Source organism: Rufibacter sp. JT20002, assembly GCF_056491185.1.
Genome location: NZ_JBSZJY010000001.1, coordinates 2,074,659 through 2,132,329 on the forward strand (window position 1 = coordinate 2,074,659; position 57,671 = coordinate 2,132,329).

Below are 57,671 nucleotides of genomic sequence, written 5' to 3' on the forward strand. Positions count from 1 at the left end.
GGAATCAATGTCAATGCCATTAGAGTGGCGTTGAGCAGAGCCCGGAAAAGTGTGCGAGACGGACTTCTAAAGATGGAAAATTATGCAGTTTGAGCAAGTAGAAACCTTACTGGAGAAATACTACAACGGCGACACGTCTTTAGAAGAAGAAGACAGACTGAAGGAGTTCTTCCGGCAGACCAAATTGCTGCCAGACACCCTGAAGCCCCACGCCGTGCAGTTTCAATTTTATGCCCAGGAGCAGGACGTGCAAATAGATAAGTTTTTGGCAGATGACTGGCTGTTTGAGAAGATAGAAAACCCTGCGCTGTCGGCCGATGGTGGTATGCGGGAGGCAAAAGAAACGAATTTTTTCAAGATGTACTCCTGGCAGATAGCCGCCAGCATTAGTCTGCTCCTTGTGGCGTTCTGGGCCGGGAATTACTTTAAGCAGACCACTGCTGTGCCCGCCAACAATGCGCCGGTAGTAGCCCTGCAGCAGCAAACACCAGAAGTGAAACAAGAGGCGGAAACGCTTGCGCCCGTAGAAAATCCGGTGGCCACGCCTGCTGCCCTAAGCGAGGAGCCTAGAGTTGAAGCCTTTCCTTCTGCCAGAAGACAATCGGTAAAACCCGTGCTGGTGGCTACTTCCACCGTCAGAAGTGCCTCGGCGAGTGACCGGCTACAGTTGGTGACCCAAGGCCTGAAAACCGAAGGGCTCACGCCGCAGGAAAACAAGAAGATCATCAAGCTACTGGTGAAAACCATGAACCAGGACGGCAACCTGAATGTGCGTCTGGCCGCTTGTGAGGCACTCTATCAGTTCAAAGATCACAAGGAAGTGCGCAAGGCGTTCATTCATGCACTGGGCACCCAAACCGAGCCGCTCATGCAACTCACCCTCATTGAGATGGTGGTCAAGATGAAAGAGGCAAGCGCGGTGTCACAGCTGGAGATGCTGATGCACAAAGAAGACCTGTTACCCATTGTAAAATACAAAGCACAAGAGGGCCTTGGAACCCTTATCTAACCACGCATATACGTCTACTTTTATGAAAAAACCAATTGTACTGGCATGGGCGCTGCTCATGCTTACCGGGAACTGCCTTGTCTCTGAAAAAGCAAACGCCGCCACTAGTTCATCAAATATAATCGGAGCACAAGACGGCCCTGGTAAAGCCGAACTGCGCACCTACAAGGTGAAACTGGGCAACAGCAAAGACGCCCGCGTGCAGTTTTCCATGTTCAACAGCAACGTGAAAATTGTAGGTCACTCCGGCGACGAGGTCATCATTGAAACCAAGGATTACAGCGCCCCGCCCAAGCGCGCCGAAGGCCTGAAGGCCCTCTACAACCAAGTGGAGGATAATACCAATCTGGGTTTATCGGTTACCAAAAACAGCAATATCCTCTCCATCACCAAAGCTTCGAGGGTAGACGCAGATTATGTCATCAGAATTCCTAAAAACGCTGCCGTAGTGTACAAAGAAATTAACTGGCAAGGAAGCGAGATCTCTATTTCAGATGTAGACGGAGAAATTGAACTGAAACTCAATAACTCAGAAGCAACCTTGACCAATGTCTCAGGACCAGTAATCGCCAACAACACTAGCGGTGCCATTAAGGTGGTTTTTTCTTCTTTGAACCAGAGCAAGCCCAGCGCTATCTCTACCGTGAGCGGTGACATAGACATAACCTTGCCGGCCAAGGATAAAGCCAACTTCAAACTGAACTCCATGCAAGGCGAAATCTACACCGATTTTGACATGGAGTTACAGCGCGAAAAGGGCGATGAAGATGAAAAAGAACTAGCCTTGATTGGCGGCGGCGGGAACATTGCCGGCAAAGTGAACGGCGGAGGAGTGCAAATGAGCATCCAGACCATCTCCAGCGACATCTTCATCCGGAAAAGAAAATAATCTTATAGGTATCTAACCAACTCCTTATGAAAAAAGTATTGTTGATGGCCCTGCTGCTGTGGGGCGCAGGGGACCTCTATGCCCAGAAGAAAACAGTGGAGAAAACGCTGGACATGCCGGCCTCCAAGAAAGTGCACCTGAACCTGAAGTTCGGGAACGATGTAAAGGTGACCGCCTGGGATAAAAAAGACGCGTTCGTGAAGGTGACCTATGAGATAAACGGCGGCAAATTAAACCAGGCCCTGCTGCTCACCTTCACTCCCGGCAAAGACCAACTCAACGTCATCGCTGATCTGGACGAAAAACTCCTGAAGAACAGCACCTATGAAGGCGATTGCGCAGATGGTGCCACTACCAGCTTCGGGAATTACGAGAACGGGAAAATGAAAAACGGCGTTTGCACCCGCATTGACTATGAAATCTTCCTGCCCCGTGACGCCAATCTCTCTCTGGAAACTATCAACGGCGACATTGAGCTGCGCGGCTTCAGCGGCAAGGTCAATGCCAAATCCATCAGCGGTTTTGTAGACATGGATTGGTCTAACCAGAATGGCGCCACGGTGGCCTTGAAAACCATCACTGGTGAAGTTTACTCAGACCTGGCCATCAATCTCACCGAGAAGCAGAAAGAGACGCCCATGGTAGGCTACCAGCTTAAAGGCAACGTGAACAACGGCGGCCCCACCATTCAACTGGAGACCATCAGCAACAACATCTACTTCCGGAAAAAGAAATAAAGGTTTTAGGGCTACTTTCAAAGAGGTAGCCCTAAAACTAGATCACCTGGGAAAAGGCGTAGGGATAATTCTTGTGGTTGTCCTGACCTCTCCAGCCTGTCCATCTCCCTCTTTAAAAAACATTCACATGTTAAGGGTAGCCTTAAGGGTTGTCCTGACCAGGAAGAACTGCCTCCGGAAAGCAATTCTTCCTTCGGAAACCTCTCCTCTCGTTTTAAGCCGATATCCTGAAAACAGGCTTTAAACGGGCTTCCAATCCTCCGGCGCGTTACGCCTTCTTCTTTCTATCCTCCAATCATATTTAATATTCTATGAAAAAAAGAGCCCTCTTTTTGCTGGGACTGCTATGCCTTTGCCTTTCTGGGTGGGCCCAGGTCACGTCACAAACCCAACCCGAAATTACTGGTAAGCTATCTGGAACGCTGGTGGACTCGCTTACGGGCAAACCCCTTGAACATGCCACAGTGGCGCTTTTCAGGAAAGGAACTGCTCAGCCGGTAGACGGTACCTTAACCGATCACCTGGGTGGGTTCACCTTTGCCAAAGTTCTTCCCGGCGAGTACGAGCTTCAAGCCAGTTCTCTGGGATATAGGACCAAAACGATAAAGGGTCTTTCGGTCTCTCCTCAGGAACCAGACGTGAACGTGGGCCAGGTGCTATTAAGCCCGGCGGTAAACAAGCTGCAGGAAGTGACGGTGGTGGGGCAGAAACCTTTGCTGGAAGACAAGATAGACCGCCTGGTGTACAACGCCGATCAGGACATCACCAACGTGGGCGGCAACGCCACCGATGTGCTCCGGAAAGTACCGTCGCTCTCCGTGGATGCGGATGGCAATGTGCAGATGCGGGGCTCCTCTAATGTGCGGGTGCTCATCAACAACAAGGCCTCCACCATCATGGCCACCAACCTAGCCGATGCCCTGAAGCAGATTCCCTCAGACATGATCAAGAGCGTGGAAGTGATTACCAGCCCCTCGGCCAAATACGATGCCGAGGGTACCGCCGGTATCATCAACATCATTACCAAAAAGAACAAGCTGCAGGGCATGAACGGCAGTGCCGGCCTTACGGTAGGTACCCACAACAACAGCGTGTTCAGCAACCTGGGAATGCGTTCTGGCAAAAGAGGCGTGAACCTAAATCTGAGCAGCTTTCGGTATGCTATTCCCAAAGGGTACGGCATGTACCGCAGTGAGAAAGCGGAAGGAGAAGACATCATTACCCGGCAGACCGGCGATGGGCGGGTGCACGGCGGTGGCGCCTCGGCCCAGCTGGGGTTTGAGTATGACCTGGATTCCCTAAACCTGTTCTCAGCCGGTATCAAACTAAACACGGGCCGTTACCGCGGGAACAGCGCCCAACTCACCACCACTAGCGCCCCGGGGCCTTTGCAACTGATCCGCAACAAGAGTAACTTCAAGAATGCGCCTTTGGGAACAGATCTGAACCTGGACTACACGCGCATCTTCGGGCCACAGCAGGAACTGGCGTTATTGGCCCAGTTTAGCCAATCTGACCTAGAAAACTTCATAGACCAGGACCTGTTCAACGAGGTAGACCAGCAGTACTACCTGCAACGCAATACAAACCAGAACATGAACCGGGAGATCACCCTGCAGGCAGATTACGGGCAGCCCTTCGGAAAGAAAGCTCTGCTGGAGGTGGGCGCCAAGGCTATCCTCCGCAACGCCGAAAGTGACGCGCAGTATGACATCAGGTACCCGCTGGAGAACCGCGAGGTGCCCGGAGAAGACGTCTTCCGCTACCAGCAGCACGTGATGGCCGGGTACCTCTCGTATAATCTCACTTTGGGTAAGAAATATAGCTTTAAATCAGGCATTCGGTATGAGCAGACTCGCCTCCAGGGCGATTTCACCAGCACCAATACCTTCCTGAACGAGACGTACCATAACGTCATTCCTTCCTTCACCTTTTCCCGTACTCTCAAAGAAAATCACACGGTTAAATTCAGCTATACCCAGCGCCTTCAGCGGCCGCATATCTTCCTGTTGAACCCATACCGTGACACCCGTGACCCTAAAAGTGTTTTCTTCGGGAACCCCAAGCTGGATCCTGAACTCACCCATCTGTATGAGGTAGGCTACAGTACTTTCTTCAAGACCAGTTCTGTGACCACCGCTGTCTACCTGCGGCAGATAGACAATGCCATTCAGCAGGTGACCTTAGGCATAAACGAGGGAGTGGCGCAGAACACGTTTGAGAACGCGGGCAAGCTCCTGAGCTATGGCCTCAACGTGTCTGGCTCTACTAAACCCGTGCCTGCGGTAAGCCTTAACGGAAACCTGAACGTGTACTATAACCGCCTGCAAGGCCTGGGCACTCAGAACACCGGGTGGCAGTATAACCTGGATGTAACCTCTGGCTATGAAGTAAGGAAAGGCCTTACCGTTCAATTTTCCGGTGGCTTCAACTCGCCCCGGGTTACCTTGCAGGGAAAAGCATACTCATGGCAATCTTACAGTCTGGCAGTGAAGAAAGACCTGTTTGAGAAGAAAGGCAGTCTCACCCTGGGCGTGAACAATCCGTTTACCCGGTCCATCAACTACGGCGCCGAGACCAGGACGGAGACCTTCACCCAGATAAACGAAAACCGAAACTTCAACCGGGCACTGCGGCTCAGCTTTGAGTACAAATTTGGCCAGCAGCCAGCCGGCAAGGCTCCGCGCAAGAAGAAAAGCATCCGCAATGATGACCTGAACCAGGGGGGATAGGTTTGTTTGATGCCACTTTTACAGAAAACTGCCTTAAAACCGAAGCGCATGCCGGGTTTTAGGGCAGTTTTTCTCAAATTGGCTTCCAAACAAATTAAGGCTTTCTGCTCATGTCCTTTGCCCTCACCAACGGTACCATTTATACCGGCCATACCATTGCCCACCAACACGCCCTTTTGTTTGAAAAAAGCCAGATTACTAGGGTAGTGCCCGAGGACCAGATCCCTGCCGATGCCCAGGTGTTGGATGCCAACGGTGGGATCATCTGCCCGGGCTTTGTGGATCTGCAGGTGAACGGCGGTGGCGGGGTGTATTTCACCCAATACCCCACGGTAGAGAGTTTGCACACCATCCGGGATGCGCACCTGCAGTTTGGCACCACCAGCTTCCTGCCCACGGTTATCTCCGCGTTTCAGGACACTATTCTGGAAACGATCTCCGCGGTGCGCCGCGCCATGCAACAGCAGCCCAGCATTTTTCTGGGCATGCACCTGGAAGGACCGTATTTCAATCCGTGCAAAGCCGGTGCCCACGACCCCTCCTGCATCAGGGCGGCGACGCACGAAGAACTGGATGTACTGCTGGCCGCCGGGAAAGAGGTGATCACTTACTTGACGCTGGCACCCGAATGCGTGGAGGAAAGCGTACTGCAACGATTGGTGGAAAGCGGCATCATTCTTTCGGCGGGGCACAGCTTGGCCACCTATGACCAGGCCATGCACTTCTTCCGGAATGGGGTAACTGCCGTAACGCACCTGTATAATGCCATGAGCGGGATAGACACCAAGCAACCCGGTCTGGCCGCTGCTGCCTTGGATTACGGCCAAGCCTGGACCGGTATTATCGTGGACGGCGAGCATTGTCATCCAACGGCGGTACGCTTGGCGAAGAAGATGCTGGGCGAGAAACTCCTGCTCATCTCAGACTGCGCCGCGTGCGTAGGCTCTGACATTCCGTTCACTGATTTCGGGAATTTCAGGGCCTATTACCGCAACGGCCGCTGCGAAACCGAAGACGGGCGATTAGCAGGTTCGGCTTTGACCATGCTGCAGGCCGTGCAGAATACGGTGAACATGGTAGGTTTGGAGATAGACGAGGCTATCCGGATGGCGACGCTGTATCCGGCACAGGTTCTGGGATTGGAGCACAAAGTAGGGCAATTAGTACCCGGAGCCGCCGCCAACGTGTTAGTGCTGGACCAGGAACTTGCTTTGCAGCAGGTGTGGGTAAATGGAGAAAAAGTATCCTTACACCAGAAATAAATTAGAAGCATTTAAGAATGACTTTCTCCAAAACTGATTCAAGTACTTCCCTAATCCCTTTTCATAAAAGAAAACGAGTGGCAAATAAGACTGTTTACTACTTGATGAGGTAGGATTCTAGCCTTCAGTAAAGGGCTCTAAATCAAGGCTAACAAATCTCAAGCTTGTATATTACTTTTTTACTAATAAATTGAGCTGATCTTCTGGTTGAACAAAGAACCGTTCACCTTGATATTCAGCTATTGCAGTCGCTTCATTGGGTCCTTTCTTTTCCTATGATGAATGATGGCTCATCTTCTTAAGCTTTCCTAATCTGTTATGATGTTAAAAAACACCCTTAAACCTTCAGGAATTACCTTTCTTGTACTTGCTGGCGTTCTGGCAGTAAGTTGCAACAAGGCCATTACCACTACGGACCAACAAGCCGTTGCCACAACCCAAGAAGCCACTCCAGTTCCAGCAGAAAGTAAACTGCAGTCAGGCATCCTGGTTGCCAACATGGACACTACGGTGGCGCCCGGCGATGACTTTGCAGCGTTTGTCAATGGGCAATGGATTAAGAAAACCGAGATTCCAGCAGATAAAGCTGCTTTTGGAAGTTGGTCCCTTATCGTAGACAAAGCGCAGGAAGACATAAAGGCCATTATAGAAGCAGCTGCCGCTGGTACTTCCGCTGCAGGGTCAGAAGAACAGAAGATCGGGGATCTGTATGCGTCTTATATGAATGTGCAAGCCCGTGATTCTATCGGCATAAAACCGCTTACGGCTGAGTTTCAGAAAATAGACGCTATTCGTACGCAGAAAGACTTGGTTCGGTATTTCGCCTATATGAACAAGTATGGTGGTAGAGTTCCGTTCAATGTGGGGGTTGAAACAGATCTTAAGAATCCCAAACAATACATGCTGATGACTTGGCAGGGTGGCTTGGGTTTGCCAGAGCGCGAATACTATTTCCTCAATGATGCCAAGTCAAAGGATATCCGAAACAAATATGTAGCACACATTGAGAAGATGTTCACGTTGGCGGGTGTTGCCAAAGGCAAGGAGAAAGCTTCTCAAATTATGGCTTTGGAGACGCGTATGGCCTCCAAACACATGAAAAAAGAAGACACCCGCAACATAGTGGCACTTTACAACAAATACGCTGTCAAAGATGCGGCAGCCCTCATGCCTGCTGTTGACCTGATCGGTTTTCTGCAGGAAGCCGGCATAAAGCAAGACAGCATTGTGGTAACGCAGGTGGCCTACATGAAAGCCGTCAATGACATTGTAAAAACCACTCCGCTCTCTACCTGGAAAACCTACCTGCAATGGAGCGCTCTTAATTCAGCTGCTGCTTATTTGACGTCTGCCCTGGACAAGCAAAACTTTGAATTCTATGGGAAGACCCTCTACGGTATACAGCAGCAAAGACCACAATGGCGCAGGGCTGTGGATGTGGTAAATGGAAGTCTGGGCGAAATGGTTGGGAAAGTGTATGTCCAAAAGCATTTTCCACCTCAGGCCAAAGAACGGATGCAGGTGCTAGTGGGTAACCTGATCAAGGCATATGAAAGCAGCATCAAAGAGTTAGATTGGATGAGCGAGGCCACCAAACAACAGGCCTTGGATAAGCTAAGCAAATTCACTCCTAAGATTGGCTACCCTGACCAATGGCGCGACTATTCCGCCTTGCAAGTAGCAAAACATGATTTGTACGGGAACATGCAGCGGGCCACTGCTTTTGAATACCAGCGCAACGTCAATAAACTAGGCAAACCCGTTGACCGCAGTGAATGGGGCATGACTCCTCAAACCGTGAATGCGTATTACAACCCGCCGTTGAATGAGATTGTTTTTCCGGCCGCCATTCTACAGCCTCCCTTCTTTGATATGAACGCTGAAGATGCGGTGAATTATGGTGGTATTGGAGCTGTAATAGGGCACGAGATCGGGCATGGATTTGATGACCAAGGCAGCACCTTTGACGGAAATGGCGTCATGCGCAACTGGTGGACCGACCAAGACCAACAGGAATTCAAAAAACGCACTAGTGCGTTGGTAGCTCAATACAATGAGTTCAAAGTATTCCCTGATCTGAACGTAAATGGCGCCTTTACCTTAGGCGAAAACATTGGCGACTTGGGTGGCTTAAGCATTGCGTTGAAAGCCTATAAAAACAGCTTGAACGGAAAGCCTGCGCCTGTCTTAGATGGGTATACCGGAGAGCAACGGGTATTTATTAGCTGGGCGCAAGTCTGGTTGAATAAAGCCCGAGAAGAAGCACTGCGCAACCAGGTTTCCACAGACCCGCACTCTCCCGCCAAGTTCCGGGTGAACGGGGTGGTACGGAACATTCCTGAGTTCTACACCGCTTTCAATGTAAAACCAACTGACTCGTTATATCTGGCTCCTGAAAAAAGAGTGAAAATCTGGTAACGAAGTAGCTCTAAGATGTTAAAGTAAGCAGAAAGGCCCGTCTAATTTCATTTAGTCGGGCCTTTCTGCTTACCGTACTCTCTGAAATAGAGATAAGCGACTGCAGCAAATACAAATTTTACCTTTTCTTTGAAGGTAACCAGCGTATTCCCGTAAAAGACGTTTTAAGTCCCTTTTGAATAAAAAGCCCTGAAAACCTGATTTTTACTTTCTGGTTATTTTTTAGAAAACAGGTGCTGCCAGTACAACACCTGACCAAACCTGAACCAACACCTACGCTATGAAAATCATCACCATCACCATCAATCCAGCTTTAGATAAAAGTACCCGGGTGCAACGGTTGGCCCCGGAGAAGAAGCTGCGCTGCGAAGAACCTACGTATGAGCCGGGCGGCGGCGGGATCAACGTTTCACGGGCTATTAAGAAATTGGGTGGTGAGTCCTGTGCCTGGTATTTGTCTGGCGGAGCGGCCGGTGAGCGTATTGGGCAGCTTTTGCAGGAGGAAGGGGTAGACTTTAAGGAATTCAAGTGCGAGAACTGGACCCGTGAGAACCTGATGGTGTTTGAGACCGGCACCGGGGAACAATACCGTTTCGGGATGCCCGGCCCGCAGATCTCAGAGCCTGAGTGGCGGCAGATTTTGCAGGCGCTGGAAGAGATTAAGGAAGTGCCCGAATACGTGGTGGCCAGCGGCAGCGTCTCCCCCGGCATTCCAGATGATTTCTACGCACAGGTGGCAGAGATTGCGGTACGCAAAGGATTTAAGCTGGTGGTAGATACCTCGGGCGAAGCCTTGATGAAAGCGGCCGGGGAAGGCATTTACCTCTTAAAACCTAACCTGAACGAACTGGCCGCGCTGGCTGGCAAGGAAAAGATCACCGCCAGAGAGCAGGAAGCGCTGGCGAAGCAGGTGATACAAGAAGGGAAAAGCCAGGTGCTGGTGGTCTCTTTAGGGCCAAGGGGCGCCATGCTCGCCACCAAAGACGGCTTTGACTATATAACTCCGCCCACCGTGAAACAAGACAGTGCCGTTGGCGCCGGCGACAGCATGGTAGGCGGCATGGTCTTGAAATTAACCGAGGGCTGGGCCTGGCCAGATGTGGTTCGGTACGGCGTAGCCACCGGCACGGCCACTACCATGACACCCGGTTCAGAGCTTTGCCGCCGGGCAGACGTGGAAGAAATCTACGAGTGGATCCAGAAGCATAGCGCGGCCGGAGTAGACCTGAACAGAGCGTAAATCCTTCCCGCTTTGCTTTACTTCGCAGTCTTAATCACCTTCATCTGCACCGGCACAATGCCGCTCTTTTCCATGTCCAGTTTACGGGCAGCAGACTTGGAGAGGTCAATGATGCGGCCGGGGGCAAACGGTCCCCGGTCGGTAATCATGACTTTGACCGATCTGCCGTTTCTGGGGTTGATGACTTTGACTTTGGTGCCGAAGGGAAGTTTCTTATGGGCAGCGGTGCGTTTGCCAGGCTTATACCGTTTACCGTTAGCCATTTTGTTTCCCTTCAGTTTGTCTGAGTAATAAGAGGCCTTGCCGGTTTCCACATACCCGCGTTCCCCAAAAGCGGGCGCACTGGAGGTGCAGTTGGTGGTCAGGAAAGAAAGGGCAAGCAAGCAAAGCAGGTTCCAGCGGAACAAGGGGTGAAGACTACGCATAAGCAAAAAAGTGCCGCAGGGCAGAAGCTAGCAAAGGCCAATCTAGCTGCTCCAGCGGATGTTTGGTATTAGGTAAAACGTGCAACTGGCCCTTCGGCAACTTCCTATACGCCGCCAATGACTCCTCTACGGAAACCATCTGGTCTTTGTCGCCTACTGCCACGCACACCGGAACCGTAATCTGGCTTAACTCAGCGGGAGAAAGTGTAGGGCTTTGGCCCAGATGCAACATCATCTCAGCGGTGCGGTGCAGTACCTCTGCCCAGTCTTGTGGGGCATGGCGCTGTTGCAGTACTTGGGCAAACGCAGGCACCTTGGCTTCTAGTATTTCGGGGTTAAGTTTGGACGTCTCCTGCTGAGCGGTTTCCGGGGTCCAGTTGAATTTGGTGGCCAGCGTAAAGATTCTGGAGAAACGGGCGGGCTGCAGGCGGGCAGCCTCTAGGGCAATGTAGCCTCCCATGCTGTAGCCAAATACCTGAACGGTGGGCAACTGGTGCTCCTCCAGCCAAACCAGAAGTTGTTGGGCGAAGTCCTCAATCCGGAAGGGCCCTGCCGGGAAAGGCTCCCCACCGTGGCCCGCCAGGTTGAAGGAGTACACGGGCACGGTAGTCGGAAGCAAGGGCAACAGCGGATTGAATTGGTCTTTCGCACCCAGTGCGCCGTGCAGCAAAAGCAATGGTTCCATGTGGTAAGATAAGGATTCTTGCAGGTACAGACCAAAAATTCCGTTTTGTCCTTGATTCAAAGAAAACACCTCCTAAACAGCACGTGGCATTTTCTTCTCTAAAAGCCTAGGTTTCCTTTAAAAGCGCCTAGGAGAGTTTTTTCAGGAAATGGAAGCCTTTGATTACAAAGCCCTCGCGCAGGTAGAATTTATGGGCGGCATTGTTCGCTACGTACGCATCCAGCATCATGGTCTCACATTGGTGCTTGCTTGCCTCTGCCGTGAGCCAGTCAAGCAGCAGTTTTCCTATCCCTTTAGAACGGTATTGCTCGTCTACCACAAAGTTGTCTACCTCCAGGTACTTGCCGCTGTAAAGTTTGGTGCCTATCCAATAGCCCGAAAGCCCCAGGCAGGTGGCGCCGTCAAAAACACCCACCATGCGGTAGTGCAGCGGAAGCATGAGACGTAGCAATTGCTCGTATCGGTCCGGTTCCATGTTGGGGTTCAGGTACTGAATCAGGGGAAACTGCTGCAGCATCTCAGGCAACTCCGTTATTTCCCTTACTTGAAAAGATGTAGCCATGTCGTTCATTCGTCAGCCACAAAAGTAAGGAGTGGATGATGGGAGTGAAACAAATGCTAACAAAATGTTAAATAAAGCTAGGTAAATACTCATAACGTTAAATATCTGTTAATTAAGAGTAAGTGCTTGTTTTTGGTAGAATAAGGCCTCTATATTTGGATCGTTAATCAGCAAAAATATCGGCGTAAACAGCTGAATGTTGTGAGGGTTTTAGCATTAAGTTCTTTGTGTTGCCAAATGTAAATGCCTCTGCTAAGTAGTTAGTAGAACGTTTGCCAAATAAAATATAGGGTGGACATGGAGGCTGGTATGTCAGATTTGTTTGCGGTGCCAGGCTTGAAAAGGGAAAAGTGTTCGATTTTATCAAAAAAATGTACGGCATCGAACAGGGGGTAAATCTAAAAAGTCTATAAATAGCTGACTATTAAAGTTTTAATTGTTTGGCATGCAACTTGTCAAAGTGAAAGAGAAGCTAATAAAAGGATCTCCGGACAGTAGAAACACAGGAAGTTTGAACCGCTTATTCTGTTTCTGAAAAAAAATAAAAAATATTTTTAGCCTCAAGCAACCTTCTTTTAGAATCTGCATCTATTAGAGTATAACAGTAACATATAGGAAAAATACAGTAAGTAATAATGGGCAAATTTATGCCCCGGATCTTTACGTCCTTTTTTTAGAAAAAGGTGCTTTTAAACAGCGGAATTAAACATAATAAAGATTTAAAAATTTAGTCATTAACTCATTAAAACAAAATAATTATGAAACGTTTATTCATCATCCTCGCCTTAGTTAGCATTCAAGTATTGTCAGCGTTCGCCCAAGGTCCTACTAGCCGGGTTAACTCTGAGAAAGTTAAAATGTACCGTCAGCCAGCCGTTGGTGGAGAGGTGATGCGCCTCTTGGGCTCTGAAGACGAGATCATTGTCATGCGGAAACAAAACAACGAATGGTCTCTTGTGCAAATTGAAGGGGAAGCCGGCTACGTGCTGAATGCCTTCTTGAAAGCCAAAAAAGTTAAAAAAGCCACTGCCGCTAAAACTCCTGTGGCCCCAGACAAAAGCGCCAAATTGTAACCAGGTACTAACGGCCCCTTAGGGGCTTCTACCTAGTACAATAAAAGCAGAGGGCCCACTCTATTAAGAGTGGGCCCTCTGCTTTTACCTGAGTTAAGAGGAGCTATTCTTTTGGAGTGTAATTATAGATCTCAATGGCCTCAGAAAGTCTGTCCTTCTTAACCAACCTGATTATCTGCGGAAGCAAAGAAACACCTACGCCTACCCACAACAGTGGAGAGACCCTGCTGGTGCTGGAAGAACCTCTGAATTGTTGCTGCAAGCCCGCCAGCATTAACCCGGCCCCGGCAACGTACATTCCGGTCTGTATGTTCTGCCCTCTCTTGTATTCCTGCAGGCTTTCCATACTGCCGGGGTTATCAGACAGGGCTGCTCTCAGGTTTTTGTAGGTGAGTGGCTCCAGCGGACCATTCTCTTTGGCGAAGTAATACACCCGGCGCTGGGTAGGGTAGCCGTAACCATAACCGCCCATACCGTAGCCTCCCATGCCATAGCCGCCATACCTTCCCATGCCAATACCAACGCCCGGTGCGTACGAATTGTAGTCTGTCCGGTATACAAAGTACGTGGAGATGCGTCCGGCTTGTTCGCGTTGGGCAAAGTTACTGAAACGCCGCCCCGCATCTACCCGGGCAAAGAAGCCCTCCTGACTTTGGAAGTACTTCACCGTTTCAGGGGCATATTTGAGAGAGTCGTCTAATAAGAAGAAGTTTTGTTTGAAAACAGGGCTTTTGAATTGAAGGCGCTGCGCGTACACGCGTTCGCCGGTATGCAGTTCTATAAAGTACGGCTGCCCAGAAGTAGTGCCTTGTTGGGCCCAGCTACATTCTGCCGCCGCCCAGCAAAAGAAAACCAGAAAATATAATTTTTTTATCATAGCAATATTTTAACGAAAAAGTGGTCTCTCTATGATAAAGCTAAAGAAAAAAAGATAATCTCCGCTATTTCAGGGTAATATCTGCCCGTGAAGCGAAACAGCAGGTTGAAAACAGAGTAAAAGAGAGAACCTAATGTTTCACTTAACTAGATTTGCCATGTTTATAGCATTGTGTATTTTATTGATTGTTGCTTTGTTTATTACCGTCTATTACGTGAGAGCAAACAAAGTAGGCGCAGCGCCGGGAGGTACAGCTTCCCGTGTTTCTGGCGGCGGACCTAATAAGCCGTTGGTACCAGGGCAATCTGCAAGCAACTCCTTCAACCCGGGCAGTATTCCAGACGCGGCCGGAAACGGAAACTCTGCCATGAGCTCCGGTAAACAAGGCTAACAGAGAGATAGAGGAACCCAGCACCAGCTGGTAGTAGTAAAAAAGAAAAGGTACCGCTAAGCGGTACCTTTTCTTTTAAAGTGGTGTGAAACACGCTTAATGCGTGCCATTATCCTGCGCCATGGTAGGCTGTTTTTTCTTGGAGGCAGAGGTGTTGGTTTTATTTTCAGAAGAGGTATTCTCTCTTTCTAACTGGATAGGCGAAGAAGCGCCTTCCCGCACCTCAATCCGGCGCTTGGCGGTTTTCTGCTCGTCTTTAGGAACCACCACGCGCAGCACACCATTCTCGAACACCGCCTCAATGCTGTCGGCTTTTACCGTGTCTGGGAACTGGAATGAACGGCTGAAAGACCCATATTGGCTTTCAATCAAGTGATAGCGTTTGTCTTTCTGCTCGTTCTTGAAATGGCGCTCACCAGAGATGGTCAGAAACCCCTGTTGGAAATTCAGGTGAATGTCTTCTTTCTTCATGCCCGGAAGAGCCATTTCCAGCTCATACCCTTTGTCGGTTTCACAGGTATCTACCTGAGGAGTGAACCTATTCAGCCGCTCACGGCTGTTCACAGAATCATTAAAGAATCGATCCAGCATACTGCTGAACGTCTGCGGCATCATGTCATCAAAGCCGCTTCCTAAACGTTGAATGGCCATAACTTTACCTTCTTTAAATTGTGAAACATAGGGCAGATTTCCTGCCTCAACCAAATACTTGCGTTAATACCACAGGGGCCGTTTTAAGCCGGTTTAGAGTAAAAGTGCCCGGAAACGCACCCGCCTTCCGGGGCTTTATAGAATTAATTAGCGTTGCTCCACTTCCAAAAACCGAGGGCCTTGCGGCAGGTAAGGAATGTGCACCCGCAGCTCGTTGCCTTCGTGTACCACTCTTAGGTGACTAAAGTCCACGTAGGGAGGTAAAACAAAATTCTGGTGAAACAACGGAATCTGCATGGCTTGGTGGTGTTCGCTTTGGTGCAATGCCATGACAGTAAGCTGGTTTTTGTCCAGTACCACCTGGCATTGCTCGGCAGAAACACCTGGTAACAACACCTGCAATACCGCTTCTTTCTTGCGCTTCATCATGTTCACCTGCGGCTGGACAACCCCTCCGCCAATGGTGTTGGTCAAATCTATATAATGAGCGACGTTCTGTAAGAACTTTTTATCTTTAATCAGTTTCATGATGCTTCTCCTCGTCCTTTCTTGCTTTTGCTAGATGGCCTATTGCAAAGGGCATACCAATGGCCTTACAACCCTTTTTAAGGCTGATTTAAGACAGAATGGCAATTGGAATACGGGTTGGTAGTGTAATTTTGGCAGAGTTTTTCCGTGAAAAAGTGACCGTTTAGAAAGCGCAGAATCCAATTCATGTAGGAGGAAAACCGAAGCCAAAATCAACGGAATTTACCGGTGTATTCCTTGTACTTTGCGGTTTGCAGTGCGTATAAGTAACATTCGGTACACGCGCCTAGGCAAAGGAAGGTGCGGACTACGATTTACCATCGTAGCAGCGAGGAAGAAGTAATCGTTGGAAAACATTTGGGCTGCTTAGAGGTTATGTACTGCGCCTGAGTGCCAGATAGGCCAAAGCAGCTAGATCACGTGGTCAATGAACGTGGGAGCATGAGAATTTAAGAAAAGCTAGATAGGGGAAGAAGGGCTTTCAGGAGTCCTCTTTAGACTAAGAACGGCAGTGTTGCCTTTACTATGAAGAAAATATACTATCAAAGCACCGGCCTTACCTTGAGCGTGGATGAGGAACGTTCCACCGCGTATGCGGTCTGGAATGGGTTCCTGAACAGCAAGGAGCTGCGGGAGGCGGTGTTGGTGTGTGTGGAGGTGATGGAGGAGAAAGGCGTCACCCGGTGGCTAGCCGATAACCGTAAAATGAAAGCGATCAGACAGGCAGACCAGCTATGGTTTGCCGAGGAAATCATCCCACGTATGTTGCGGAGCCCTCTCCGCCGGATGGCTACCCTGGTCTCAGAAGATTTCTTTAACAAGATGGCCGTAGAGCAGTTGATGCAGCGCACAGGCCAGCCAGACCATCTTGCCCTCCGTGACTTCAACGATGAGAAAGAGGCCATGATCTGGCTGATGGCTCCTGTGTCTGAGCCCGCTAAAAGCAAAGACAAAATTTAAAACTCTGTAAACCCGCGCTCCGCCGGATGTGGACACCGGACCCCCATTCTGCTTTCTTTTTGTAAGAAGTTTTGGCTCAAGGCTTATGGCTTTGAATAAATGTACCTACATAAATTTTTAAGCAACTTTTGTAAAAGGATTGTAATTTTACAGAAAAAATAGGACTCATATATTCATAACCCAATTCCCCAACCGGGTTCACCGAGTCTTTCATAGCGATCTATTCTATATTAAATGCCGGTTACACTACCTTCTGTTTATTATAAAAGCAAGGCCTTTACAGTACAATATGACCAGGAACGATCTGTGGGAATGGCTGTCTGGCAAGGAAAACTGAGCAGTGCCGATATGCAGGAAGCATTCCTGATCTGCATGCATGTCGTTGATAAGTACAAACTTACCCGGTGGTTGGGCAATGACCGCAAAATGAAAGGGTTCTCAGAGGAAGCCAAACTATGGATTGCCGAGAACATAGTGCCCTCTATGGTGGCAAGTACCTTACAACGGATGGCAATCATCCCCTCAGAGGATGAGGTGCAGGTAGAAGCCGTTGAGTTCCTAATTGAGCGTGCCGGAGACCGAGGAGGCTTGCTGCTCTGTAATTTTACCGATGATGAAGAAGCCTTACGCTGGCTTCTGGAGGAATAACCTCCTTTTACCTCCTGCACTGGCCCCATTGTTTGTCCCAGGGCAATCCTGCCTTAATTCCTTCTTTCACTGGAATTCATCGCACGCCTTCTGAACCCAAGCGTTTACGAGCCATTCTCGCAGTTTAAGCCCTTAAACAGAAATTGGAAATCGAAAGCGCCTGTATGGCTTAGGGTGCTTCCGTTCTTTTGGGGTAACTCTCCTGCTCGTGCGTCGTTTGTTCAGGGTAATGGAAACACTGGAGTTTATATTAGGGATTGGGGAAGAAGAACTGAACTGGTGGCAAATGTCAGTGAGGGCAATCCTGGTCTTCTTTATCTCATTAACGTACGTCCGGATTGCCAACAAGCGCATTTTCGGTCAGCAGAGTGCCTTTGACATAGTGCTGGGTATCATGTACGGCTCTATTATGAGCCGGGCCATTACGGGTACTTCACCTTTCTTTCCTACGCTTGCATCGGGGTTGGTTTTGATTCTCCTGCACCGGTTGCTGGCGTGGGTTGCGTATAAGTTTGGCCATGGGCATGGCGTGAGCAACTTCTTGAAAGGAAAGTCAGATGCGCTGGTCAAAGATGGAAAGCTTCTGGAAGATGCTTTAAGCTACCACAACGTCACCGAGAATGACATCATAGAAGTGATGCGCTCACAAGGTGGCCCCGTGGAGATAGCCAAAATAGACACTGCCTGCCTGGAGCGTAGCGGTAAAATCAGTATTGTCTACAAAGAAGACAAAGGCTGAACTTAGGTAAGGCTACTTGCGCGGTGCCAACTCCAACACTCCCCAAGTTTTTCCCGTCTTTGTAATAACAGGTTTACTGAACTCTGGTTAGTTTCATGCCCACTTTCCCGTAACTAGTGCTAGGCCAGTTGCCTGCCGCCAAAGGAACACAGACATCTAAAATAAGGGTGTCATTGGTGAGTTGGATGATGTTATATTCCAGCCCGCCAATGGTAAGTTTATCTCCCTGCCGTTCATAGGCGGTTGTGGTAGAAGTTGGTTCTGAAGCGCTGCACCTGCGGGTACCGTGCTGGATCACCAGTTCTGTTGCGCTACTAAAGTCATAGACATCATCATCCTGGCAGGTTGTATTGCTGGGTTTAAAGGCCATATCAGCGGGCGTGGTCTTATACGCACAGGCGTCACGGGTTCCTAATTCCAGGACTTTGCTGGAGTACATCTACCACTTTGTATTCAAGTTCGCCTCGGGCGCGCCATCGTCATCGTTATCACAACTACTGAAAAAACATGCCCAGAAAAGAAGCGCTAAAAGACGGGTTGTTTTCATGATGCCTGTAGGTTAGGTGTAAGACAAATTTCACAAAATTATGCTGTCCTGCAAATCAAGGCACTAGTGCTGAAATGTCTTTTTACCCTTGGTGTGTACGGGTGTTTGAATCTGCTTTTTCTGGCACTTTTCTTTTTCCTGCAGAGATTTTCTTTTCCCTATTTTTTCTCCCTGGCGGACAAATTAGCGGGCTAAGGGATTTAAGTTGCAACTTGCTTTCCATTTGCAAGTGTCTGCTAGAAGGTGCCTCTTTTTCATCCACTTTCTGCGGCAGATAAGCGCTTAACCTGCTTTAGGTTATGAAAACGCTTTTGGATTTGCTTCGGGTTATGACGTAGTTCTGTTTAAAACAATTGTGCTTTACCTGTAGTTATTGCTTTTATTTACGCCACGGTCATTCTCTTTTAGAAAATGGATTTCTCAACACTGTTCCAGCACGCACCAGACAACATGGTGGTCATTTCCCCAGAGTATAAAATTGTGGCGGCCACCAACGCCTATTTGCGCACCACCATGCGCCGGAGAGAAGATCTTGTAGGGTTGCATTTTCTGCTGGAGGCATTTCCGGATAAGACGTATTCGTTTGAGGAGAATCCGGTGCGCAAATCCATAGAACGAGTGCTGCAAACCAAACAGGTAGATTACATGGACCTGGTGCGGTACAGCATTGCGCGCCCTGCAAGCGAAGGCGGCGGAGATTACGAGAGCATTTGGGAGGCTTCGCACACTCCGGTGTTGGATGCCCACGGAAACGTGGAGTACATCATCCAGAAGACGGCTGATGTAACGGAGCGGGAACTTGCCAAACAAGCCCACCAGGAAAGTGAGAACAAGTTCAGGATTATGACTGATACCGTTCCTCAACTGATTTACACGGTAAATCCGGAAGGCCGGGTAACGTTTGTGAACGAACGATTTGTGAAATACACCGGCACCTCTGCCGAGGAGATCCAGGCCTCTCCCACGGGCTTCCTGGACGCCATCCACCCCGAGGACCGCGAAGGCTTTCTGGCCCGGGCGCAGGAAAGTTTCCAGAACCTGGAAGAGTTTCAGGCCGAGATACGGATGCGGAACCGCGAGGGCAATTACCGCTGGTTTGTGAAGAAGTGCTCTCCCGTGATGTTAACGCCTGGTAAGGTTTCTTTGTGGGTAGGCAGCGCCACAGACATCCACTCTACCAAGCAGATGGTGCAGGAGCTTTTGGAGAGTAATGAGCAAATGGTTCTGCTCTCTGAACAGGTACACGCTGCCCTGCAAAAAGCCCAGTCTGAGCGGAAAACCCTGGAAAATATGATCATGAACGCCCCGGCCATCTTCTGTACCTTAAAAGGGCCAGAGCACCGGTTTGAGTTGATCAATCCTTATTACCAGGCGCTCTTCCCAGAGCGGGAGTTGCAGGGCAAAACAGTAGCCGAGGCGGTGCCGGAAGCGGCGGAGCAGGGCTTTGTAGACTTGCTGGACAAGGTGTACCACACAGGTGAAGCCTTCTCGGCTGATGAGGTTCTGTTCCAGCGGAAAAGGCAAGACAATGGTGTGGTAGAAGATTTGTACCTTGCGCTCAACTACCAGCCCATCTTTGGAGAAGACCTGCAGCCCATTGGAATCTTGGTTTTTGGGTATGAAACCACTGAGCATGTGAGGCTTCGGGAACGCCTAAAACAAAAGGACAATGCCTAAGGAAGGCAGCAGTCAACAGATGATAAAAGCTTTACATGAACGCTGCGCAAAGTGATCTTCAGCAACTCAGGATAAAGCTGATCCTTTTTAAATCGAAGGTGCGCTCTGCGGTGTACGGAGGCACCCCCGATGAGGAGTTTTTCTCTTCCAGCGGGCCGGTAAGCCAATGGTTTAGAACCATTGGAGCGGTACGCTATAGCCATGTGCCTGAGTTCACCACCATGTCAAGGCTGTACAAAGACTTGCTCACCACCGCCACCCACCTTATAAGCCTGTACCGGTCAGGCAAGATTGAAGAAGCCCATGAAGGCTTGCAAACCATTGACAAACACGCTGAACAGTTAACCCGCCTTATTTCCACACTGGAAGGCCGGTTCGTGTAATTTCCCCCTCCATTAGGTAGCAGGCAAAAGCCTGCGGCAGCCCTTCCCTATTCCTTCATTTCCTCTTCTGTAGCTAAGCTGATAAATCCACCTGGTTATATCTAAATCAAGGTGACGAGTATTTTATTTCTGGTGATGCAACCTTCAAGGGGCTGAAAGACTCTTCCTTGTAGTGCATCATTCTTGAATTTACACGCTTTTATCCTATGAAAACCCATTTCAGAAAGTTAGCCTTTGCCTTTTGTGCCACCCTATTTCTCGCTGGCTGCGAATTTGATGATCCGGAGCCTTCTATGCAGGAAAACCCGGTTTTTTTGACCAAAATATCCACGAGCCAAGGCGATAGCCGCGAGTTCCAGTATTCGGCCTCAGGATGGCTGGCCCGGATCGTAGGCAAAGGAATGTTGGCCTTGAACGAGAACGAACAGTCTACCACCGAGGTGGTCTATGACAACGTAGGCCGCATTGCCTACCTCCTCACAGACGGTCCTGACCTAGATACCGAAAATGCTTATTTCTACACCTCAGACAACCAGCTCTACAAATTAGATGAACTCATCAATGACAAAGTAGAGAGCTACCATACCTTTGAGTACGATGCTAACAAACGGCTGACGGCCCGCTATAGCTTCTACAAAGATGCAGCCTCCACGTCTACCACGCCTCGTGAAACTAATAAAGTGACGTACACCTATGACGCCAACGGCAACGTAAGCGAGATTGCCATGTACCACAAGGCTACTGCCACCTCGGCCTGGGTACTGTCGCAGACCAGCAAGTACGAGAACTATGACACTAAGAAAGGCGTGCAGCACATGGCCGACTTCCTGTTCACGCCGCACATCAAACTGTTCCGCAACAACCCCGGCAAAGTCACCACCACGCTGGCCAGCGGCGAGGTGCGCGTAACTACCTTCACCTACGAGTACAACGCCCAGAACCTGCCCACCAAAAGAATCACCGCGCCCGCTAATGGCACCCCTTTCCAGACGGAGTATACTTATGTGATGTAAGCCTGTGTTTTAAGAATTGAGTTTCTTAAAATAAGCGAACTCCCGCTTTAGGCCTGATTTTATGAAAACAGGCTTAAAGCGGGAGTTCTTTTTGCCTTCACCTTTGTAAGTGGTAGTGCTTTTCAACTGAATTACCACACTATTCTGCGAGGGCACTTGTCAGACGAATCATCTCCTCAATCCTGCTTTCGGCCTCTTCTCTGCTGATGCCGTGGTAGAAGTCCTGAACCAATGGGTGTTCAAAGTCTTCATGCGGGAAGACGTGTGGCCTTTTGTTACTGGCTTGTGTTACCACCGTTGACGGAACATGCAGTGTTTCTTCATACCCCAGAAGGTTGTTGCATATATATCCAAAGTAGCTAACCTCGTGGGCTTCACTATGGTAGTTTTCCTGATAGTCTAGAAAGGTCTTTTCGCTTACAGAAACCCAGAATCCGTAATCTAAATCCTTACAATGGTCATTCACCGGAATAGTCATCACCACTCTGATAAATCGGTCTATATCATCTTGATGGGTGATGGTGCAAAAATCTCCTTCCAGCCAGCCTTGTGCTTCTTTCTCTTCTTCTGATAAGTCGCTGTAATGCGTGGGCGACGTATAGGTTAAGGCGGGCCAACTTTCATGCTGCTTGCCGCAGTCTGCACAGGTGTAGGTCATGTTAAAGGTCGAATAAGGTTAGAGTGGATTTTCGGTATACTTCACAAAGCCAAATACCTCAATCTCTTCCTGTTTTTGATTTATTCTGTATACTACTAAATAGCCCTTGAATGCCAGTTCTCTTATTTCTTCCTGGTCAAAGAAAATTGATTTACGATGCCTGAACGGCATGTTAGGAATCTCTCGGATCTGCTGCGTGATGTCGGCTTTGAACTTGCGGGCAGCGCCAGGTTTGTCTTGGGCAATGTACTGCACCTGGGCATTCAGTTTCTCGCTGAACCGCCTGGTGATCTTAAGCTTCATACCGCTTAAGGGTATTTTCAAGCTCTTGGTCTAGTTGATCAATGTCTAGGAACTCAGCTTCTCCTTTCTCCAGTTGCGCCAAATCTTGCTTCAACTCCTTTTGCGTGGCAGTGAAAGCATCATTCTCCTCGATAATCTCTAATTCGTCTTTGGTGAACTTGCGCAGAAACCACATTAAATTCTGATACACTTTCTCGTTCACCCGTAGCCGTATGGTTTGCATAGCAGTTTTGTTTAAGTCTTTCCAGTAGATAAAATTACGATTCTATTTCGTTTTTGGCCTGTTTTCTGAGAAAGAGGCTAAAATGGGTTTGGTTGGAAGAAACAAAAAAGGAGGCCATTGGTGGCCTCCTTTTTTAAGTTAAGAAACTAGATTGAACTCCATCTGCTTGATATTTCCTCACATGCGGCTTCTATCTCTAATAGCCTCTTTGAATATGCTTTTGGAGCTGTATAGATCGTCTTGTTAAAGATATCTATGACGAAACAGTTTCTAGCTTTAATATCAGAACCTGTTTTCTCCTTCAAGTACTTCATTAGGAGAGTTCCAATAAATTCTGCTGAAGGTCTAGCTAAAGGGTATGTCTTTGAAAAATAAAGCTTGACACCTCCAGTGATTTTGCTCTTCTCATGTATTAATATCTCAGGTCGGATACTTATCTCGACTCCTGAAATAGTAATCGAGGCTGAACTGCTAATTCCCTCAAAGTAATCCTTGTCGGCTTCAACTAGTTCTGAATCTTCAATAAACTTCAAAAATTCAGTTAGAGCCTCTATACAAGAGTAGATTACTTCATTTTGGTACTTGGTAGATGGCTTAACTTCGTTCAATTGCTTGATAGCATCAAGAATCAATTGGCTATCCTTATTCTTATCCAAGAAAAAATCTTTAATGACAGTTTCAGCTTTTGAATATCTGGCCGTTATAAAGCTTTTTGGATATTTTGAATCATAAATAATTCTTGTGCGCCTAATCGAGTTAGCAAATTGATACTCACCCATTTTGTTGACTGTGATTCTTGGTGAAGTCCTTCCAATTCTTGGCTCCACCAGTTTACTAAGTTTTTTCACTTATCTCAAATTATAAAAACTAGTAGCACTGGTCGTCGTACTTGTAGATTGTTAGATTAATCTACACTTTTGCAAGACTTAAAGGATAAGAGATTAGGGTGAAGAGCCCTAAGAGCCGGGAAGCTAATTATCCTAGTGAAGAGAATGCTGCTACTGTGGCGTTCTCTTTTTTTATATCTGATTTTTTCTTCTGAAAAGCCTTTCCTGCTTTAAGAGTGAAATAAATATTTAAAAGTTGGTAGAGAATAGTAAACAAAAAAAGAGGAGGCGATTAGGCCTCCTCTTTTCTATTTTTAGCTACCACATGCCTCGCAAGCGTCTGGATTATCCAGGGAGCAGGCCATGTCGCTTTGGTTCTGCTCTACCGTGCTGTACATCGGGGCCAGGGTTTCGGCGGCTTGTTTCTCTACCGTGAACTTGATGGCATCGGCGGCGGCTTTGGTGCGCAGGTAGTACATACCGGTCTTCAAGCCTTTCTTCCAACTGTGGAAGTGCATAGAGGTCAGCTTCCCGAAGTTCACGTTAGACACGTGCAGGTTCAGGCTTTGACTCTGGCAGATGTAGGCACCACGGTCGGCAGACATGTCAATGATGGTCCGTTGGCTGATTTCCCACACCGTCTTGTACAGGTCTTTGATGTGTTGCGGAATGTTGGTGATGCCTTGCACCGAGCCGTTGGCTGCGATGATGGCATTCTTCATTTGGTCGTTCCACAGGTTAAGTTCAATCAGGTCTTGCAACAAGTGCTTGTTCACCACCATGAACTCCCCGCTCAACACGCGGCGCACGTAGATGTTAGAGGTGTAAGGCTCAAACCCTTCGTTGTTACCCAAGATCTGCGACGTAGAAGCCGTTGGCATTGGCGCTACTAACAGAGAGTTACGCACCCCGTGCTCTACCACTTCCTGACGAAGCGCTTCCCAGTCCCAACGACCGCTGTCTGGCGATACGCCCCACATGTCAAACTGGAAGATACCCCGACTGATTGGTGAGCCTTCAAACGTTTCGTATGGTCCGTTCTTCTTGGCCAAATCCTTAGAAGCCGTCATGGCCGCAAAGTAAATTGTCTCGAAGATTTCCTTGTTCAGGCGGGCGGCTTCGGCGCTCTCAAACGGCATACGCAGTTTCAGGAACGCATCTGCCAAGCCTTGCACACCCAACCCGATAGGGCGGTGACGCAGGTTAGACTTCTTCGCCTCTGGTACCGGGTAGTAGTTGATGTCAATCACCTTGTTCAGGTTCTTGGTCACCGTGTACGTTACCTCGTAGAGTTTCTGGTGGTCAAAGGTTTTAACGCCTTTTTCTTCTTTGATATAGCGCGGCAGGGCCAGAGACGCCAGGTTACACACGGCAATCTCATCGGCATCGGTGTACTCAATGATCTCAGTACACAGGTTGGAGCTCTTGATGGTACCCAGGTTCTGCTGGTTAGACTTGCCATTGGCGTGGTCTTTAAACAGCATGTACGGCGTACCAGTCTCGGTTTGCGCTTCTAAGATGGCAAACCACAGTTCCTGCGCTTTGATGGTCTTGCGGGCGCGGCCTTCCTTCTCGTATTTTTCATACAGACGCTCAAAGTCTTTACCCCACGTGTCAGACAAGCCTGGGCATTCGTTCGGGCACATCAGGCTCCAGTCACCGTTGGCTTCTACGCGCTTCATGAACAAGTCTGGGGTCCATAAGGCTAAGAACAAGTCGCGGGTACGCATTTCTTCTTTACCATGGTTCTTTCTCAAGTCCAGGAATTCGAAGATATCCGCGTGCCATGGCTCCAGGTAGATCGCGAAGGCGCCTTTACGCTTTCCACCACCTTGATCTACGTACCGGGCCGTGTCATTGAACACTTTCAACATTGGTACAAGACCGTTAGACGTACCGTTGGTGCCTTTGATGTAAGAACCGGTGGCTCTAATGTTGTGCGCAGCCAGACCAATACCACCCGCGCTTTGCGAAATCAAAGCACAGTTCTTCAAGGTGTCATAGATACCCGGTATACTGTCTTCCTTCATGGTTAACAGGAAGCAAGAAGACAACTGCGGCTTAGGCGTACCCGCGTTAAACAGGGTAGGTGTGGCGTGCGTGAACCACTTCTCAGACATGAGGTTGTAGGTCTCAATGGCAGAGTCAATGTCTTCTTTGTGAATACCCACGGCCACCCGCATGAGCATGTGCTGCGGACGCTCCACTACTTTGCCGTGCAGGCGCAGCAGGTACGAACGCTCCAGGGTTTTGTACCCGAAGTAGTCATAGTTGTAGTCACGGTCATAGATGATGCTGGAGTCCAGCACAGCCGCGTGTTTCTTGATGATTTCAAAGACATCCTTCGCAATCAAAGAAGCGTTTTCACCTGTTTTTGGATCTTCATAGGTGTACAACTGCTTCATGGTGTTGAAGAACGACTTCTGCGTCACCTTGTGCAAGCTGGAAATAGCAATACGCGCCGCCAGAATGGCGTAGTCGGGGTGCTTTGTCGTTAAAGAAGCCGCGGTCTCAGCTGCCAGGTTATCCAGTTCTACGGTGGTCACGCCATCGTAAATACCGTCAATTACCTTCTTGGCCACTTCAATAGGACTTACAAACGACATGTTCAGGCCATAGCACAGTTTCTCTATGCGGGCCGTGATTTTATCAAACTTGACCGATTCCCTGCGGCCGTCTCTTTTTACAACTAACATACGCTTACACTAATATGTGACGGATGACGTGACATCCAGATATTTCTCTCCCATGCGCTTTTGCGCCGGGGCATGTTTTTAGGCTTGATTTTACTTGAAAGCCCCACCTCCTGCCGATTGCAGGATGTTTTGAGCCTGTTTTTAGAGAAACAACCCCAAAGCGCTTTAGGGCTGTCTGGGGTGGTAAATTAAAAGTCCTCGTCCAGAGAGAACACGTTAGAGTCACGGTCGCTCATCACGCCCGATTTCTGGTACTCTGCCACACGTTTCTCAAAGAAGTTGGTTTTGCCTTGCAGGGAGATCAACTCCATGAAGTCAAATGGATTGGTTGAATTGTAGATCTTGCCACAGCCCAGTGATACCAGCAGGCGGTCGGCCACAAACTCGATGTATTGGTTCATCAGTTTTGCATTCATCCCTATGAGGTCTACGGGCAGCGCATCGGTCACAAATTCCTGCTCAATGGTCACTGCGTCGCGGATGATCATTTGTACGCGCTCTTCTGGTAACTTGTTCTGCAGCATAGAGTACAGCAGGCAAGCAAAGTCACAGTGCAGTCCTTCGTCACGGGAGATCAGCTCATTGGAGAAGGTCAGGCCTGGCATCAAACCACGCTTCTTCATCCAGAAGATAGAGCAGAAAGAACCAGAGAAGAAAATGCCCTCTACGGCCGCAAATGCAATCAGACGCTCGGTGAAGTTTTCAGAGTTGATCCATTTAAGGGCCCACTCGCCTTTTTTCTTCACGCAGTCAACCGTCTCCAGCGCGTTGAACAAGCGGTCTTTTTCCTGCGGATCTTTAATATAGGTATCAATCAACAGGGAGTAGGTCTCAGAGTGGATGTTCTCCATCATGATCTGGAAACCGTAGAAGCAACGCGCCTCAGGCAGCTGCACCTCTTGCATGAAGTTGATGGCCAGGTTCTCGTTTACAATCCCGTCCGAAGCCGCGAAGAACGCCAGTACGTGGGAGATGAAGTGACGCTCGCCGTCGTTTAGCTTCTCCCAGTCTTTCAGGTCTGGGGTAAGGTCAATCTCTTCGGCCGTCCAAAAGCTAGCCTCTGCTTTCTTATACATCTGCCAAACGGCATCGTTTTGGATGGGGAACAGGACAAAGCGGTTCGGGTTTTCTTGCAATAAAGGCTCCATAGACTAAACGGTTTCTTGCTCTAACTTTATTAAAAGGGTGCGCCTTCAGACGCTGCCTCTCACCTTATAACAGTGGCTTAACGATTAAGTTAAGAAGCAGTTGTTGTGGCTTGAGAATTCAAATATAGGGACAAATACGTTGGTTGCCCGATTAGAACAGCCTATTTTACTAACTTCTTATACAGCAGTTATACAGATAGTTATCAACATTATATTCAACTGATAATCAGTTAGATGTAAGATTTTATCAAAATTAAAAACCTTGAATATAGTATCTGTGCTATGGCTTTAGGATGGTTTCTTTAAGTATAGCGGATAGTTTCAGATAGGTAGAGCAAGCAACCTTAAACCCGTCTATTGCCGGCTTTGAGTAGTGCTTGCATTGGCTTCCTGGCCTTCAGAAATGTGGGTGCACACTGCCTTGATAGACGGACGGAAGCAAGTATGTTTAAGGGCTTGTTTCCTGAGTTTGCGCCAAAAACGGAATGGCCAGAAAGCGTCAACTGCAGGAAAAGGCAGGCAGTGGTTTTGTCACCTCGGGTCATCTGTTGACGTCGGTTAGCTGGTGTTTTTCCGTTTGAGATTTTAGGCAGATCAGGAAATGCTTGTTGTGCAGCCTTGGTTGGCGGGTGTGGAAACAAATCTGCTGTTGCTCTTGACTTTACCTTCGGAATTAGGTAGTTTCATTTACGTTTCTGCCGGCAAGTTCACCTCCTTTAGCCGCTTGAAAACGCCCCGTCTTTGCCGCCTTTTCTGGTTGGCTTTCTATTCTTTTGTTTTTATCCACTTGTAAGTGATTGATTATCAGTATAGCTTTGGTTTATCCACCTGAGTTATCCACATTATGGGGGATAACTCACAACTCTCTTAAAACCAGCATAATATCAGTAGAAATCAAGTTAAAATAGAAGCAGCTTGTTTGGATATTAGCTTGACTGTCCGTACTTTTGCGGTTCAATTTTTTAAAAATATCGTAAGCTGATGTACGCAATTGTAGAAATCGCTGGTATCCAGACGAAAGTAGAGAGCGGTAAGTTCTTCTACACTAACAAGCTTTCCGGCAATGAAGGTGACGCCGTAGAGTTCGCCAATGTTCTTTTAACTGATGACAACGGAACTTTAACTGTTGGTGCTCCTTTTGTAGACGGAGTAAAGGTAACTGGAACCATCCAGGGCCACGCCAAAGGTGACAAAGTGATCGTCTTCAAGAAGAAAAGAAGAAAAGGCTACAAGAAGAAAAACGGTCACCGCCAACAGTACACCAAAGTGTTGATCAACACCATTGGTTAATTTTTGAGGTAAAGGAAAAATTATTGTAGAACCTATTCCTGGGGTTTATTCCAGGATTAAAATAGACTAGAAATGGCTCACAAAAAAGGTGTCGGTAGTTCTAACAACGGCCGCGAATCACATTCCAAGCGCTTAGGCGTGAAAATTTTTGGTGGTCAAACCATCAACGCTGGTAACATCATCGTTCGTCAGCGCGGTACTGCGCACCACCCAGGTGCCAACGTAGGTATCGGTAAAGACCACACCCTGTTTGCTTTGACAGACGGTATCGTACAGTTCAAAAAAGGCGTGAAAAACCGCTCTTTCGTATCTGTAGTGCCAGTTGCTGAAACTGCTGAAGTGACTGCATAACATTCATACCGGCTTCGGCCGCTGAAGAAAACGCAAGAAGGCTGCCCCACCAGGCAGCCTTTTTTGTTGCCCAAGGTTTAAGGCATTTTGCTTTTTATGAAGTAACCCAAGTCCAGTTTATTTCAGGAAGTTCTATGTAAGGCTACTGCTCTAAAAAAGGTAAACCAGAACGGAGTTAAGTAGAAGAGGTGATGTTATTGTTGGTGTTAACAACAGCGAGAAGCATAAACTAAAAACGATTGCTGAGACTTTCGCCTCACTGCAGTTGCAAACTGCAGACCATGGCAGGTCCAAGTCACAGACTTGAACCATGAAAAGAAAAAGTTGGGAACTTGAACCATGGGAAATGGTGGCTATGCAACTCCAAGTTTGAAGATCCCAATTCCAGTCTTTCGGTTGAGCGCCTTTGTTTTAGACCTGGTGCCGCGCATGCGACAGGCCTGCTGGCCAAGGCTAAAACAGAAGCGCGAGGCCGGAAGACGAGGCCCCGCGGCCTTGAGCGCACCAAAACAAAGCTGCAACAACCAAGCCTTGATAACTGAAAAGCTTAGCAAAGAAGAAGGAATTAAACCTATGTCTAATGTGGCGCCTCCACAAAAGAAACAGTCGCCTCAGCAGCACCCGAAACCGCCTCCAACGCATACAACACCGGCTTGCTAGGGCTTGCATCCAACACCAAACTAGTCACCTGCAAATTCAACAAGTACCATCCATCCACCACCGCATCGGGCACAAAAACCAACTCCGTAATGGTCGCATGCGAGCGCGTGTTTTCGGGATATTGCCAGAACGCATGATGCGCTAACAAAGCACCTCCATCTTCCTCCCGATCCACGGACGGTAAGTCCAGTAACAGGTGCTCTATTCCTTTCTCAACCAAATATTCCGCTAAAGCAGATTCCAGGTACGTGGGGTTGGTACCCGAGTATTGCGCCGTGCGTTTGCTTTCCGGGTTAGGAAGCGTGCGTAGGACCAGGGCCTCCGGGAGGTAGGTAGCATCCAGAGCAGAAATGACATCCAAAGCCATAACCACCAGATCACCGTTGTCCTGCGGCTGGGGCGTGACGGAAACCAGTTGGGCGACAAACAAAAAGCGGTTCAGGCATTTGTCTAAAGTGGCAGCGGGGGCGGGCGAGATGTGGCCGTAGCACTCGGTGTGGGTGCCGTTGCCGTGGGGCGTGAGGTGCACGCGTTGGTAATTAGTGGAACCACCCTGCGCAACGCTGCCTACAAAGTCACCTACGGTGATAGTCTCTACCTGCACTGGTTCAGCCCAAAAGCAGTTCACTTGGTCTTCACCTGGGGCAAGTGGCAAGGAGATGTCCAGCGGCTGCAGTGGGTTGTATTGGTAGGTTTGGCTCCGGAAGGTAATGGTAGCGGAAGAAAGCATGGCGGTGTTTTTTACCTGTTTTCTCCAAAGTACGCGAAAAAGAGAAGAAGTTTATTTCAGCTCAAAGGTGGCCAGCACCTGGGTGGTAGCCTGGCTTTGGTACCAGTCATGGTAGACCAATTCCAGAGTGTGGATGGTAGAGGTGCCGAACTTGCGGTGGCGGCATTCCCGAAGTTTCTGCAGAAATAGGGCAGGCTGGGTCAAGGGCTTCCGGAACCGGACCACGGTGCTATGAGCGGTTTGGATGGTGTACCGCTGGTCAATGGACTCCTGCAGCCCCGATGCCCGAAAAGCCTGCCGTACATTGTTCCGCAGTTGTTCCAAGCCATCGGTCTTCGGGAAGCCTTGCACTAAGACGCACGAAGGAGAAGCGGTTAACCCTGAATAGAGGATGTCGAACTTTTGGGTGGGCGCCAATGCTTTCTCCAGCAGCTCTACGTATGCTTGGGGCTGGATGTGGTCAAGGGTGAATTCTGGATAGCAGGAGATTAGGGAAAGCACCGTGAGGTGGATGTCTTCTGCGGGGTAGTAATATTGGTCTGGCTCTACCTGCGCTAAATGCTGTAACAGGTCCTGCATCTCAGTTAACACTGCCGGATTAGGACGGGCCAGCAAGGTGAGCCCTCGTCTGGTGTCATCCGGCGAGTCAATCAGCGTGTCCAAGGTAAAATTGCCAGCGGCAAACTGTTCCTCGGCATGCTTCCACAGCTGAGTATAATGGTGCTGTAAATTCATGAGTGGGGAGCTCAATCCTTCGTTTTGGCTTTGTTTTGCTAAAGTAAGGCGAAAACTGCAGAAAGGAACACCGTGGCTCCTTCTGCAGCTCATTTTTGGTAGTTACTCCATCAAATTTAGTAATTACAACACGGGTAATGGGGTTAGTGCTTTAGAGTTACGCACAAGGCATACGTATTGGAACACCTGGGTAATGCGTGGATGCTCCCCGGCAAACTCAATACTTTGGTTAGGGAATAAAACCTTGATGCTGGCTAAGCGGGAAGAGGTGCGGTAAGGCGAACCAGGAGCATCGGTTTTGAACAGGGTAAGGGAGTTTGCGCGGCTGGCGGCCCTGAGGTCTTTGATGCCGTTCACAAACACCATGGGGCCATCGTTGTTGTTCATGGTGCTATTTACGTATCGCTGGCCTTTGCTCAAAAAGGATGGTAAAGCAGCCGCTGGCATCATGCTTTCACTATCCAAGGTGTACACCCCAATGGAAACCGTTTTGCCCCGGAAAGGTGAGTCCTGGCCCTGCAGGTAATAGGCAAAAGGAACGCCGCGCTGCACCTGAACCGGAAGCGTATGGAACAAGCCCCACATACCGTACAGTTTCGCTTTCTCCAGGTGCTGCACTTTCACCAGGGTGTTTAGATTCAGGTACATCACGCTGTCACGGCGGGCTTTTGAATTTAGGTAGGTGAGGTTCTGTAAGGTATGCTGCAACTCAAAACGAAGGCGAGTAGGAAGTGAAACAGCAGTGGAGTCTTTAGTCAGCTTGGGCAGTAGTTTAGAGGCTAGGGAAGACAGCATTTCTGCATCTAAAGTATTACTGGAGGCGATCTTCCGGAGGCTTGCAAAAACTGAATCCTGAAAGGCTTTCTCTGGCAACGTTGAAAGGGTCTCTTGTAGAAACAAGTGCGTGGCGTCCAGGTCTTGTAGTTTGTCTACACCCAGAATGCTAATGCGCTGCGCCTCGGGTAAGGACTGGTTGAGAGCCCTGATTTTTTTGATTTTGTCATAGAAATTCTGATTGCCCCATTGTGCGTTCTGTTTCGCCCAAAACTGGAAAACGGTTTGCAAGTGGCGTTCGTCCCCGGTTTGTAGATAGGCGTTCAGGAAGTGCGCCTGGCTGTAGTCTACCTCAGCGAGGTAATGGCGCAGGCCCACGCGTTGGTTCAGGTGCTGGAGCAGGGCAAAGTCCAGAGCCTGGGGAGCGGCGGTTCCGTGGGCCTCGCCCAGAAAGAAAATCTGTTTCTGGTAGAAGGCACTGTCAAAGATGGGAAAAGCGGGGGCGGCGGATTGTAAATGAACCTCCTGTTTATGCTGCTGGAGGTACGCCTGGTGCGGGGTGCTTTCGCCGCCAACCGCTAACAGGGCGTAGATACCGTAGGTGATGAATACCAATATCAATAATACCACCGGGGTAAGGAGAACAAGCAGGGCAATTCTTTTCAGAATCTTTTTCATGACGAAGGAGGTGTGGATTGTTTCGTCAAAAGTAGAAGGCCCTAAAATACGCCGCTTGGCAATGGGGCGAAATGCCGCTTCTTTGGGGCTGTAGGTGGGTTTTGGGGTGAATGGTAAAGCTGCTAGGGGCGATTAGGCAGGCACCAGGGTCTCCCGTACCAGGCCAGAATACGAACGGGCCACCGGCACCAGCAGATCGGTTCCCTCAAAGTGGAGCTTGTAACCTTGGGCGTTGCCCGTTACCGTCTGTACCTGGTCTAAGTTCACCAGGTAGGAGCGATGGCACCGCAGAATTCTAGGATATGTGATCTGGTTTTCAAGGCGGCTCAGGCTGCTGCGGATCAGCTTTTTGGAAACCTTTCCTCCTTCCACGTGGAAAACGGTGCAGTAATTATCGCTGGCTTCAATAAACAGAAGGTCTTGGATAAGAAGCCTCACGGAATCTTTCTCGTTCTCGGCGAGAAGGACTAGTTCTGTAGGTTCTGGAACGTTTTCAGTGTCGGTAATAGGAATTTCCTTTTTCTCTGCCACGGCCAAGGGTTTGTACTTCTGCAGCAGGTATACGTAGTTGATCATCACCAGCAAAACGGCGGGCACCAACCCCATCAGAAACGCTATAAAAGACATGTAGAAAATCTGGTTCAGGGTGAAGGGCATCACATTCACCAGAGCCCCATAGGCGGTGCAGAGAAAGCCGCCGGTGCCAAAATGAACCAGGTTCCAGGCAATCTCCTTGCCCACGCTCCAAGTAGGTTCTTTGAAAATACCCGGCAGCATTTTCCGGAAACCATAAAAATTCAGGAAAACCGAGATGGCGGCGACTACCCCGTAACCGGCCAGAATAGGGTTCTTGGACGGGTGGTGCCAGTTGTATGACCCAAACGGCTGAAACACAATAAGCGTGAAGGCAATGATGCACCCAAAAAGCAGTGACTGGAAAACTGTCTTGGAAAGGGTAAGCTCACTAAGCGGATACGGCTGCCGTAAAAAGGAAAACATGGAGTTCGCTTGCGGTAAGGACCTGTTCTGAAAGATATGCTGACCAGAAAGGTAAGCAAAAAATCTTTTTCCCCGTGGAACAGTCTCTCTGGCTGTTACTTCACGTCAATGTCATACTTGGCAAGGAGACCTAATGCTCCTTGTACCGAGAACTTGGCCTTCTTGATTCGGTTCAACTCAGGATCTAGAGCATAATTGTAGGCCGTTCTAAAATCTGCTTTCTCCAGGTTGCTGCGCTGGAAAATGGTTCGAGCCAGGTCGCAGTTCAGGAAAGAGGCCTGGGTAAGGTCAGACTCGGTGAAGTTGGCTTCCTTGATGCTGCAGTCTTCAAAAACGGTCTTTTTAAGGTTCTTTTTCCCAAAGTAAGTGTAATCCAGGGAGCAGCCTTTGAACCGCACGGCAAACAGAAAATCATGGCACTGGCTGAAATCGACGCCCACCAGCTTGCAGTTGGTAAAGGTGACATCGTGCAGCTTGGAATGGCTTAACTGCACCAACCCGAGGTTGCAATCCTCAAAGACGCAATCTGAGAAGCTGTTGTTGGAAAGGTTGGTGCTGGAGAAGTCACAGTTAGTGAAGGTGCATTCCTCAAACTCCCGTCCGGCCACGCCCTTGCCAGTGTAGTTGAGTTGGTCAAAGGTCTTGTTTTGGTGCAGCGTTTCTTGCATGGAAGTAGTTTCTAGAGAAGGCGCAAAGGAATAGCTTTTTGCACCAGATTTTAGGAAAACAGCCTTAAACAATAGCTAATTCAGTTCCTTGTACAACTTGTTCAAGTCTAAGGGACGGTCATACACTTTGACGGTCTTCACCAGGTTGGTCAGTAGCCTTAGAGATTCCCTAAGATCTGCTTCCTGCTGGAGGGGCATGTTCAAGCTAAGTGCCTGGTTGAAACAAAGGCGGGTGATATAAACCTGCTTTCTTATAGTATCACCTTTGGGCATGGAGAACAGCCAAACGACTATTGGTGTGCCTTCAAGCGTGCCTGGATGGATGTCTACATCTTTGTATTTTATCTTCAGCTCTTTTCTGAAGTATTTCAGCTCATAGTTGATGTAACCCAGAATGATTTCCTGCTGTCTTTTCTCTGATAGACTGTCTTGATAAAGATGCTCGGGAACCTGTACCGTGCTGGCTTGAACAATTTGGCCGTTTACATACACCCAGTTGGGGTGTTCTGCAGGCCTGACACTATCGGCGTCCATTGTGACGGTGATAGCATGTTCTTGCCCGGTGTAGGTGAGCAAGGCGCCGGTTTTGCTGGGCAGCAGATTGGCTTCGAATTTCTCTGAAGCCCCACGGCTTTGCCCGAAGCTTACCAGAGAGAGCAACGTGCAGAAAAGAGCTAGTCCGATATCTTTCATATGCCCCCGAATTACCAGTTCAGCTTCTCTTGCATGAACTTGATAAGTTGGTTGGCCATAGCTTGCTGTTCTTCTACCCGCGGGTGGCCTGGGGAGTCTTTGTAGGGCGCAAACAAGGTGTAGATTTTCCCGTCCTGCAACCCGGCCACGGCTTTCTCTACATAGCCCGGCCACGGAGAGCTCGCACGAGTGATGTCCATGTTGCCCAGCATGGCAATGATGTGCGCGTTGGGGTATTTGCTTCTGATGCTTTTTACAAAGTTCTGGTAAGCCGTGATCAGGAATTCCTCAGTGGGTTTGGTGTTCCCAAAGCGGCGCTTGAACTGGGCATTGTCCGGCAGGTTCACAATCCAGGAATCGTTTTGGAAAAGGTTGATCACCACCACATCGGGCTGCTTTTGCGAGAAGTCCCATTTACTGCTGGGATCAGAGGGGTTCAGGCGGTCATAGATGTCGGGCATGATGTTGGGCTCCCAACTCACTGTAATCCCGATGCCGCTTTTGCAGATACAGGTGTGGTCGGCGTCAAAGAAGCGCGAGGTAAGGGCGGCGTAGCTCACGTAGTGGTTCGTGTTCATGCCTTCGGGGTTGTCTTTGCCAGAGTAGTCTTCCGCAGCGTAGCCAGCAGTAATGGAGTTGCCGTAGAACTCAATCTGGCGGGTTTTGGGCGCCGCAGCCGGAAGTGTTTTACCACCGTTTTCTAATTCATAGCCGTAAAACGTGGTAGTGCCTTTGTCCCACTCGGTGCGTTTGAACAGTTCTACGGTATGCTTGCCGGGTTTCAGGCCCTGGGCCAGGGTGAAGGCCTTGGCAGCCGTGTCTGGCTGAATGACGGAAATGCTATCGCCGTCTATGATCACGTTGAAGTAGCTCTTTCCCGTGCTGTCTTTCAGGCGTGCTTTAACGGAAGTACCCTCAAAGTTCATCTTCACCGACGTGCCCGACCAGTACAGTTCCGTAGCGCCCGGCGAAGGCTTGCCCACCCGGCCCACGTACGTGAGGTGGGTATCCTGGGGAGAAACAGGAACACTTTTTTGCGTGGCGCAACCTGCTAACTGCAGGAGCAAAAGAAGCGCAGGTAAGCGCAGAAAGATGCTGGATCGCATGAGGGTAAAAGAGTTGAAGGGTAGAAACAGGTGTTGACAAAGATGCTCAGAACCGCGTTTGTTTCAAAGCGCATCCTTGAAGAAAACCTGCCTTTCCACCCTTCAGCTCTACCGGGAACAGAAATCCTCAGTAGGGAAAATCGTGCTAAAAGTTGCTATGCCTTACCTGAAGATCAACGGTACAGATGTCTGCTGCCCCATAAGCGGAGCAAACACAGGATGACTGGCCATGGTGGCGGTGCTACCCATGTAAAAGCCAGTAACGGGAGTTTCAAGCCTTGTATTCTGCACGGTTGGTACGCCCTCAAGCCGCTGGGTAAGCGACACTTGCGGAGAGGAAAAATCGGTTAGATGGGTGAAGTACAGAATCCCGGCCAGGAACAAGACCATCAAGCTGGCAAAAACAACACCGAAGAACGGGAGCTGCTTTCCCTGCCTATCAGGGGCAGGCGCAAAGCGATTAGGGTTGGTTAGTGTTTCCATAGCTAGAAAAGTTAGTTTCTACTAAGATGCGTTTCAGACCTGTTTTCCATGAAACTACCCTGAAACGATCACTTCTCTTACAATGAAATTCCTGCTAGATTTTACGACTGACTACCCTCAGATGTTTCTGTACGTGCTTTCTACTCCACCCCTTGCCACCATTGGGTTTTGGGAAGCTCGGCCTGGAGGCTCCAGCGCTGCCCGATAAGCGGCGTAGCCAGTTGGATGTTGTGCTGCTGGGCCGCCTTTGAAAGCCGTTGAATAGGTTCTTTCCAGTGATGCAAGGCCAGGGAAAAAGCTCCCCAGTGGGTTGACATCAAGACTTTACCTTTCAGGTCCAAGTGCGCCTGGGCGGTTTGCTCGGGCATCATGTGAATGTACTTCCAAGCCTCGTTGTATTGGCCGCATTCCAGCATGGTCAGGTCAAAAGGGCCGTATTTCTCGCCGATCTGCTTGAAGTGCGTGTCATAACCCGAGTCACCACCGAAATAAATAGACTGGTTTCCGCTTTTCAGCACCCAGGAGCACCACAGTGTCTGGTCGCGGTCGTTCAGGCCCCTGCCCGAGAAGTGGCGGGCCGGCGTTGAGGCTAGAAACAGGCCCTCCACTTCGGTAGATTCCCACCAGTCCAGTTCCGTGATGTTGCTGGGGTCCACGCCCCAGCGTTCTAAGTGTGCAGCAACGCCTAACGGCACAATAAAACGCTTGGTTTTGGCCTTCAGTTTTAGAATAGAGCCGCGGTCAAGGTGGTCATAGTGGTCATGCGAGAGCAGCACAATGTCTAGCGGTGGCAGGTCTTCTATGGCAATGGGCAGTTTCTCACTAAACCGTTTGCTCCCAATAAAAGAAACCGGCGAGGCGCGTTGCCCCAGCATGGGGTCGGCGAAAATGCGTTTGCCGTTCACTTCCAGCAATACCGCCGAGTGCCCAAACCAAGTTACCTGGATTCCGGTAGCCGGGGGCACCGCCAGGTCTTCTTTCTTCAGAAAGACCATAGGCAACTCCTGCAACGGGGTGGCTCCTTCGGTGCCGCCAATGAACTTGGCAAAAATCTTCACCTTGTCCAGGAACGGAGACTCGTCCATCATGGGGGTGGGAGATTGGTTCTGAAACTTGCCGTCTCGGTACTGCTTTGATTTCTGAATGCGCTCCAGGGTTTGGCCGTGGGCCGATGCTCCAAACTGCGGGGCAAACGCCAGGAATAAAGTGCCCCCTATGGCCAGGGTAGCGATAAGGGAAAGAAGGATGTACATAAATTTTTTCATTGTCTGTCAGTCGCCATGACAAGTACCTCCGCTACCCGAAAATGTTTTACAAAACAGATTCGGTAACCGGTACCCCATCATGAGAAATGCTCTGTTTTAATGCTTTTTTGTAAAAGTAGCCTTAAAACAGAGCATTTGCAGAAAAGAGGGAAAGGTGTAGTCGTTTAAACGCTGGGCGTGGTTACTCAGTTAAAAACCAGTTATGGCAGAAGAGCCTTGCTCAGGTCTGAGGTAATATCGTCATCGGTAGAAGAAGTGGGAATGGGAATAAAAGTACCCTTGAACTGGGCTTTCAGTTTTTTGCCGGTTTTCAAGGAGACATCACAGTCTACCGTGTAGTTGGGGGCGGTACCAGAAAGCGTTATGGTGCCAGTCCGCATCTCAATGTATTCTTGAACAGGGTCTAGTTCATTGTCCTTGTTCATGTCTAGCAGCAGCCCCGAGTTAAGGTAGAAATTCTTCCATTTGTATTTCTGCACCGCTCTGTCTGGAGCCAGGTTCCCCACATCGCCAAACTCAAAGGTGCCGGTCATCGGGACCACCGTTCCAGAGCTGAAAAGATATAACCGTAAGGCAATAGTAGGGCTTTGGTTCAGCGATTTAGAATCTGTGAGCAGAACTCCTTGGGCATAGTGGGTCTTCTCAGACCCAAACCCGAAAGACCCAAAGTCAAACGTTAAGCCCATGCCTAAATCATAGGTGTGGCTGTCGTATTCCAGTTGGTTGGACAAAGGGGTTGGTTCATCATCGCCATCGCTGCAAGAAGCCAGGAACAGACATCCAATGACCAAGGTTAAGAGCTTAAAATACAGCGTAGTTTTTCTCATGGATAGTGGGCGGTGGTAACGTATAGAATATTTTATATAGTAAGTGTTGAATATAATGGATGAACTTAGAGAAGCCTACTACTTCTGAAGATTTATCTTGTGGAAAACAGGGGCAGACGGCTTTTCTTCAAGGTTGAGTAATTACGAGCGGCTTGCTTGTAGTGAAAGGAAGAAAGAAGATGGTTATTTTGGCGGCGGAGTTTCTATGAAAAGAACATCCTCTGTTCTAAAGCCCTTTTTGCAAAATAGCTTTAAAACAGAGGATGTCTGGATAGATAGGAGCTGTTGCGACAGCACAAGGGTTATCTGATCTTGAAGGATTTGGGCACAATGGAGAGAGAAGAGATGGTTTTAGGGGCCTTTCTCATTTCTGCGGTGGCATCATCATCGTCGTCATCGTCTGGCAGGGTGCTGGGTACAAACATGCCGGTGAACTGCGCCTTCAAGGTTTTGCCGTTGGCCAGCACCACATCACAATCCATGGTATAGTTGGGAGCTGTGCCAGACAGGTTCACCGTGCCGCTTTCCACAAAAAAGGTTTCGGTGTCTTCGTCTACCTCGCCGTCTTCATTGAGGTCGATCAGGAGAACGGAGTCGAAAAAGAAGTTTTTGCCTTTGTATTTCGTTTCGGCCTGACCCGCCGTTAGTGACGCAAATTGGGCGAACTCAAAGGAACCAGTCTTGAAACCGGTGGTGCCCGCTGAGAACAGGGAGAAAACCAAGATTACTTTAGGATCAGTGGCGCCTTTTGCATCTGTCAGGAAAAGACCTTGGCCGTAATGCGTGTCGTTGCCGGTGACAAAACCTACTTCTCCCAGGTCAAACGATAAGGCCGTAGACAGGTCGTATTTGGCATTGTCATACTCCATTTGATTTTCCAGCGGCGGAACTTCTTCTTCGTCATCACTGGAACAGGAAACCGCCAGAAAACTGCAGAACAGCAGCAGGAGCAGTCTATACGTTTGCGTAAAATTTTTCATGAAGCGGAAAGGTTAGGTGAAGAGATAAAATCAATTTAAGAAGAAATTGCATCTGGTTCAAGCCTGGCCCACCGTTTATTTCAATTGCCTCAGGTCAGAAGAGAAAGTCAAAGGTTTGATCTTCAGAAAGGAATATGCGTTTCTAAGCTGTTCCTCACAGAACACCCCCAAAACGGGCAAAGGATTAGGCCTCCTCTTCCAGCAAGAAAAGATCAAGCGCGATCTCATCAGCCAGTAGTTTACCCGCTTCCGTCAAGATCAGAACCGCTCCTTCCTGGCGCAACAATCCCTGGGCTTCAATTTTCTGCAGATACGCTGCATGGATGGCTTTCAGGTCTACGCCCCACTTCTCCTGGATATAAGCGGTGTCACAGCCCCAACTGGTGCGCAGGGTCGTCATCACATATTCGTTCACGCGGTCTTCAACCGAGAGCTCTTCTACCGTGCAAGGCAGTTGCTCCTGCTCCAAAGACTGCACGTATTTGGGGTTGTGAGCCACATTAAACTGGCGGCTCACGCCGTTAAACGAGTGCGCGCTCGGTCCGATGCCCAGGTACGGCACTTGTTTCCAGTAGCTGCTATTGTGCTTGCTCTCAAAACCCGGCTGGCAGAAATTGGAGATCTCGTAGTGCAGGAAACGGTGGTCGGCGGCCTGGCTCATGAGCAGTTCAAATTGCTGGGCCACGCGTTCTTCCTCAGCAGGTGTGAATTTTCCTTTCTTAAGCCGATGCCCTAACACCGTGTTCGGCTCAATAGTTAAGGCGTAGCAGGAAAGGTGCTGCACGTTCAAGGAGAAAGCTTTGGCTAAGTCTTGTTCCCATAGCGCTGCATCTTCGGCCGGAATGCCGTAAATCAGATCAAGGGAGATGTTGTCAAAGCCCAGGTCCTGCGCCTGCTTAATAGAATCAGCGGCCTCAGCAGCCGTATGCGGACGGTTCATGAGTTGCAGATGCGGGTCATGGAACGACTGCACGCCTACGCTCAAGCGGTTAATGGGTGTCTGCCGCAAAGCGTGCAGTTTCTCCGGGGTAAGGTCGTCTGGGTTGGCCTCCAGGGTGATCTCAGCGGCCGGATTTACGGGGTGTTTTTGGTAAATCGCCTCTAAAAGACTGTTCAGCTCCGCTACCGAAAGAATAGATGGTGTGCCACCTCCGAAGTAGATGGTGTTGATGGCTTCACCATTAAGGTAATTCTGTTGCAGCGCCAGTTCCCGGTGCATAGCGTGCAGTACCTGCTCCTTCAAACCCATAGACGTACTGAAATGGAAATCGCAGTAGTGACAGGCTTGTTTGCAGAAGGGAATATGAAGATAAATTCCGGCCAAAATAAGGTAGGGCTATGGAAAGCGTTAAGAGTAAATAGAACCGGCCGTACCTTTGTAGCAGAAGCCGTACCTTTAGAAACAATGAAGAGGAGGTCTAGTTCCCGTCTGTACCAAAAGAATCTCTTGCAAAGATACGCAATTCTGGGGCTACTCCTGGGCCTGCTGCTTTGGGGCGGCGTGGGCCAGGCGCAAGACAAGCGGGTAGTGAAAGTACTCTCGCCCGACCCGGATGCGGTAAAAATATGGCAGCGCCTTCAACCCAAACTCACCTCCAAAGATTCTCTGGGTTTGCAACAGGAGCTGCGCGGCTGGCTTTCCCGGGTGCAGGAAGAAGGCTACCTCACTGCCTCTATTGACAGCGTGCAGCAGCGCAAAGATTCTTTGTGGGTGCACGTGTACGTGGGCCGACCGTATAACTGGGCTGCGCTCAGTAACGGCAACGTAGGCCAAGGGCTGCTGGAGAAAGTAGGTTTCCGGGAAAAGCTGTACAGCGGACAGCCATTCCGCCCGGCAGAATTTGCCCGGTTGCAGCAGGCGCTCCTGCGCGAGGCCGAAAACAGTGGTTTCCCCTACGCCGCTGTCCAGATAGATTCGTTGCGTCTGTACAATGATTCCATCAGCGGAGTCCTGCGCGTTGCCCGAGGGCCTCTGATGATGATTGACTCGGTGCAGATTATTGGTAGTAGCCGCATGCAGTTGCGCACCTTGTACCGCTACACCCAGCTTGCCCCCGGCCAGCCGTATTCTTTGCAGCGCATAGGAGCCGCTATGCGGGCACTCCGGCAGTTGCCGTTTGTGCGCATCACCGGCGAGCCACAGGTCTTGTTCGCGAAAAACCAGGCCCGCGTCTACTTCTTCCTGGATGAGAAAAAAGCGAACCAGTTTGATGGCATCATCGGGTTTCTGCCTGATCCTAACGCTTCGGCGGCTAAACTGTTGATTACCGGTGAAGTGAACCTGCAGGTGCGTAACCTGCGAGGCAGCGGCAAGCAGATTGGCCTGCACTGGCGCAAAGTAGAACGCAATTCGCAGCTGCTGGACGTGGAATACCGCCACCCGCACTTTTTCAACTCGCCTTTTGAGGTGGCTGGTTTGTTCCATCTCTATAAGCAAGACACTTCTTTCCTGAACCTGCGCCCCCGCCTGGAGATTGCCTATCCGCTTTCCACCACCAGCCGCGTTACGTTCTTTGCCGAGGTGGTGAGTTCGCAACTGCTCTCCCCGGAAGCATTGCGGCAGCGCCGCTCTGATTCCTCAGCCATTGACGCCAACTTCACCTCGTATGGTGTATCCTATGCCTGGGGCAACTTAGATGATTTGTTCTTCCCGCGCCGGGGTACCCAAGCCTTTTTCCAGGGAGCTGTAGGGAACAAGCGGGTGCAGCGCAACGCCCGGGTAGAAGCCAGTTACTATGACACCCTGCAGCTGAAAACCTCGCAGCTCTTGCTTTCTGGCCGGATGGAACGCTATTGGCCCGTCACTAAAAACGGGGTGGTGCTCACGCGTCTTCGCTCCGAAGCTCTAGTTAACCAGCGGTTGTACCTGAATGAACTATTCAGGCTAGGCGGGCTGGCCACGCTTCGGGGTTTTGATGATTATGCCTTTTATGCCTCGTCGTATGCCATCAGTACGCTGGAGTACCGGCAGTATACGGGGCAAGATTCGTACGTTTTCCTCTTGTATGACCAGGGATATCTGCGCCGCGACCTGAAAAATGAAAAAAATATTCAGTGGGCCAGCGGCCTGGGCGGTGGTATCAGCTTTTCAACGGGAGCTGGTGTGTTTCAGTTAGTTTACTCCGTGGGCAGGACCTCCCAAGAGGCCTTTAGCCTGCAACGCGGCAAGATTCACTTCGGGATTACGGGCCGTTTTTAGAAAAACTTTCACAAAGGATTTGGAGCGAATAGAAAAAGCCCCTACATTTGTATTACAAACAGTGCGGGATGGAGCAGTTGGTAGCTCGTTGGGCTCATAACCCAAAGGTCACAGGTTCGAGTCCTGTTCCCGCTACCTCAGATAAAAGCCTTGTAAGGAAACTTGCAAGGCTTTTTCGTTTTTGGGCTTTATTCGCAAGTCTCCTCCATTACTCTTTAGACTATCCTTATTACTTCTTCAACGCCAGATGTTTTTCGGACTGACGGTATGCTGCTTGGTTCTTCAGCGGGTAGCTAGAAACTGTGAAGAGAAATACTACCTTTATTTATTCCATCCATAAATCAGAGGAACTCAAGAGCCTTGCCCAAGGCAAAAGCCAAGCTGAAATGGGTGAATTGTAAAACCGTGATACTTGCAAGCTTTATGAGATTAAAAAGAAGCCTCCTTTTTCTCTTGTTGATAGTAAGTGTAACCGCTGCCACCCAAGCGCAGGGGTTGACAATCGGGTCATACAACCTGCGGTATGACAGTCCGGGAGACACTGGAAACTTGTGGGTGAACCGGGCACCTGTAGTCGCCGCCCTCATCCGCTTTCATGAGTTTGATGTGCTGGGTACCCAGGAAGGTTTGAAGAACCAATTGGATGACCTGGGCAAGGCCCTTCCTGAGTATGACCGCTACGGCGCCGGCCGGGATGACGGCAAAGAGAAAGGCGAGCACTCTGCTATCTTTTTCAGGAAAGACAAATTCAGGTTGTTGAACAAAGGTGATTTCTGGTTGTCCCAGACACCAGATAAGCCCTCGTTGGGTTGGGACGCCGCCTGTTGTCATCGCATTGTTTCGTGGGTGTATTTGCAGGACCTTGCCACCAAGAAGAAGCTGTATGTGTTCAACGCCCATTTTGACCATCAGGGGGTGCAGGCCAGAAAAGAAAGCAGCAAACTGATTTTGCGTAAGATTCAGGAAATCGCCGGAAAAGAGCCGGTGGTCTTAACGGGTGATTTTAACGGAGACCAAGCCAGTGAGTGGTACCAGACCATCGCCAATTCAGGGGTGTTGAAAGATACTTTCAGGCAAGTGAAATACCCTTATGCCAACAACACTTCCTTTAACGGGTTCCAACAGCAGTTTGACCGGAAGGAGATTATTGACCACGTTTTTGTGACCAATGCCTTTGAGGTGAAAAAATGGGGAATCCTGACGGATACGTACCATGGTAAATTCCCATCTGACCATTTCCCTATCTTGGTGAAGGTGACCTATGGTGCCAAATGATAGGTTTCCAAAAACAAGCTTTAAGCTTTGGTAGTGTTAGAGGATGGATGGTCGAAAAGGTGGCGTTGGGCTAAACTCCTGAAAATAGGCAGTTTTACAAATTTCGCTTCTAAAACGCTTGTTACTTGGCTACATCCAGCATTTTTACCTTACACAGAACGAGGCGCCATGTGCACATGGCGCCTCGTTCTGTGTAAGGTAAGTTGTGGTATTACTGTGGCGTACTCTGAGGCGCTTTAGAGCCGCTTTGGCGTTATGGGCAGAAGAGCTATCTGGCGAAGGTAAAAGGCAGAAACTATGCTGGAGTAGTGATCGGTTCTTTCAGCCAGGCTAAAGCCATCACTCTGTTGGAAAACTCCTTTGTAATCATTTCGCCTTGGCCTTCTGCTCTTTTGTAGATCTGTTCTACCGCCGTGCGGTTAAAGAAATCTTCTGATACCAATACTGCATTGCGCCGTAAGGCAGACTGCTGAAGTCGGGGTAGAATGTTCTCTAAAAACCACTCCTGGTCTACCGGGCGTATGGCTTTCATCTTTCGGTTGTCGCCGAGCCACCGGAGCAGCTTGCGCTCTTCTATCAATTGAATGCAAGTGGTGATAGCTTCCCGAAACTCCTGGCTGTTTAGAAAACCATTCCATACAGCCGTTCCTAGCTGCAGCTCCTCCTCGTAAGTGATCGTAACTACATGGTTTTCGTAGTAAACAGTTGCCATTAATTAGAAGTAATTAGCTTGAAAGAATCTAACAAATATAACTTCCTTTCCTCTACGGATAACATTACGGTAAAGCTAAATTTAAAATATTATGTTCTATTAGAAGTTTGACCTCTAGCTTTGCACTTCTCCTGAGAGAGCTAAAGAATGAAATGGTATGGGAGAAGCTCTAGTGTTGATATTTCAATAGGCGAAGAGATGCTTTTCCGCTCTGTCGTAGGCCTGGCGTCTTTAAATTGTGAAGTATAGGTCTTTGCTAGTCAATTGGTTTTCTGCCAAGTGCGGGACACCACGTTGCAGAGATTAGCAGCCTTTGTATGGGACTTTAGAGACTACTATTCGGCAAGATGAATTTGATGTACCTGGAGGCCTAAGCTAAACTTATAAACAGATGAGGTGCCCCCTACAAGGCGCCTCATCTGTTTGAAGGAATTTATACTATGCACTAATTACCGCCTGCTTTGCGCCGCTCCAGAACCAGTAGAATACAACTGATTAAAGAGTAACTTAAAAGTGCCATGCGCCTGGCCTCTGAAGGTAATCTCCGGCCCGAAGGCGTAGAAGGTGCCTGCGCCCACGGGGGCAGAGAAAGCTGTCACACCATCCTTTAAATACGCCTGTCCCCAAGCCCAACCACTGCGGAGTGGTTTATCGGTGGAGAACCAAGCCAGCGGTTTTACCACGCCGTTGGCCACGGCATCTGGGGTGAGCTTGAACACGGGGCTGTTATCAAAGTACACATCGCCCTCGGTAGGCATGCCCCAGGTAGCAGGTTGGTTAGTGGCGTATTTCACGCGCAGAATGCTGCCAGGAATGTAGTATTTGGTAGCTGCAAGGGGCCTTGCTTGTCCGGTGGCGTTCATCTCTACTAGAGCGTTGCTCACGGGCAAACCCAGATGGTAGGCCAAGTTGGTGCTGGTGCCAATGGTAACCACGGTGCCGCCTGCTTCCATGAACTTCCGGAGGGCCGGAATCGACTTTTCTGCTGTAATAGAACCCAGCTGAGAGCGGTACTCGGCCGGAATGTCTTCGGGTTTAGGGCCTCTTCCTTCATTGCCTCGCTCCGTGTTCCCTTGCGCGCCCATGGGTGGAATAGCCCGTGTTACAAACAAAATCACATCATATTTCTTGTTCAGCTCACCGGCGTCAATGTCTTTGGCATACACCAACTGGATAGGGAAATGGTATTGCTCCATGATCCAGCGCGTCCAGCCCGAGGGCATAGAACCTCCATAGGTATCCCACAAGGCAATGCGTATGGGAGAGACTTTGGTGGTGGCACCGGCCGGGCGCTGCGCGACTCCTTTGATGGGGAGGCCGTAGTCAGCAGCGGCTTTTTGCACGAGGGCTCTGGATTTGTCAGTGGCTGGAACGAAGAAGTTGCCTTGATCGGTGCCAACGGCCGGCATGCGGTATACCTCGGCCCCGGCCTGGAGCAAGTCATTGACCGCAATGAACGAATGGTTGGCACGGGCATCCAGTACATAGCCGGCGTCTGCAGTTGCTGCTTGCAGGTTGCCTTTGGGAGCTTGCAGTTCGCCGTACGGGATAGCCTGGAATGGTCCTTTGAAGCTGTCCAGGATACGGTCAAACTGCACACCCATCTGGAACGCCAAAGTCCAACCAGCAGCGTCATACGGCCTAATGGGAGGTCCGCCCGGGTACTGGAAATCGTTGGGGTGTTCCTGCGGCTCAAACATATCCATGATATGTGGCCGGAACGCCTGATCGGTTTTCACCACGTAAGAACCGGCCGGGTAGTTTTTGCCTGCCACGGTGAAGGCTTCCGTAGCCTTGTGCACCTGGATGCCTGATTTAATCAACGCATTGATAAAGGTAACCGCGGTAGGAAAATCGGGCTGGGCCGCCGAGAGGATGTAGCCTCTGGGGTCACGCAGAGCTGGGTCTTTGAACACCGTCTCAAAGTGCTTGGTCTGAACGCCGCTTCCGGGAGCTGACTCGTTGTTGGCATTATCGGCATCGGCAGCCTTCTGGTCTTTGGCCTGCGCAGCCGTCACGGCCTCCACGCTTTTAGGGGAAAGAGCCCAATAATCTTTACTGCCGCGTTCAATGGAGTTCTTGCCCATGCGGTAGATATTGTACAGTAATTCATCGCTGTGTCGGGCGGCATAGTTAAGCACGGCATAGTTGAGCGACACAGAATAGTCAATAGACTGCTTGAAATGCCACTTCTGCGGCACCACTGGGTTAGGCGTGGCGCCGTTGGGGATTAGGCGTTGCGGCACTAACGGCACTTCTTCCGGGGTAGGATGCCCGATGATCTCGGTGAGCAAACCCACCATGTTGTGGAAGTAAGGCGTAGTGCGCAAACCACCGTTCCACCAGGTGGAGAACTGGGAGCCGGCGCGCTGGGTGTAGCCGGGTTTGCCCTCAGCGTTCAGGCGGTTGTTCATGGCGGCGCCCACGGCATCAATGCTGGTCACTAGTAAGGGGTCATACACGTAGTTGAACGGATCTCGGTACGGCGGTCCCGCCAGCACCGATCCGGCGGGACCGCGCTGGTGGTGGTTGTACATGATCTGCGGAATCCATTCCACAAACAACTGCCGGCTGATGTTCTGCGACTCCTTCATGTTGTTCATGAAGAAATCGCGGTTGTTGTCGTGGCCCACGTATTTCTGGTACAGGCGGGGCAGGTGGTTCAGGGAGCGGTTCTTTTCCTTGCGCTCGCGCATGTACCAGTTGCTCACTAGTTCCTGCCCGTCGGGGTTGGCGTGCGTCATGAGCACGATGGTCTGGTCCAACAGGCGCTTCGTCTCGGCGTCTTGGCGGCTTACCAGATTCCAAGCGGTTTCAATCAACTGGTGAATGCCCACCGTTTCAGTAGCGTGCAACCCACCGTCAATCCAGACCACGGCTTTGCCCTCAGCGGCTAAGGCACGGGCTTGTTCCTCTGTGAGGTTTTCTGCCCGGGCGAGTTTCTGGGAAATCTCTTTGTAGCGGTTAAGATTCCTGATGTTCTCCGGTGAAGAAACAATCAGCATGAACTGGTGACGACCTTCCTCCGTGAGCCCAATATCTACCAGCTTGGTGCGATCAGAGGTAGCCAGTTTCTTGAAATACGCTTCGGTTTGCGTGAACGTAGCCAGTTGGTAATCGTCGCCAATGTTGAAGCCGAAGTGCTCTTTGGGAGAAGGAATGGTCTGCGCTTGACAGACCGCCACCGTCAATAGCAGCAGGAGCGTAAGGGAACGGTAAAACTTAGGGAGCATAGAAACAGGTGTTAGAGGTGAGAGGAAGGCAAACTGGAAGGAGGTATATCTCTTTTTTGTCATCCTGAAAGGATCTTGTGGGTAAGTAGTAGTAGCGCTTAAGGCAGGGCTTTCTAGTTCGCTCACAATATCCTTTCAGGATAACAAAGAGGGGGCGTGCTGTTTAGGGCTACTTTTACAAAAATGTGCTCAAAGCACCACCGAAGAACTATCTCTTTCCTTTAGCAATACCGGTCTCTGAAAGCAGCAAGAGCAAGGCGCGTTGGGTGCCCAGATAGGCTTTGTCGTTGATCCACCATTCGTCCAAGGCATGGGCGCCGCCACCTTTGCCGCCGCTGCCAATGGTCACAGCCGGTACGTTCTTGGAGAACGGGATATTGGAATTGGTGGAGCCTACCCGCAAGGAAGGATCACTGCCCAGGAACCGGGTGGCGGCCACGCTGCGCTGCACCAAGGCTACGCCAGGGTCAACCCCGCCGGCCGGACGATCCCCAATTAGTTTCACGTCAACGGTTAGGTTGGCGCCGAGGCGTTTCATCTGGTTTTCTTCCTGCAAGGCCCGCTGCACGGCGGCCTGCAAGAGTTTGTCAATGCCCTCTACCCGCTCCGGGCTCTCGGAACGCATGTCTACCTCCATCCAGGACTCAAAAGGAATAGAGTTCACCGAGGTGCCACCGCCAATAACCCCCACATTGTAGGTAGTTCTTATGCCTTCCTTGGTGAATTTGTCGGCTTCTACGGCGAAGTAGTGGATGGCTCGGCCCAGTGCGTTGTGCGGGTTGGCCAATCCAAACGCGCCTGAGGAGTGTCCGCCGGGACCTTTGAACGTGATGCGGTAGCGGTGCGAGCCCAAGCCTCGGTTGGTGACGGCTCCTAGGCCAATTCCATCCACAGCAATATAGGAGTCTATTTTAGGGCCTTTTTCAGAAAATAAGTGTTTCACGCCCCGCAGGTCACCTAAGCCTTCTTCGCCTACCGTGCCAACGAACAACACATCCGCTTCCGTTTCAATCCCGGTTTTCTCCAACGTCTTCAAAACCGACAGCACCATGGCCAAGCCTCGGGTATCATCAGCGATGCCAGGCGCGAGGAGCGTGTCGCCGCGTTGTTTCACTTTCACATCGGTACCTTCGGGGAAGACGGTGTCTAAGTGCGCTTCCATCACCACCGTTTTGGTGCCGGTTCTGCCTTTGCGCCGGGCCAGCACGTTGCCTACCTCATCTATCCAGACCGAATCAGCGCCCGCAGCCCTAAACATCTCGGCATACTTTCTGCCACGTACTTCTTCTTTGAAAGGTGGGGCGGGTATTTCGGTGAGCGTGATCAGGTCTTGGTGCGTTTGCGGCTCCAGGTCCAGAATAGTCTTGAAAGCGGCCTTTACTGCCGGGTTCTTGGCCAGGGTTTTTATCTCGTTTTCATAGCGCTTGTCTACGGAAACGGGTTTGGCTTTCTCTGTAGATTGGGCCAGGGTAGGCACGGCGAGGCAAAGGGCGAAAGTGGCAGGCAAAAGCCCACGGCAAAAGAGTTGGGTAGATCTGGACATGGTGGTTGGTTAGGCTTGCCTCCCGCTGTTTAGGGCTTCGGTTCTAGAAAAATGCCCTAAAACTTAGCGGGCAGGAATTAAAGATAGCGAGGTTAGGAGTAAGTGCAAACAGTGACGCTTGGGGTTTAGGAGAGAAAGCAGAAACGGATCAACTGTCTCATAAGCCTTGGACGAAATAGCGGGTACTACTTTCGGCTGTCTCATCCCGGTCAAAAGCTGCTTTTCACTTTCCTGTTGGCGCAGGATAAGTTCTTGAGGAGGTTTTCTTCCTCTACAGACGGCTTTTCATAATGGCGGCAATGGTTTCTATGCCTTCCCAGAGGTACTGAATCCGGACGTTTTCATTTTCGGCGTGCTGGTTGTTGTCATAGTTTACAATAGGCACCGTGATCACCTTCGTTCCTAAGATTTCCTCAAACAGGTACAGAGGCAGGCTTCCGCCCATAGACGGAATTAACACCAAGGGTTCCTTTGTGGTGGACTGTACCGCCGCCTGTATGCTTTTGGCGATAGGCAGATCCATGGGGGTGCGCTGGGCATTATAGCCGTGCTCTACCGTAATCTTGATGAGGTTAGGGTATTGGTTGCGGTCTTCTTCGGTGGGTTCTCTGTCAATGACCTGAAATCCCTGACTCTTGATGTGGGCGATCACTTTCTCCACTTGCCTCCTGTAATCGTTGCCTTTTACCAAACGGAGGTCTAAAACGGCTTCGGCTTTGGTGGGGATAACGTTGCTGGCAAGGGAACCTACGTTGGCGCTTTGCAGGCCATTGATGTTCAAGGTGGGTTGCATGATGCCTTCTACCAAAGACCGGTTAGGGTTTTCCGGGGTATTGACCCCAAGTTCTTTCTTCAACTGGGCATCTTGGTCAGGGATTTGTGCCAGGGCGCTTTTCTCGGTAGCCGTCAGGGGCGTTACGTCGTCATAGAAGCCGTTCACCAGCACCTTGCCTTGGTCGTCTTTCATGGAGGCCAATAGCTGGGCTAGTTTGAGGGCCGGATTAGGTGCCCAGTTGCCATAATTGCCGCTGTGCAGCGGGCGTTTGGCGCCGTAGACGGTGAGCGCCATGTTCACATCGCCCCGTACGCCGTACACAATCGTTTTCCGTCCCGAGACATGCCTGGGCGCGTCAATGATGATCCAGCAATCGGCCTGTAGCTTGGCTTTGTGCTGCTGAAAAATCTCGTTCAGGTGGATGGAGCCTACTTCTTCTTCGCCCTCAAACAAAAACTTGATGTTGGCGTTCAGGCGTTGGCCGGTTTTCACCAGCGCCTCATAAGCATTCAGGATGGCCATGACCCCGGCCTTGTCATCGGCGGATCCCCGGCCCAGAATGCGCCAATTGGGGTTCACGGCCTCACCGTTTTGATAAGGGCCCATGATCTTGCCGCCGCTTTCCAGCGGGGCCGTGATGAGCACAGGTTTAAAAGGCTCCACTCCCTGGTACCACTGCTTGGGGTTGACGGGTTGCCCGTCATAGTGCGCGTAGAACCCGATGGTCTTGGTAGCGCCCGGCGTTCTGATCTCCCCAAAGACGGCCGGGGTAACCTCTGCGGTGGTGCCCGTCAATAGTTCGGCCTTGATGCCCCTGCGGTCCATCATCTCCTGTATAAAAGCGGCGTTCTTCCGGATGTTGACCGTGTCTGTAGAAACGTTAGGGATGGACAGAAACCGAATGTACTCCTCCATCAACTTTTTGTCGTTTTGACGGATGTAGTTCTGCACCTTCTGCGCTTGCAGATAAGACGTGCAGCAAAGCGTGGAGACCGCGAGAGCAAAGATTTTGAAAAGGCGTGCCTGCATGGGCGGATTATGATTTATTAAAAAGATTCAGCCAAAGGACTTCTGCTAAGATAACTGGGTGTTCTGCTTTTCAAAGGCGATAGACAAACTTCCGCGGGTTCTTTTCCAAGGATAGAGGTTCTATGACAGCTTTGCGCCTGTTTTTCTGAAAAGAGAACGAAAGCAGCTAAGCCGAAAATCAAGGCAACCTCTTTATCTTGGGGATGAAAAACATATTTAATCATCTGTTTATGGCTAAGGAAATGAAAGGGAGACGGGAGTTTTTGAAGAGCTCGGGATTGGCTACGCTCCCTTTGCTGTTACCAACCGGCTTTTCTGCTCCGGCGGCACTCGCGGGGTACGCGGCCAAAGAGGCAAGCGTCAATTTTGTGACCGATGGTGCCATGCCTTCCCCGGCCGAGTATGTGCAGGAACTTCAAGCCGTGGTGGAGAAATACCCCGAAGTGCAGGACACCTATGCCAAAGGTGGGGCGGTAACCCGTTTAGAGGAGGAGTTTGCGAAACTGACCGGAAAACAGAAAGCGATCTTCATGCCCTCGGGAACTATGGCCAACAACCTGGCCTTGCGGGTGCTGAGCCAGGGAAAAGCCAAAATCTTTGTGCAGGAAATCAGCCACCTGTACCGCGACGAAGCCGATGCCGCCCAAACGGTGCATAGTAAACGATTAATGCCGCTGGCCCCGGGTAAAGCCGAGTTCACCTTAGAAGAACTGAAAGAGGCCATCGCGTACCATGACAAAGGAGAAGTTTTCAAAAGCGGCATAGGTGCCGTTTCCATAGAGAACCCGGTGAGAAGAGCCGATGGGCAGGTGTTTTCAATGGAGGAGATCAGGAAGATAGCGGCCTATTGCAAAGAGAACCAGATTAAACTCCACTTGGATGGGGCAAGGTTGCACCTGGCTTCCGCGTACTCGGGGGTGCCTATCCGGGAGTATGCCGCTCCCTTTGACACGGTGTATGTGTCTCTATATAAATACCTAGGGAGCAAAGGAGGTGCCATTCTGGCCGGAGACGCTACGGTCATTGACCAGATGCCGCATTTGATCAAGATCTTTGGCGGAAACATCTACCAGAACTGGCCTTATGCCGCCATGGCACTGGAGAAGTTGGCTACCATTGAAAGCCAGTTACAGAAAGCCCGCGCAAAAGGCGAGCAACTGATCAGCCTGGTGAACCAATCGGGTAACATGAAGATTTCCCCCATCCCCAACGGGAGTAACATCTTCAATCTACAGATGACCGCGCCGGTAGACTATAAGAAGTTCACCGCTTACCTGAAAGACAAGGAGCGTATCCAGCTCAGGATGCCCGATAGCCAAGGCATCATCAAGTTCTTTGTCAATGAAACCATCCTGAACAGAAGCAACGACGCTATTGTGAATGCCCTGAAAAAGGCGATCCAGTCGTCTTTGGCTTAGGCAGGGCTTATCGAGTCGTTTCTAAAAATGGGTTAAAAACGCCAGCCTTGCTGCGTGCAGTGTTCTTTAGGGCGGGGAGTCAACCTCAGGAGAAGGAAGTTTCTGGTGTGCTGCGGCGAACATTGCCTAGTAGGATTGCTCCTGCTTGTGCGCAATCCTATGGTTTTTATGCGTATCTTATTTGTTCAAACTAGAATTCTATGAAACATTTTTTTACGCTGTTTCTCTGTTTAGCCGCCGTGTTGCCTGGGTGGGCGCAACAGACGCAAAAGCCTGTCTTGCACGGCAAGAACTGGATGGCCATCACCGGGAAGCCCTTGGCGGCCACTGCGGGCTCCATGACTTTTCAGAAAGGGGGAAATGCGGTGGATGCGGCCTGTGCCATGTTGGCGGCAACCTGTACCATGTGGGACGTCTTAAGTTGGGGCGGTGAAACCCAGGCCCTGATCTACAACCCCAAGACCAAGAAAGTCATCGCCATTAATGCCATGGGCGTGGCTCCCACGGGTGCCACCGCGGAGTTCTTCAAAGGCAAAGGCTATAGTTTCCCGCCAGAATATGGTCCCTTGGCAGCTACTACCCCGGGTACCCCTGGCGGACTGCTGTACATGCTGGCCAACTACGGCACCCTAAGTTTGGAGCAAGTGCTGGCCCCAGCTATGGAAATGGCGGCTGGTTACCCCATTGAAGCCCAAACGGCCAACAGCTTTGAGCGGGAGAAAGAAAGGCTGAAGCAGTGGCCTTACAGCAAAAAGGTCTTCCTGACGCACCCCGGTCAGAAAAGGGAAGCCCCTGAGGCCGGCGAAATCTTTGTGCAGAAAGACCTATTGGCCACCCTCACCAAGATGGTGGAAGCCGAGAAAGCGGCTTTGAAAAAAGGAAAGAATCGCAAAGATGCCATCATGGCGGCATATGACCGTTTTTACACCGGTGACATTGCGAAGGAATTTGTGCGGGGATGCCAAGAGCAAGGCGGTTTGATTACGATGCAGGATTTAGCTAAATGGAAGCCCATAGAGGAAGAGCCGCTGTCCGTGAAGTATAAAGGCATTGATGTGTACAAACTGCAGCAATGGACCCAGGGCCCGGTGTTGTTACAAGCCCTCAATATCCTGGAGAACTTCGATCTGAAAAGCATGGGGCATAACAGCTCCAAGTACATCCACACGCTGTACCAGACCATGAACCTCACCTTCGCTGACCGGGATTTTTATTATGGTGATTCTTACTTTGCGCCGCAGGAACCCATCAAAGGCCTTCTCAGCAAAGAGTACGCAAAGCAGCGGGCAGCGCTTATCCAGTTTGACAAGAACAATCCTGCTATCGGGCCGGGTGACCCTTATCCGTTTGAGGGCAAGGGCCTGAAGAATCCGTATCTGCAACTGCTTAAGGAAAGAGGCTACGAAATGGATACTACCAAACGGAACTTCGCCCCTACCCATGACATCCGGAATGGCTCCTCCAAGGTTGAATATGAGCAACGACTATGGTTAGGCACTACCACCGTAGAAGCCGCCGATAAAGAGGGATGGGTAGTATCGATCACGCCCAGTGGTGGATGGAACCCTGCTTGCATTGCCGGTAACACGGGTGTAGGCATGAGCCAGCGGATGCAGAGCTTTGTGCTGGATGCCGCTTTAAACCCTTTCAACGTGGTGGAGCCTGGTAAAAGACCCAGGGTGACTCTAACGCCTTCCATGGCCCTGAAAGACGGCAAGCCTTTCTTGTCCTTCGCGGTGCAGGGCGGCGATACCCAGGATCAGAACCTGTTGCAGTTCTTCCTTAACGTAGCTGATTTTGGCATGAATGTGCAGCAAGCCGCTGAAGCTGCCAACTTCAATACAAACCAACTCTGGCTTTCATTAGGAGGCACCAAGGCCGATGACCGTAAACCAAAACCCGGACAAATATTGCTGCATGATAGTACTCCAGACGCAGTGCGAGACCAGTTAAAGAAAATGGGCTACATTTTGAGTTTCGATGACCGTACCAGCGGCCCCATCAATGCCATCTATTTTGACTGGAAGCACGGAAGTTTCTGGGGTGGTTCCAGCAACCATGGCGAAGACTATGGCATAGGATGGTAATCTGCACCCAATTTTACTTGTGTAAATTGGCATTAGCTAAACCCACCGAAGTGCTGACCCTTGGCTAAAAATCTCTGTGGTCGTACAGCCAAGAACTGAAGTATGGTAGCCCTGCTGCTTTTTCACCAGAAAGCAGCAGGGCTATCTGCGTTTAGACGTGTTGTGAGGAAGAACATAATTGGTCAGCTTGTTAAATATACCCATTTCTCTTGTCCATTCTCCGCCCAGTCTCTGTTTAAAGACGGACAGGTTTGTGCCTCATGCAAGAACTTGTGCGTATTTTTTCCTCATTTATACCTCTTGTCTAAACAAGAAGGCATACAGAGGAACTCTCCTGTAAGTAGGTAATCTAATATATTGTTGAGCTTAGGTTTGTCTTATTTCTACTTCACTGTTCTTTAGAGGAGGCAATAATGGTCTTTTAAAGGCTACTTATAGTATAAAAGATTAATAATAGTGCTGCATCATTCTTGTAGTTAACTGCTATTTTCCTTCGCTTCTGAATTTATCTCTTCCTATAATCAAAATCGGGTTTAATCTCTAACAATAGGGTTAAATGCGCTCCTGAGCTGTTTTGCTTAAAATGGCTTTAAAATACTTTTAGATAGTCTGAATTAATATCTAGCTCCGCAGAGATTCTTTTAAGCGTTTACAAGGCTGTTTTATAAAACCGGTAGTCTTTTAATAATTATAAAAAATGTTATAACTAATTAGAATTGTAAATATTTAGGATAATACATGTAGGTAAGTGTTAAGTGAGATTGACGAAGTATAAAGAACTTCTATATATAAAAGTCATATAATTTAAATTTTTGTCCTTATTTTAATATTAAATATGATTTTAGTTGGTAGAAATAAGATTGTGTCCTTATCTTTATCAACTCAGGAGAATGTGTTCTTTTAATAATAGGCATATCTCATGGCAACCTCAGCAATCCCCCGGCAACTTATTGGTTCACTCTATGGCACAATTTTACCGCCGTCTCTTTTTCGTATTCTATCTACTCTTGATTTGCAGCACGCAAATTCTTGCGCAGGATTGTGAAGTCTCTATTTCTTCCGAAGGACCTAACGCGTTGTGCCCGGGAGGCCAAGTGGTGTTAGTGGCTACCTCAGGCAGTGCTGGTGCTACGTTTCAATGGCAAAAAGATGGGGCAGTGCTTCCCGGCCAAACTGGTAGCAGATTAACAGTAGCTAACACGGGAAATTATACCGTGGTGGTTAAAGGTACCTCGTGTACAGAAAAAGTCTCTGCTCCTTTTACCGTTACAACAAGTTCTAACCCAACCGCAGATTTCACCTTCGCCAATAATGCTTGCTCTGGCACAAACGTAAAATTCACGGGCCTGCCAACAGGGTCGGGGTTCACCTATGCCTGGGACTTTGGAGATCCTACCTCAAGTAGCAACACCAGTACTGCCCAGGAGCCAAGTCATATCTTTATTTCAAATGGTACGGGCACGGTGCAATACACCGTTAAACTTAAAGTAACCAATGCGGGCGGTTGTACTAACGAAATCTCCAAAGTAGTTACTATACGGCAAAGAGCAGATCCTTCTCTGGAGGATGTTTTGGCCACCCAGAATTTTACTATTCCATTTACAAACTGTTCCCAAACAGCCTCTAGTTATCTCCTGAAGGTCAGGAACACCTCTGCCACCAAAAGCACAAACCAATCTTACAGAATTGAGTGGGGTGATAGCACCAGTCAGAATTTCCCGGCTTCTTTTGAGGGAGCGGAGCACACCTACACGAAGCAGGGGGAATTCAACTTGAAGCTGATTATTGTGGGCCAAAATGGTTGTACCACCACCAAGAACATAAAGGTTTTTAATGGAAGTAACCCAAGTTTAACAGTAGGTAGCCCAGGTAACACTGTAGGGTGTGCTCCTGTGGCCTATACTTTCCCCATTACAGGGGTGGCCAACAATAGCCCATCTACCATTTACACCTTCTCCTTTGATGATGGCTCTCCTGCGTATACGTTCACCCAAGCAAATGTGCCTACCAGTCTTACCCACACGTTTAGGAAGAGTTCTTGTAACAATAACTCCCAAGACTCCTTTGTTTTAACTGCTACTGCCTCCAACCCCTGCGGAACCACCAATGTTACGGTAAGCTCTATTTTCATTTCGGCTACACCAAAAGCCAAATTTGTGGTAGACACAAAGGAGCCGGTGGGGTGCTTGAATACTCCGCTTACCCTTAAGAACACGTCTGATCCCGGGGCAAACATGCTGGGTATTGGCAGGTGTAACACCAACGCCAATTACCAGTGGGAAATAAGCCCCGCCACTGGTTGGAATCTTACCTCCGGTACCCTGACCTCTTTTAGCCCGGTCATTAACTTCACCAAAACGGGGGATTACAGCATTAAGCTCAAAGTAACCAATAGCTGTAGTTCACACGATACAACCATGGTTTTCTCCGTTGTAGATACGCCTACTTCAGAGTTCACCACTTCTTTAAATCCCGCAAACGGATGTACGAACGTAGAGGTAGCCACAAACAACCAGTCTGTGGGAGAGCTAATCTCCTATAATTGGTTTGTGACTCCTAATACCGGTTACACCATCACTTCGGGCTCTCTCACCAGTAAAGATCCTGTTTTCAACTTTACCCAAGCGGGGCTTTACACGATCAGCCTGAAAACCAGTAATCCTTGCGGGACAGATTCCAGTAGCACCCAAATCACGGTAACATCTCCGCCTACAGTTTCTTTGCCCGGGGCAAGCGAGTTATGCCAGCCGCAGGTGATTGCTTTTACAGATGCCAATACCCCATTCAGGCCCGTGTATACTTCCAACTTCGGAACAATCTCGGCCTATAAATGGGCAGTGACCGGAGCCGGTGGGGCAAC

Annotated in this window: 52 protein-coding genes and 1 tRNA gene (2 of these 53 cut by a window edge); 24 read left to right on the plus strand and 29 right to left on the minus strand. The window is 49.7% G+C overall.

The genetic code is table 11. The features are described from left to right. From ACW9SV_RS08295 to ACW9SV_RS08330, 8 genes are all read left to right on the plus strand, one after another. Positions 1-93 carry the end of an RNA polymerase sigma factor gene (locus ACW9SV_RS08295; protein WP_479556269.1) on the plus strand. Its footprint begins 417 nt before the window's first position, so the window shows 93 of its 510 coding nt (coding positions 418-510); the start codon falls outside the window, past its left edge; the stop codon is at positions 91-93. Then, a complete protein-coding gene (locus tag ACW9SV_RS08300) occupies positions 83-1,009 on the plus strand; it encodes a HEAT repeat domain-containing protein (protein ID WP_479556270.1) in 927 nt (308 codons plus the stop codon). Before ACW9SV_RS08295 ends, ACW9SV_RS08300 begins: the two co-directional genes overlap by 11 nt. A gap of 22 nt (positions 1,010-1,031) precedes the next feature. Next, on the plus strand, positions 1,032-1,898 hold the full coding sequence (locus tag ACW9SV_RS08305; protein WP_479556271.1) for a DUF4097 family beta strand repeat-containing protein: 867 nt from the start codon (positions 1,032-1,034) through the stop codon (positions 1,896-1,898). Between the two features lie 26 nt (positions 1,899-1,924). Next, positions 1,925-2,635 (plus strand): DUF4097 family beta strand repeat-containing protein, encoded by a 711-nt coding sequence (locus tag ACW9SV_RS08310; protein ID WP_479556272.1) that lies wholly within the window; start codon positions 1,925-1,927, stop codon positions 2,633-2,635. 311 nt (positions 2,636-2,946) lie between these two features. Next, positions 2,947-5,367, plus strand: coding sequence for a TonB-dependent receptor domain-containing protein (locus ACW9SV_RS08315; protein WP_479556273.1), 2,421 nt, complete (start codon positions 2,947-2,949; stop codon positions 5,365-5,367). A 110-nt stretch (positions 5,368-5,477) separates the two neighbouring features. Beyond that, complete coding sequence (gene nagA, locus ACW9SV_RS08320; protein WP_479556274.1) at positions 5,478-6,629, plus strand: N-acetylglucosamine-6-phosphate deacetylase; 1,152 nt, start codon at positions 5,478-5,480, stop codon at positions 6,627-6,629. 318 nt (positions 6,630-6,947) lie between these two features. Then, positions 6,948-9,047: a M13 family metallopeptidase gene (locus tag ACW9SV_RS08325; protein ID WP_479556275.1), complete on the plus strand. Its 2,100-nt coding sequence runs from the start codon at positions 6,948-6,950 to the stop codon at positions 9,045-9,047. A gap of 280 nt (positions 9,048-9,327) precedes the next feature. Then, positions 9,328-10,287 carry a 1-phosphofructokinase family hexose kinase gene (locus ACW9SV_RS08330; RefSeq protein ID WP_479556276.1) on the plus strand — a complete coding sequence of 320 codons (960 nt, stop codon included), beginning with the start codon at positions 9,328-9,330 and terminating at the stop codon, positions 10,285-10,287. Between the two features lie 17 nt (positions 10,288-10,304). Here ACW9SV_RS08330 and ACW9SV_RS08335 read toward each other — a convergent pair whose 3' ends face one another. From ACW9SV_RS08335 to ACW9SV_RS08345, 3 genes are all read right to left on the minus strand, one after another. Further along, on the minus strand, positions 10,305-10,712 hold the full coding sequence (locus tag ACW9SV_RS08335) for a septal ring lytic transglycosylase RlpA family protein (RefSeq protein WP_479556277.1): 408 nt from the start codon (positions 10,710-10,712) through the stop codon (positions 10,305-10,307). Continuing rightward, the gene (locus tag ACW9SV_RS08340; RefSeq protein WP_479556278.1) at positions 10,705-11,397 is read right to left on the minus strand and encodes an alpha/beta fold hydrolase; all 693 of its coding nucleotides are present in this window, start codon (positions 11,395-11,397) and stop codon (positions 10,705-10,707) included. The genes ACW9SV_RS08335 and ACW9SV_RS08340 overlap by 8 nt, the downstream gene beginning before the upstream one ends. Before the next feature lie 127 nt (positions 11,398-11,524). After that, complete coding sequence (locus ACW9SV_RS08345) at positions 11,525-11,959, minus strand: GNAT family N-acetyltransferase (protein WP_479556279.1); 435 nt, start codon at positions 11,957-11,959, stop codon at positions 11,525-11,527. Positions 11,960-12,717: 758 nt separating this feature from the next. On the opposite strand from ACW9SV_RS08345, the gene ACW9SV_RS08350 reads away from it, so the two are divergent. Then, positions 12,718-13,032, plus strand: a complete 315-nt coding sequence (locus ACW9SV_RS08350) for an SH3 domain-containing protein (RefSeq protein WP_479556280.1) — start codon at positions 12,718-12,720, stop codon at positions 13,030-13,032. Between the two features lie 103 nt (positions 13,033-13,135). Here ACW9SV_RS08350 and ACW9SV_RS08355 read toward each other — a convergent pair whose 3' ends face one another. Next, positions 13,136-13,909: a hypothetical protein gene (locus ACW9SV_RS08355; RefSeq protein ID WP_479556281.1), complete on the minus strand. Its 774-nt coding sequence runs from the start codon at positions 13,907-13,909 to the stop codon at positions 13,136-13,138. Between the two features lie 157 nt (positions 13,910-14,066). Between ACW9SV_RS08355 and ACW9SV_RS08360 the strand changes: the two genes are divergently transcribed. After that, on the plus strand, positions 14,067-14,300 hold the full coding sequence (locus tag ACW9SV_RS08360) for a hypothetical protein (RefSeq protein WP_479556282.1): 234 nt from the start codon (positions 14,067-14,069) through the stop codon (positions 14,298-14,300). Between the two features lie 96 nt (positions 14,301-14,396). Here ACW9SV_RS08360 and ACW9SV_RS08365 read toward each other — a convergent pair whose 3' ends face one another. After that, a complete protein-coding gene (locus tag ACW9SV_RS08365; protein WP_479556283.1) occupies positions 14,397-14,951 on the minus strand; it encodes an Hsp20/alpha crystallin family protein in 555 nt (184 codons plus the stop codon). A 147-nt stretch (positions 14,952-15,098) separates the two neighbouring features. After that, positions 15,099-15,479 carry an Hsp20/alpha crystallin family protein gene (locus ACW9SV_RS08370; protein WP_479556284.1) on the minus strand — a complete coding sequence of 127 codons (381 nt, stop codon included), beginning with the start codon at positions 15,477-15,479 and terminating at the stop codon, positions 15,099-15,101. Positions 15,480-16,004: 525 nt separating this feature from the next. On the opposite strand from ACW9SV_RS08370, the gene ACW9SV_RS08375 reads away from it, so the two are divergent. The 3 genes from ACW9SV_RS08375 to ACW9SV_RS08385 all read left to right on the plus strand — a co-directional run bounded on the left by ACW9SV_RS08375 (position 16,005) and on the right by ACW9SV_RS08385 (position 17,826). Beyond that, positions 16,005-16,439, plus strand: coding sequence for a hypothetical protein (locus tag ACW9SV_RS08375; protein WP_479556285.1), 435 nt, complete (start codon positions 16,005-16,007; stop codon positions 16,437-16,439). A gap of 234 nt (positions 16,440-16,673) precedes the next feature. Beyond that, the gene (locus ACW9SV_RS08380) at positions 16,674-17,087 is read left to right on the plus strand and encodes a hypothetical protein (protein ID WP_479556286.1); all 414 of its coding nucleotides are present in this window, start codon (positions 16,674-16,676) and stop codon (positions 17,085-17,087) included. A gap of 208 nt (positions 17,088-17,295) precedes the next feature. Then, a complete protein-coding gene (locus ACW9SV_RS08385) occupies positions 17,296-17,826 on the plus strand; it encodes a DUF421 domain-containing protein (RefSeq protein WP_479556287.1) in 531 nt (176 codons plus the stop codon). Positions 17,827-17,899: 73 nt separating this feature from the next. Here the strand turns inward: ACW9SV_RS08385 and ACW9SV_RS08390 are convergent, their stop codons facing one another. Then, the gene (locus tag ACW9SV_RS08390; RefSeq protein WP_479556288.1) at positions 17,900-18,265 is read right to left on the minus strand and encodes a hypothetical protein; all 366 of its coding nucleotides are present in this window, start codon (positions 18,263-18,265) and stop codon (positions 17,900-17,902) included. Between the two features lie 519 nt (positions 18,266-18,784). Here ACW9SV_RS08390 and ACW9SV_RS08395 point away from each other — a divergent pair. The 3 genes from ACW9SV_RS08395 to ACW9SV_RS08405 all read left to right on the plus strand — a co-directional run bounded on the left by ACW9SV_RS08395 (position 18,785) and on the right by ACW9SV_RS08405 (position 21,446). After that, a complete protein-coding gene (locus tag ACW9SV_RS08395) occupies positions 18,785-20,050 on the plus strand; it encodes a PAS domain-containing protein (RefSeq protein WP_479556289.1) in 1,266 nt (421 codons plus the stop codon). 35 nt (positions 20,051-20,085) lie between these two features. Beyond that, on the plus strand, positions 20,086-20,433 hold the full coding sequence (locus tag ACW9SV_RS08400) for a histidine kinase (protein WP_479556290.1): 348 nt from the start codon (positions 20,086-20,088) through the stop codon (positions 20,431-20,433). A gap of 314 nt (positions 20,434-20,747) precedes the next feature. Continuing rightward, entirely contained in the window at positions 20,748-21,446 is a 699-nt protein-coding gene (locus tag ACW9SV_RS08405; RefSeq protein WP_479556291.1) for a hypothetical protein, read from the plus strand. 139 nt (positions 21,447-21,585) lie between these two features. Here ACW9SV_RS08405 and ACW9SV_RS08410 read toward each other — a convergent pair whose 3' ends face one another. From ACW9SV_RS08410 to ACW9SV_RS08435, 6 genes are all read right to left on the minus strand, one after another. Continuing rightward, complete coding sequence (locus ACW9SV_RS08410; RefSeq protein WP_479556292.1) at positions 21,586-22,104, minus strand: DUF2199 domain-containing protein; 519 nt, start codon at positions 22,102-22,104, stop codon at positions 21,586-21,588. Between the two features lie 18 nt (positions 22,105-22,122). Further along, positions 22,123-22,407: a type II toxin-antitoxin system RelE/ParE family toxin gene (locus tag ACW9SV_RS08415; RefSeq protein ID WP_479556293.1), complete on the minus strand. Its 285-nt coding sequence runs from the start codon at positions 22,405-22,407 to the stop codon at positions 22,123-22,125. After that, entirely contained in the window at positions 22,397-22,630 is a 234-nt protein-coding gene (locus ACW9SV_RS08420) for a tRNA pseudouridine synthase A (RefSeq protein ID WP_479556294.1), read from the minus strand. The genes ACW9SV_RS08415 and ACW9SV_RS08420 overlap by 11 nt, the downstream gene beginning before the upstream one ends. Positions 22,631-22,776: 146 nt before the next feature. Further along, positions 22,777-23,457, minus strand: a complete 681-nt coding sequence (locus tag ACW9SV_RS08425) for a hypothetical protein (RefSeq protein ID WP_479556295.1) — start codon at positions 23,455-23,457, stop codon at positions 22,777-22,779. Between the two features lie 314 nt (positions 23,458-23,771). Continuing rightward, complete coding sequence (locus tag ACW9SV_RS08430) at positions 23,772-26,153, minus strand: ribonucleoside-diphosphate reductase subunit alpha (protein ID WP_479556296.1); 2,382 nt, start codon at positions 26,151-26,153, stop codon at positions 23,772-23,774. Between the two features lie 188 nt (positions 26,154-26,341). After that, positions 26,342-27,301, minus strand: coding sequence for a ribonucleoside-diphosphate reductase small subunit (locus tag ACW9SV_RS08435; RefSeq protein ID WP_479556297.1), 960 nt, complete (start codon positions 27,299-27,301; stop codon positions 26,342-26,344). A gap of 981 nt (positions 27,302-28,282) precedes the next feature. Between ACW9SV_RS08435 and rplU the strand changes: the two genes are divergently transcribed. Beyond that, positions 28,283-28,591 carry a 50S ribosomal protein L21 gene (gene rplU, locus ACW9SV_RS08440; protein WP_210462237.1) on the plus strand — a complete coding sequence of 103 codons (309 nt, stop codon included), beginning with the start codon at positions 28,283-28,285 and terminating at the stop codon, positions 28,589-28,591. Positions 28,592-28,663: 72 nt separating this feature from the next. After that, entirely contained in the window at positions 28,664-28,942 is a 279-nt protein-coding gene (gene rpmA, locus ACW9SV_RS08445; protein ID WP_479556298.1) for a 50S ribosomal protein L27, read from the plus strand. 577 nt (positions 28,943-29,519) lie between these two features. Here rpmA and ACW9SV_RS08450 read toward each other — a convergent pair. The 12 genes from ACW9SV_RS08450 to hemW all read right to left on the minus strand — a co-directional run bounded on the left by ACW9SV_RS08450 (position 29,520) and on the right by hemW (position 40,864). Next, positions 29,520-30,332 carry a cyclase family protein gene (locus ACW9SV_RS08450; protein WP_479556299.1) on the minus strand — a complete coding sequence of 271 codons (813 nt, stop codon included), beginning with the start codon at positions 30,330-30,332 and terminating at the stop codon, positions 29,520-29,522. A gap of 51 nt (positions 30,333-30,383) precedes the next feature. Beyond that, positions 30,384-31,067: a 2'-5' RNA ligase family protein gene (locus tag ACW9SV_RS08455; protein ID WP_479556300.1), complete on the minus strand. Its 684-nt coding sequence runs from the start codon at positions 31,065-31,067 to the stop codon at positions 30,384-30,386. Positions 31,068-31,190: 123 nt separating this feature from the next. Continuing rightward, positions 31,191-32,519: a TraB/GumN family protein gene (locus ACW9SV_RS08460; protein ID WP_479556301.1), complete on the minus strand. Its 1,329-nt coding sequence runs from the start codon at positions 32,517-32,519 to the stop codon at positions 31,191-31,193. A gap of 132 nt (positions 32,520-32,651) precedes the next feature. Then, positions 32,652-33,518, minus strand: a complete 867-nt coding sequence (locus ACW9SV_RS08465) for a LytR/AlgR family response regulator transcription factor (protein ID WP_479556302.1) — start codon at positions 33,516-33,518, stop codon at positions 32,652-32,654. Between the two features lie 95 nt (positions 33,519-33,613). Next, the gene (locus ACW9SV_RS08470) at positions 33,614-34,186 is read right to left on the minus strand and encodes a pentapeptide repeat-containing protein (RefSeq protein WP_479556303.1); all 573 of its coding nucleotides are present in this window, start codon (positions 34,184-34,186) and stop codon (positions 33,614-33,616) included. A 75-nt stretch (positions 34,187-34,261) separates the two neighbouring features. Continuing rightward, positions 34,262-34,879, minus strand: coding sequence for a hypothetical protein (locus ACW9SV_RS08475; protein WP_479556304.1), 618 nt, complete (start codon positions 34,877-34,879; stop codon positions 34,262-34,264). An 11-nt stretch (positions 34,880-34,890) separates the two neighbouring features. Next, the gene (locus ACW9SV_RS08480) at positions 34,891-35,985 is read right to left on the minus strand and encodes an SGNH/GDSL hydrolase family protein (protein ID WP_479556305.1); all 1,095 of its coding nucleotides are present in this window, start codon (positions 35,983-35,985) and stop codon (positions 34,891-34,893) included. A 162-nt stretch (positions 35,986-36,147) separates the two neighbouring features. Then, positions 36,148-36,468 carry a hypothetical protein gene (locus ACW9SV_RS08485; RefSeq protein ID WP_479556306.1) on the minus strand — a complete coding sequence of 107 codons (321 nt, stop codon included), beginning with the start codon at positions 36,466-36,468 and terminating at the stop codon, positions 36,148-36,150. 140 nt (positions 36,469-36,608) lie between these two features. Further along, positions 36,609-37,721, minus strand: coding sequence for an MBL fold metallo-hydrolase (locus tag ACW9SV_RS08490; protein ID WP_479556307.1), 1,113 nt, complete (start codon positions 37,719-37,721; stop codon positions 36,609-36,611). Between the two features lie 212 nt (positions 37,722-37,933). Next, positions 37,934-38,560, minus strand: a complete 627-nt coding sequence (locus ACW9SV_RS08495; protein WP_479556308.1) for a hypothetical protein — start codon at positions 38,558-38,560, stop codon at positions 37,934-37,936. A 302-nt stretch (positions 38,561-38,862) separates the two neighbouring features. Next, positions 38,863-39,540 carry a hypothetical protein gene (locus ACW9SV_RS08500; RefSeq protein WP_479556309.1) on the minus strand — a complete coding sequence of 226 codons (678 nt, stop codon included), beginning with the start codon at positions 39,538-39,540 and terminating at the stop codon, positions 38,863-38,865. A gap of 184 nt (positions 39,541-39,724) precedes the next feature. After that, positions 39,725-40,864: a radical SAM family heme chaperone HemW gene (gene hemW / locus ACW9SV_RS08505; RefSeq protein ID WP_479556310.1), complete on the minus strand. Its 1,140-nt coding sequence runs from the start codon at positions 40,862-40,864 to the stop codon at positions 39,725-39,727. A 123-nt stretch (positions 40,865-40,987) separates the two neighbouring features. On the opposite strand from hemW, the gene ACW9SV_RS08510 reads away from it, so the two are divergent. The 3 genes from ACW9SV_RS08510 (at position 40,988) to ACW9SV_RS08520 (ending at position 44,014) form a co-directional block, all read left to right on the plus strand. Further along, a complete protein-coding gene (locus ACW9SV_RS08510) occupies positions 40,988-42,739 on the plus strand; it encodes a BamA/TamA family outer membrane protein (protein ID WP_479556311.1) in 1,752 nt (583 codons plus the stop codon). A 62-nt stretch (positions 42,740-42,801) separates the two neighbouring features. Beyond that, positions 42,802-42,874 (plus strand) — tRNA-Met (locus tag ACW9SV_RS08515). Between the two features lie 318 nt (positions 42,875-43,192). Next, positions 43,193-44,014: an endonuclease/exonuclease/phosphatase family protein gene (locus ACW9SV_RS08520; protein WP_479556312.1), complete on the plus strand. Its 822-nt coding sequence runs from the start codon at positions 43,193-43,195 to the stop codon at positions 44,012-44,014. A 295-nt stretch (positions 44,015-44,309) separates the two neighbouring features. Here the strand turns inward: ACW9SV_RS08520 and ACW9SV_RS08525 are convergent, their stop codons facing one another. The 4 genes from ACW9SV_RS08525 to ACW9SV_RS08540 form a co-directional block, all read right to left on the minus strand. Next, positions 44,310-44,726, minus strand: a complete 417-nt coding sequence (locus tag ACW9SV_RS08525) for a hypothetical protein (protein WP_479556313.1) — start codon at positions 44,724-44,726, stop codon at positions 44,310-44,312. Positions 44,727-45,175: 449 nt separating this feature from the next. Beyond that, positions 45,176-47,959: a M14 family metallopeptidase gene (locus ACW9SV_RS08530; RefSeq protein ID WP_479556314.1), complete on the minus strand. Its 2,784-nt coding sequence runs from the start codon at positions 47,957-47,959 to the stop codon at positions 45,176-45,178. 208 nt (positions 47,960-48,167) lie between these two features. After that, positions 48,168-49,502, minus strand: a complete 1,335-nt coding sequence (locus ACW9SV_RS08535; RefSeq protein ID WP_479556315.1) for a M20/M25/M40 family metallo-hydrolase — start codon at positions 49,500-49,502, stop codon at positions 48,168-48,170. Positions 49,503-49,773: 271 nt separating this feature from the next. Beyond that, positions 49,774-51,306 carry a M20/M25/M40 family metallo-hydrolase gene (locus ACW9SV_RS08540; protein ID WP_479556316.1) on the minus strand — a complete coding sequence of 511 codons (1,533 nt, stop codon included), beginning with the start codon at positions 51,304-51,306 and terminating at the stop codon, positions 49,774-49,776. Positions 51,307-51,548: 242 nt separating this feature from the next. On the opposite strand from ACW9SV_RS08540, the gene ACW9SV_RS08545 reads away from it, so the two are divergent. The 3 genes from ACW9SV_RS08545 to ACW9SV_RS08555 form a co-directional block, all read left to right on the plus strand. Then, complete coding sequence (locus ACW9SV_RS08545) at positions 51,549-52,724, plus strand: threonine aldolase family protein (RefSeq protein ID WP_479556317.1); 1,176 nt, start codon at positions 51,549-51,551, stop codon at positions 52,722-52,724. Between the two features lie 200 nt (positions 52,725-52,924). After that, entirely contained in the window at positions 52,925-54,811 is a 1,887-nt protein-coding gene (locus ACW9SV_RS08550) for a gamma-glutamyltransferase family protein (protein ID WP_479556318.1), read from the plus strand. Between the two features lie 962 nt (positions 54,812-55,773). Next, a protein-coding gene (locus ACW9SV_RS08555; RefSeq protein WP_479556319.1) for an Ig-like domain-containing protein crosses the window boundary here: on the plus strand, positions 55,774-57,671 show its beginning. It continues 4,741 nt past the right edge of the window; 1,898 of the gene's 6,639 nt are visible here — the first part of the coding sequence; its start codon is at positions 55,774-55,776; the stop codon falls past the right edge of the window.

Bases quoted from the DNA above. Each gene is read 5' to 3' on its own strand.
- nagA (WP_479556274.1), top strand. From the start codon at position 5,478: ATGTCCTTTGCCCTCACCAACGGTACCATTTATACCGGCCATACCATT.
- ACW9SV_RS08325 (WP_479556275.1), top strand. From the start codon at position 6,948: ATGATGTTAAAAAACACCCTTAAACCTTCAGGAATTACCTTTCTTGTA.
- ACW9SV_RS08485 (WP_479556306.1), bottom strand. From the start codon at position 36,468: ATGGAAACACTAACCAACCCTAATCGCTTTGCGCCTGCCCCTGATAGG.
- ACW9SV_RS08345 (WP_479556279.1), bottom strand. From the start codon at position 11,959: ATGGCTACATCTTTTCAAGTAAGGGAAATAACGGAGTTGCCTGAGATG.
- ACW9SV_RS08375 (WP_479556285.1), top strand. From the start codon at position 16,005: ATGAAGAAAATATACTATCAAAGCACCGGCCTTACCTTGAGCGTGGAT.
- ACW9SV_RS08380 (WP_479556286.1), top strand. From the start codon at position 16,674: ATGCCGGTTACACTACCTTCTGTTTATTATAAAAGCAAGGCCTTTACA.
- ACW9SV_RS08480 (WP_479556305.1), bottom strand. From the start codon at position 35,985: ATGCGATCCAGCATCTTTCTGCGCTTACCTGCGCTTCTTTTGCTCCTG.
- ACW9SV_RS08435 (WP_479556297.1), bottom strand. From the start codon at position 27,301: ATGGAGCCTTTATTGCAAGAAAACCCGAACCGCTTTGTCCTGTTCCCC.
- ACW9SV_RS08550 (WP_479556318.1), top strand. From the start codon at position 52,925: ATGAAACATTTTTTTACGCTGTTTCTCTGTTTAGCCGCCGTGTTGCCT.
- ACW9SV_RS08330 (WP_479556276.1), top strand. From the start codon at position 9,328: ATGAAAATCATCACCATCACCATCAATCCAGCTTTAGATAAAAGTACC.
- rpmA (WP_479556298.1), top strand. From the start codon at position 28,664: ATGGCTCACAAAAAAGGTGTCGGTAGTTCTAACAACGGCCGCGAATCA.
- ACW9SV_RS08475 (WP_479556304.1), bottom strand. From the start codon at position 34,879: ATGAAAGATATCGGACTAGCTCTTTTCTGCACGTTGCTCTCTCTGGTA.
- ACW9SV_RS08355 (WP_479556281.1), bottom strand. From the start codon at position 13,909: ATGATAAAAAAATTATATTTTCTGGTTTTCTTTTGCTGGGCGGCGGCA.
- ACW9SV_RS08415 (WP_479556293.1), bottom strand. From the start codon at position 22,407: ATGAAGCTTAAGATCACCAGGCGGTTCAGCGAGAAACTGAATGCCCAG.
- ACW9SV_RS08460 (WP_479556301.1), bottom strand. From the start codon at position 32,519: ATGAAAAAGATTCTGAAAAGAATTGCCCTGCTTGTTCTCCTTACCCCG.
- ACW9SV_RS08305 (WP_479556271.1), top strand. From the start codon at position 1,032: ATGAAAAAACCAATTGTACTGGCATGGGCGCTGCTCATGCTTACCGGG.
- ACW9SV_RS08360 (WP_479556282.1), top strand. From the start codon at position 14,067: ATGTTTATAGCATTGTGTATTTTATTGATTGTTGCTTTGTTTATTACC.
- ACW9SV_RS08490 (WP_479556307.1), bottom strand. From the start codon at position 37,721: ATGTACATCCTTCTTTCCCTTATCGCTACCCTGGCCATAGGGGGCACT.
- ACW9SV_RS08540 (WP_479556316.1), bottom strand. From the start codon at position 51,306: ATGCAGGCACGCCTTTTCAAAATCTTTGCTCTCGCGGTCTCCACGCTT.
- ACW9SV_RS08545 (WP_479556317.1), top strand. From the start codon at position 51,549: ATGAAAGGGAGACGGGAGTTTTTGAAGAGCTCGGGATTGGCTACGCTC.
- ACW9SV_RS08465 (WP_479556302.1), bottom strand. From the start codon at position 33,518: ATGTTTTCCTTTTTACGGCAGCCGTATCCGCTTAGTGAGCTTACCCTT.
- ACW9SV_RS08470 (WP_479556303.1), bottom strand. From the start codon at position 34,186: ATGCAAGAAACGCTGCACCAAAACAAGACCTTTGACCAACTCAACTAC.
- ACW9SV_RS08455 (WP_479556300.1), bottom strand. From the start codon at position 31,067: ATGAATTTACAGCACCATTATACTCAGCTGTGGAAGCATGCCGAGGAA.
- ACW9SV_RS08310 (WP_479556272.1), top strand. From the start codon at position 1,925: ATGAAAAAAGTATTGTTGATGGCCCTGCTGCTGTGGGGCGCAGGGGAC.
- ACW9SV_RS08335 (WP_479556277.1), bottom strand. From the start codon at position 10,712: ATGCGTAGTCTTCACCCCTTGTTCCGCTGGAACCTGCTTTGCTTGCTT.
- ACW9SV_RS08350 (WP_479556280.1), top strand. From the start codon at position 12,718: ATGAAACGTTTATTCATCATCCTCGCCTTAGTTAGCATTCAAGTATTG.
- ACW9SV_RS08430 (WP_479556296.1), bottom strand. From the start codon at position 26,153: ATGTTAGTTGTAAAAAGAGACGGCCGCAGGGAATCGGTCAAGTTTGAT.
- ACW9SV_RS08420 (WP_479556294.1), bottom strand. From the start codon at position 22,630: ATGCAAACCATACGGCTACGGGTGAACGAGAAAGTGTATCAGAATTTA.
- ACW9SV_RS08500 (WP_479556309.1), bottom strand. From the start codon at position 39,540: ATGAAAAATTTTACGCAAACGTATAGACTGCTCCTGCTGCTGTTCTGC.
- ACW9SV_RS08395 (WP_479556289.1), top strand. From the start codon at position 18,785: ATGGATTTCTCAACACTGTTCCAGCACGCACCAGACAACATGGTGGTC.
- ACW9SV_RS08400 (WP_479556290.1), top strand. From the start codon at position 20,086: ATGAACGCTGCGCAAAGTGATCTTCAGCAACTCAGGATAAAGCTGATC.
- ACW9SV_RS08340 (WP_479556278.1), bottom strand. From the start codon at position 11,397: ATGGAACCATTGCTTTTGCTGCACGGCGCACTGGGTGCGAAAGACCAA.
- ACW9SV_RS08390 (WP_479556288.1), bottom strand. From the start codon at position 18,265: ATGTACTCCAGCAAAGTCCTGGAATTAGGAACCCGTGACGCCTGTGCG.
- ACW9SV_RS08450 (WP_479556299.1), bottom strand. From the start codon at position 30,332: ATGCTTTCTTCCGCTACCATTACCTTCCGGAGCCAAACCTACCAATAC.
- ACW9SV_RS08535 (WP_479556315.1), bottom strand. From the start codon at position 49,502: ATGTCCAGATCTACCCAACTCTTTTGCCGTGGGCTTTTGCCTGCCACT.
- ACW9SV_RS08525 (WP_479556313.1), bottom strand. From the start codon at position 44,726: ATGGCAACTGTTTACTACGAAAACCATGTAGTTACGATCACTTACGAG.
- ACW9SV_RS08410 (WP_479556292.1), bottom strand. From the start codon at position 22,104: ATGACCTACACCTGTGCAGACTGCGGCAAGCAGCATGAAAGTTGGCCC.
- ACW9SV_RS08495 (WP_479556308.1), bottom strand. From the start codon at position 38,560: ATGAGAAAAACTACGCTGTATTTTAAGCTCTTAACCTTGGTCATTGGA.
- ACW9SV_RS08315 (WP_479556273.1), top strand. From the start codon at position 2,947: ATGAAAAAAAGAGCCCTCTTTTTGCTGGGACTGCTATGCCTTTGCCTT.
- ACW9SV_RS08365 (WP_479556283.1), bottom strand. From the start codon at position 14,951: ATGGCCATTCAACGTTTAGGAAGCGGCTTTGATGACATGATGCCGCAG.
- ACW9SV_RS08370 (WP_479556284.1), bottom strand. From the start codon at position 15,479: ATGAAACTGATTAAAGATAAAAAGTTCTTACAGAACGTCGCTCATTAT.
- rplU (WP_210462237.1), top strand. From the start codon at position 28,283: ATGTACGCAATTGTAGAAATCGCTGGTATCCAGACGAAAGTAGAGAGC.
- ACW9SV_RS08300 (WP_479556270.1), top strand. From the start codon at position 83: ATGCAGTTTGAGCAAGTAGAAACCTTACTGGAGAAATACTACAACGGC.
- ACW9SV_RS08530 (WP_479556314.1), bottom strand. From the start codon at position 47,959: ATGCTCCCTAAGTTTTACCGTTCCCTTACGCTCCTGCTGCTATTGACG.